At 75.2% G+C, this 57,085-nt stretch carries 44 protein-coding genes and 2 riboswitches (2 of these 46 cut by a window edge); of the genes, 19 read left to right on the forward strand and 25 right to left on the reverse strand.

All coding sequences use genetic code 11. The annotated features are described in order from the left end of the window. Positions 1–23, forward strand: partial view of an SAM-dependent methyltransferase gene (locus ACTEI_RS19960; RefSeq protein WP_122979036.1) — the end only. It extends 787 nt beyond the left edge of the window; the window shows 23 of its 810 coding nt (coding positions 788–810); its start codon lies beyond the left edge, outside the window; the stop codon is at positions 21–23. A 134-nt stretch (positions 24–157) separates the two neighbouring features. Then, positions 158–2,617: a putative bifunctional diguanylate cyclase/phosphodiesterase gene (locus ACTEI_RS19965; protein ID WP_187645951.1), complete on the forward strand. Its 2,460-nt coding sequence runs from the start codon at positions 158–160 to the stop codon at positions 2,615–2,617. Positions 2,618–2,651: 34 nt separating this feature from the next. On the opposite strand, the gene ACTEI_RS19970 is transcribed toward ACTEI_RS19965, so the two are convergent. From ACTEI_RS19970 to ACTEI_RS19980, 3 genes are all read right to left on the reverse strand, one after another. Then, the gene (locus tag ACTEI_RS19970; protein ID WP_122979037.1) at positions 2,652–3,572 is read right to left on the reverse strand and encodes an ATP-binding protein; all 921 of its coding nucleotides are present in this window, start codon (positions 3,570–3,572) and stop codon (positions 2,652–2,654) included. Positions 3,573–3,650: 78 nt separating this feature from the next. Then, positions 3,651–4,106, reverse strand: a complete 456-nt coding sequence (locus ACTEI_RS19975; protein ID WP_122979038.1) for a GyrI-like domain-containing protein — start codon at positions 4,104–4,106, stop codon at positions 3,651–3,653. Further along, on the reverse strand, positions 4,103–4,597 hold the full coding sequence (locus tag ACTEI_RS19980; protein ID WP_122979039.1) for an RrF2 family transcriptional regulator: 495 nt from the start codon (positions 4,595–4,597) through the stop codon (positions 4,103–4,105). Before ACTEI_RS19980 ends, ACTEI_RS19975 begins: the two co-directional genes overlap by 4 nt. 111 nt (positions 4,598–4,708) lie before the next feature. Between ACTEI_RS19980 and ACTEI_RS19985 the strand changes: the two genes are divergently transcribed. The 3 genes from ACTEI_RS19985 to ACTEI_RS19995 all read left to right on the forward strand — a co-directional run bounded on the left by ACTEI_RS19985 (position 4,709) and on the right by ACTEI_RS19995 (position 8,115). Further along, positions 4,709–5,740, forward strand: a complete 1,032-nt coding sequence (locus tag ACTEI_RS19985) for an enoyl-CoA hydratase/isomerase family protein (protein WP_122979040.1) — start codon at positions 4,709–4,711, stop codon at positions 5,738–5,740. Positions 5,741–5,972: 232 nt separating this feature from the next. Further along, the gene (locus ACTEI_RS19990) at positions 5,973–6,887 is read left to right on the forward strand and encodes a universal stress protein (RefSeq protein WP_122979041.1); all 915 of its coding nucleotides are present in this window, start codon (positions 5,973–5,975) and stop codon (positions 6,885–6,887) included. Between the two features lie 244 nt (positions 6,888–7,131). Beyond that, the gene (locus ACTEI_RS19995; RefSeq protein WP_122979042.1) at positions 7,132–8,115 is read left to right on the forward strand and encodes an arabinan endo-1,5-alpha-L-arabinosidase; all 984 of its coding nucleotides are present in this window, start codon (positions 7,132–7,134) and stop codon (positions 8,113–8,115) included. A 44-nt stretch (positions 8,116–8,159) separates the two neighbouring features. Here ACTEI_RS19995 and ACTEI_RS20000 read toward each other — a convergent pair whose 3' ends face one another. Beyond that, entirely contained in the window at positions 8,160–8,522 is a 363-nt protein-coding gene (locus tag ACTEI_RS20000; protein WP_145831010.1) for a hypothetical protein, read from the reverse strand. Positions 8,523–8,978: 456 nt separating this feature from the next. Here ACTEI_RS20000 and ACTEI_RS20005 point away from each other — a divergent pair, with 456 nt between their 5' ends. Continuing rightward, complete coding sequence (locus tag ACTEI_RS20005) at positions 8,979–9,689, forward strand: histidine phosphatase family protein (protein ID WP_122982276.1); 711 nt, start codon at positions 8,979–8,981, stop codon at positions 9,687–9,689. 184 nt (positions 9,690–9,873) lie between these two features. On the opposite strand, the gene ACTEI_RS20010 is transcribed toward ACTEI_RS20005, so the two are convergent. From ACTEI_RS20010 to ACTEI_RS20020, 3 genes are all read right to left on the reverse strand, one after another. Then, positions 9,874–10,734 (reverse strand): aldo/keto reductase, encoded by an 861-nt coding sequence (locus ACTEI_RS20010; RefSeq protein WP_122979044.1) that lies wholly within the window; start codon positions 10,732–10,734, stop codon positions 9,874–9,876. After that, a complete protein-coding gene (locus tag ACTEI_RS20015) occupies positions 10,731–11,513 on the reverse strand; it encodes an alpha/beta fold hydrolase (RefSeq protein ID WP_239082459.1) in 783 nt (260 codons plus the stop codon). Before ACTEI_RS20015 ends, ACTEI_RS20010 begins: the two co-directional genes overlap by 4 nt. Positions 11,514–11,765: 252 nt before the next feature. Then, positions 11,766–12,662: a LysR family transcriptional regulator gene (locus ACTEI_RS20020; protein WP_122979045.1), complete on the reverse strand. Its 897-nt coding sequence runs from the start codon at positions 12,660–12,662 to the stop codon at positions 11,766–11,768. Positions 12,663–12,741: 79 nt separating this feature from the next. Between ACTEI_RS20020 and ACTEI_RS20025 the strand changes: the two genes are divergently transcribed. Beyond that, the gene (locus ACTEI_RS20025) at positions 12,742–13,554 is read left to right on the forward strand and encodes an NAD(P)-dependent oxidoreductase (RefSeq protein WP_164466029.1); all 813 of its coding nucleotides are present in this window, start codon (positions 12,742–12,744) and stop codon (positions 13,552–13,554) included. After that, positions 13,551–13,958 carry a RidA family protein gene (locus ACTEI_RS20030; protein ID WP_122979047.1) on the forward strand — a complete coding sequence of 136 codons (408 nt, stop codon included), beginning with the start codon at positions 13,551–13,553 and terminating at the stop codon, positions 13,956–13,958. Before ACTEI_RS20025 ends, ACTEI_RS20030 begins: the two co-directional genes overlap by 4 nt. Here the strand turns inward: ACTEI_RS20030 and ACTEI_RS20035 are convergent. Then, the gene (locus tag ACTEI_RS20035; RefSeq protein ID WP_122979048.1) at positions 13,945–14,700 is read right to left on the reverse strand and encodes an arginase family protein; all 756 of its coding nucleotides are present in this window, start codon (positions 14,698–14,700) and stop codon (positions 13,945–13,947) included. The two genes, ACTEI_RS20030 and ACTEI_RS20035, sit on opposite strands and share 14 nt — an antisense overlap. Positions 14,701–15,146: 446 nt before the next feature. Further along, positions 15,147–16,004: a helix-turn-helix transcriptional regulator gene (locus ACTEI_RS20040; RefSeq protein ID WP_122979049.1), complete on the reverse strand. Its 858-nt coding sequence runs from the start codon at positions 16,002–16,004 to the stop codon at positions 15,147–15,149. A 102-nt stretch (positions 16,005–16,106) separates the two neighbouring features. Here ACTEI_RS20040 and ACTEI_RS20045 point away from each other — a divergent pair, with 102 nt between their 5' ends. Then, on the forward strand, positions 16,107–17,102 hold the full coding sequence (locus ACTEI_RS20045; protein ID WP_122979050.1) for an aldo/keto reductase: 996 nt from the start codon (positions 16,107–16,109) through the stop codon (positions 17,100–17,102). Between the two features lie 307 nt (positions 17,103–17,409). On the opposite strand, the gene ACTEI_RS20050 is transcribed toward ACTEI_RS20045, so the two are convergent. Then, complete coding sequence (locus ACTEI_RS20050; protein ID WP_122979051.1) at positions 17,410–18,747, reverse strand: AI-2E family transporter; 1,338 nt, start codon at positions 18,745–18,747, stop codon at positions 17,410–17,412. 78 nt (positions 18,748–18,825) lie between these two features. Here ACTEI_RS20050 and ACTEI_RS20055 point away from each other — a divergent pair, with 78 nt between their 5' ends. After that, entirely contained in the window at positions 18,826–19,506 is a 681-nt protein-coding gene (locus ACTEI_RS20055; RefSeq protein ID WP_122979052.1) for a hypothetical protein, read from the forward strand. Positions 19,507–19,778: 272 nt separating this feature from the next. Here the strand turns inward: ACTEI_RS20055 and ACTEI_RS20060 are convergent, their stop codons facing one another. Then, positions 19,779–20,450 (reverse strand): alpha/beta fold hydrolase, encoded by a 672-nt coding sequence (locus ACTEI_RS20060; RefSeq protein WP_122979053.1) that lies wholly within the window; start codon positions 20,448–20,450, stop codon positions 19,779–19,781. A gap of 95 nt (positions 20,451–20,545) precedes the next feature. Here ACTEI_RS20060 and ACTEI_RS20065 point away from each other — a divergent pair, with 95 nt between their 5' ends. From ACTEI_RS20065 to ACTEI_RS20080, 4 genes are all read left to right on the forward strand, one after another. Continuing rightward, entirely contained in the window at positions 20,546–21,475 is a 930-nt protein-coding gene (locus tag ACTEI_RS20065; protein ID WP_122982278.1) for a helix-turn-helix transcriptional regulator, read from the forward strand. Between the two features lie 11 nt (positions 21,476–21,486). After that, positions 21,487–22,209 carry a histidine phosphatase family protein gene (locus tag ACTEI_RS20070; RefSeq protein WP_122979054.1) on the forward strand — a complete coding sequence of 241 codons (723 nt, stop codon included), beginning with the start codon at positions 21,487–21,489 and terminating at the stop codon, positions 22,207–22,209. Next, positions 22,193–23,044 (forward strand): NAD(P)H-hydrate dehydratase, encoded by an 852-nt coding sequence (locus tag ACTEI_RS20075; RefSeq protein WP_122979055.1) that lies wholly within the window; start codon positions 22,193–22,195, stop codon positions 23,042–23,044. Before ACTEI_RS20070 ends, ACTEI_RS20075 begins: the two co-directional genes overlap by 17 nt. Before the next feature lie 156 nt (positions 23,045–23,200). Continuing rightward, on the forward strand, positions 23,201–25,468 hold the full coding sequence (locus tag ACTEI_RS20080) for a putative bifunctional diguanylate cyclase/phosphodiesterase (RefSeq protein WP_122979056.1): 2,268 nt from the start codon (positions 23,201–23,203) through the stop codon (positions 25,466–25,468). Positions 25,469–25,475: 7 nt separating this feature from the next. Here the strand turns inward: ACTEI_RS20080 and ACTEI_RS20085 are convergent, their stop codons facing one another. Next, entirely contained in the window at positions 25,476–26,738 is a 1,263-nt protein-coding gene (locus ACTEI_RS20085) for a cupin domain-containing protein (protein WP_122979057.1), read from the reverse strand. Between the two features lie 648 nt (positions 26,739–27,386). Between ACTEI_RS20085 and ACTEI_RS20095 the strand changes: the two genes are divergently transcribed. Continuing rightward, the gene (locus ACTEI_RS20095) at positions 27,387–28,445 is read left to right on the forward strand and encodes a S1 family peptidase (protein ID WP_122979059.1); all 1,059 of its coding nucleotides are present in this window, start codon (positions 27,387–27,389) and stop codon (positions 28,443–28,445) included. A 183-nt stretch (positions 28,446–28,628) separates the two neighbouring features. Here ACTEI_RS20095 and ACTEI_RS20100 read toward each other — a convergent pair whose 3' ends face one another. The 5 genes from ACTEI_RS20100 to ACTEI_RS20120 form a co-directional block, all read right to left on the reverse strand. Beyond that, positions 28,629–28,964 carry a DUF1330 domain-containing protein gene (locus tag ACTEI_RS20100; RefSeq protein WP_122982279.1) on the reverse strand — a complete coding sequence of 112 codons (336 nt, stop codon included), beginning with the start codon at positions 28,962–28,964 and terminating at the stop codon, positions 28,629–28,631. A 150-nt stretch (positions 28,965–29,114) separates the two neighbouring features. Further along, entirely contained in the window at positions 29,115–29,972 is an 858-nt protein-coding gene (locus ACTEI_RS20105; RefSeq protein WP_122979060.1) for a cyclase family protein, read from the reverse strand. A gap of 208 nt (positions 29,973–30,180) precedes the next feature. Beyond that, a complete protein-coding gene (locus tag ACTEI_RS20110; RefSeq protein WP_122979061.1) occupies positions 30,181–31,494 on the reverse strand; it encodes an L-serine ammonia-lyase in 1,314 nt (437 codons plus the stop codon). Positions 31,495–31,574: 80 nt separating this feature from the next. Continuing rightward, positions 31,575–32,615 carry a glycine cleavage system aminomethyltransferase GcvT gene (gene gcvT, locus ACTEI_RS20115; protein ID WP_239082458.1) on the reverse strand — a complete coding sequence of 347 codons (1,041 nt, stop codon included), beginning with the start codon at positions 32,613–32,615 and terminating at the stop codon, positions 31,575–31,577. Positions 32,616–32,648: 33 nt separating this feature from the next. After that, a riboswitch (glycine riboswitch) is annotated at positions 32,649–32,726 on the reverse strand. A gap of 4 nt (positions 32,727–32,730) precedes the next feature. Further along, positions 32,731–32,825, reverse strand: a riboswitch (glycine riboswitch). Positions 32,826–32,878: 53 nt separating this feature from the next. Then, complete coding sequence (locus ACTEI_RS20120; protein ID WP_239082457.1) at positions 32,879–33,337, reverse strand: MarR family winged helix-turn-helix transcriptional regulator; 459 nt, start codon at positions 33,335–33,337, stop codon at positions 32,879–32,881. Positions 33,338–33,397: 60 nt separating this feature from the next. Here ACTEI_RS20120 and ACTEI_RS20125 point away from each other — a divergent pair, with 60 nt between their 5' ends. Further along, positions 33,398–34,690, forward strand: a complete 1,293-nt coding sequence (locus ACTEI_RS20125; protein ID WP_239082456.1) for an MFS transporter — start codon at positions 33,398–33,400, stop codon at positions 34,688–34,690. A 128-nt stretch (positions 34,691–34,818) separates the two neighbouring features. Here ACTEI_RS20125 and ACTEI_RS20130 read toward each other — a convergent pair whose 3' ends face one another. The 4 genes from ACTEI_RS20130 to ACTEI_RS20145 all read right to left on the reverse strand — a co-directional run bounded on the left by ACTEI_RS20130 (position 34,819) and on the right by ACTEI_RS20145 (position 39,654). Beyond that, complete coding sequence (locus tag ACTEI_RS20130; protein ID WP_145831009.1) at positions 34,819–35,313, reverse strand: hypothetical protein; 495 nt, start codon at positions 35,311–35,313, stop codon at positions 34,819–34,821. A gap of 47 nt (positions 35,314–35,360) precedes the next feature. Then, a complete protein-coding gene (locus ACTEI_RS20135) occupies positions 35,361–36,362 on the reverse strand; it encodes a zinc-binding dehydrogenase (RefSeq protein WP_122979065.1) in 1,002 nt (333 codons plus the stop codon). Between the two features lie 209 nt (positions 36,363–36,571). Beyond that, the gene (locus tag ACTEI_RS20140; RefSeq protein WP_203723701.1) at positions 36,572–37,216 is read right to left on the reverse strand and encodes a response regulator; all 645 of its coding nucleotides are present in this window, start codon (positions 37,214–37,216) and stop codon (positions 36,572–36,574) included. After that, a complete protein-coding gene (locus ACTEI_RS20145; RefSeq protein WP_122979067.1) occupies positions 37,216–39,654 on the reverse strand; it encodes a sensor histidine kinase in 2,439 nt (812 codons plus the stop codon). The genes ACTEI_RS20140 and ACTEI_RS20145 overlap by 1 nt, the downstream gene beginning before the upstream one ends. Positions 39,655–39,756: 102 nt before the next feature. Between ACTEI_RS20145 and ACTEI_RS20150 the strand changes: the two genes are divergently transcribed. Both ACTEI_RS20150 and ACTEI_RS20155 read left to right on the forward strand, forming a co-directional pair. Next, entirely contained in the window at positions 39,757–40,662 is a 906-nt protein-coding gene (locus ACTEI_RS20150) for a CPBP family intramembrane glutamic endopeptidase (protein ID WP_122979068.1), read from the forward strand. A gap of 215 nt (positions 40,663–40,877) precedes the next feature. Then, positions 40,878–41,948 (forward strand): hypothetical protein, encoded by a 1,071-nt coding sequence (locus ACTEI_RS20155; protein WP_122979069.1) that lies wholly within the window; start codon positions 40,878–40,880, stop codon positions 41,946–41,948. A gap of 58 nt (positions 41,949–42,006) precedes the next feature. On the opposite strand, the gene ACTEI_RS20160 is transcribed toward ACTEI_RS20155, so the two are convergent. After that, positions 42,007–54,087: a non-ribosomal peptide synthetase gene (locus ACTEI_RS20160; RefSeq protein ID WP_122979070.1), complete on the reverse strand. Its 12,081-nt coding sequence runs from the start codon at positions 54,085–54,087 to the stop codon at positions 42,007–42,009. A 215-nt stretch (positions 54,088–54,302) separates the two neighbouring features. On the opposite strand from ACTEI_RS20160, the gene ACTEI_RS20165 reads away from it, so the two are divergent. Further along, positions 54,303–54,785: a hypothetical protein gene (locus ACTEI_RS20165; RefSeq protein ID WP_122979071.1), complete on the forward strand. Its 483-nt coding sequence runs from the start codon at positions 54,303–54,305 to the stop codon at positions 54,783–54,785. Positions 54,786–54,857: 72 nt separating this feature from the next. Here the strand turns inward: ACTEI_RS20165 and ACTEI_RS20170 are convergent, their stop codons facing one another. The 3 genes from ACTEI_RS20170 to ACTEI_RS20180 all read right to left on the reverse strand — a co-directional run. After that, positions 54,858–55,148, reverse strand: a complete 291-nt coding sequence (locus tag ACTEI_RS20170) for a sulfurtransferase TusA family protein (protein ID WP_203723698.1) — start codon at positions 55,146–55,148, stop codon at positions 54,858–54,860. 130 nt (positions 55,149–55,278) lie between these two features. After that, the gene (locus tag ACTEI_RS20175; protein ID WP_122979072.1) at positions 55,279–56,328 is read right to left on the reverse strand and encodes a glucose 1-dehydrogenase; all 1,050 of its coding nucleotides are present in this window, start codon (positions 56,326–56,328) and stop codon (positions 55,279–55,281) included. 119 nt (positions 56,329–56,447) lie between these two features. Further along, positions 56,448–57,085, reverse strand: the 3' portion of a protein-coding gene (locus ACTEI_RS20180; RefSeq protein WP_122982282.1) for an SAM-dependent methyltransferase. The gene runs 181 nt beyond the window's last position; only the last 638 of its 819 coding nucleotides appear in the window; its start codon lies beyond the right edge, outside the window; it ends in the stop codon at positions 56,448–56,450.

Raw genomic sequence — 57,085 nt, forward strand, 5'->3', positions numbered from 1 at the left:
CGATCGTCGGCCGGGTGCGGTGACGCCCGCGGCCGGCGACGCGCGAACGGCGCGGTGACCGGCCCGGACCACGGCCGCGGCGTCCAGAACGCTCAGGACCGCCCCCGCGCGGTCGATCACCGGCATGGTGCCCCGTGGAGCCGGTGAGAGGAGGACGATGGTCAACCGGTCGGCGATAGCCCGCCATGCGCGCGGCGCCGGGTTGGTCGCCGGACTCCTGGTGCTGGTGCTCAGCGTGTTCACCAGTGTGCTGGCGGCCCGGGACAAACAGGTCTCGGCACAGGACCACGCCCTCGGCCTCGCCCTGGAACAGCAGGTCGCGGCGGTGAAGAACTACTTCGCCCAGTCCCGCGCCATCGCCGAGGTACTCGCCGACAGCCCGGTCTTCATCGACTTCTTCCAGGCGCCGGGCACCACCGCGGAGAAGATCGCCGCCGGGGGTCCGCTGCTGGAGCGGGTCAATGACGCCCTGGCGTACCTGGAGCAGCTGTATCCGGACCGGATCGGCGAGGTGTGCTTCGTCGACCGCGACGGCGTGCAGATCGCCCGGATCGACGACGGCCTGCCGGTCCCGCCGGCACAGCTGCGCGACACCGAGTACCGCAGCTCCTACTTCGCCCCGACGCTGGCGCTCGGCCCGGAGCGCGTCTACCAGACCCGGGCGTACGAGTCGCCGGACACCCACACCGCGGTCATCGCCAACTCGATCGTCGTGTCGGCGGCCGGGCACACCGGCATCGTGCACTTCGAGACCGCGCTGGACAGCTTCCGGATCGAGGCGACCGGCGGCCGGGCGGCGTCGATCATCGACACCGGCACGGGCCGGGTGCTGGTCGACTCCCGGACGGCGACGAGCACCGACGGCAACGACGACCGCAGCTTCATCCCGCTGACGGTGGGCGGCGCGCTGAGCGGGGTGGCGACGCTCGGCGATCGGCGGGTGGCGTTCCAGCGCCTGCCGGAGGCCACCAACAACGCCAACGACTGGTACGTCGCGGTGTCCGCCCCCGCCTACGGCCTCGGCTGGACCGGGGGGCTGAGCGTCGGCTCGCTGGCGCTGCTGGCCGCCGCCCTGCTGACCATCCTGGTGTCCGGGTTGAGCTGGCGCGGGCACATGCGCTCGGTGCGCCGGGCGGCGACCCACGACGCGCTCACCGGCCTGCCGAACCGGGCACTGTTCACCGAGCGTACCGGGGCCGCCCTGCGCGGCGGCCGGCCCGCCGCCGCGCTGATCGTCAACCTGCAGGGGTTCCGGAACGTCAACGACGTGCTCGGGCACCGCCACGGCGACCTGCTGCTGATCCAGGTCGCGCAGCGGCTGTCGCAGGTCGCGCCGGCCGGCGCCACGGTCGCCCGGATCGGCGCCGACGACTTCGCCGTGCTGCTGCCCGGCGAGAACGAGGACAGCGCCCGCGCCGTGGCCGACCGGCTGCTGGCCGCACTGCACCACACCTTCCTGATCGACGACTTCCAGCTGGACGTGGAGGCCAACGCCGGCCTGGCGGCCGCTCCCGGCCACGGCGCCGACGCCGAGACCCTGCTGCGGCACGCCGACGCCGCCCTGCACCTGGCCCGGGAGCAGGCCAGCACGGTGCAGCAGTACGACCCGGCGCACGACACCAACGCCGCCCACCGGCTGGAGCTGCTCGGCGAGCTGCGGCGCGCGATCGGCGCCGACGATCAGCTGACCCTGCACTACCAGCCGAAGATCGACCTGGCCGGCGGCCGGGTGACCGGGGTCGAGGCGCTGATCCGCTGGCAGCATCCGCGGCTGGGCCGGGTGGCGCCGGACGCGTTCATCCCGATGGCCGAGTCGACCAGCCTGATCCGCCCGCTGACCGCGCACGTGCTGGACCTCGCGGTACGTCAGGCCAAGGCGTGGGCGGACCAGGGCACCCCGATCCCGGTCGCGGTCAACCTGTCCACCCGGTGCCTGCTCGACGCGGGCTTCGCCGACCAGGTGTTCGACCTGCTGCACCGGGTCGGCCTGCCGGTCTCGCTGCTCAAGCTGGAGATCACCGAGAGCATGGTGATGACCGACCCGGACCGGGCCCTGGCCGTGCTGCGCACCCTGCGGTCGGCCGGCGTCAGCCTGTCCATCGACGACTTCGGCACCGGGCACTCGTCGATGACGTACCTGCAGCGTTTCCCGGTCGACGAATTGAAGATCGACAAGTCGTTCGTGCAGGCGATGGCGAACAGCCACGGCGACGCGGTGCTGGTACGTACCGCGATCACGCTCGGGCACAACCTGGGCCTGTCGGTGGTCGCCGAGGGCGTCGAGGACGACGCCGCGGTCGCCGCGCTGCGGGCCCTCGGCTGCGACGTGGCGCAGGGCTACCACTACGCGCGGCCGATGCCGGCCGAGGAGTTCGACCGGTGGCTGATCGACTACTCCAGCCGGTCGTACACGGCCCGGCACGCGGCGGCCACGCCGGTCGGCCGGGCGGCCACGCCGGTCGGCGCGACGGCCACGCCGATCGGTCCAGCGGCCACGGCGGTCGGCGCGACGGCCACGCCGATCGGTCCAGCGGCCACGGCCGTCGGCGCGACGGCCACGCCGGTCGGTCCGGCGGCCACGGCCGTCGGCGCGACAGCCACGCCGGTCGGCGCCTGACACCGGGCGGCGGCGCGCCGGTACCGTCGCGGGGTCAGACGACCTGGCCGGTGACGTCGCCGTACGCGCTGCGCACCCAGTCCTTCCCGGCCAGCTTGAGGTGCAGCTCCCGCAGGCGGGTGGCGCGCCGGGTCGCCTCCACCGGACGTACGTGCCCGGCGATGGCCCGCAGCGCGGTCACGTCGTCGAGGTCCTCCGGCAGCGGGCAGCGCCCGGCCTGCCGCGCCCGGCGCAGACCGGCCTGCGCCGGCACCACGGCCAGCGGCTCGGCGCGCAGCTCCCGGCGCAGGTAGTCGGCGTCGGTCTCGTCGACGACCTTGTTGCCGACCGTGACCAGCAGGTCCGCGACCCCGGCCGCGGTGGCCAGTTCGCGGTAACGGCGGGCCACGGTGACCGACTCCGGGGTGGGCTCGACCACCACGACGATCGCGTCGAACTGGGCGTGCAGCGAGTTGGCGAACGCGTCGGTGCCGGCCACCATGTCGCAGACCACCCAGTCGCCGGGCGCCGGGCGCAGATGTGACAGCAGGTTCTCCAGGATGGCCAGGTGGCCGTGGTAGCAGCCGCCGCCGATGTCCTCCGGCTCGTAGGTGCCGACGTGCATCACGTGGGTACGCTCGTCGAGCGCCACCCCGTGGCCGGCCAGCACCGGGTCGGCGGCGTCCAGGGTGACCAGCCGGGAACCGGGCCCGGGCGGGGTGGTGGCGACGAACCGCTCGACCCCGCCGACCAGCGTGTTCGCGCCCAGCAGGTGGCGGCGCACGGCGGCCGCGTTGTCCGGGTGCGACAGCGCCGCACGCCGGTCGGCGGTCACTCCGAGCAGCGGTGCGAGGTGCACGTTGACGTCGGCGTCGATGGCCAGCACCCGGTGGCCGGTGGTCCGCAGGTATCCGACGAACAGCGCGGCCAGGGTGCTCTTGCCACTGCCGCCCTTGCCGGTGAAAGCGATTTTCATTACCGAGAAGCTAGTGACGCGGGCGGACACCGGCAAGCGGAACACGCCTTTTCGTAACGAAAACCGTTCCCAAGAGGGTCAGTGGACCGCCAGGTAGATGTCGGCGCCACCGGCGTGGTGCACCTCCAGATCGGTGGTGAACGCCCGGGCCGGCTCGGCGCCGGCGTCGGTGTGCCGCCAGATGTCCTGCCAGGCGGTGATCAGAGCCCGCGGCATCGGGCCACGCACGGTCCGCAGCAGGCAGCGCGCGGCCGGCACCCGCACCACGGTCAGCCCGCCGGCGCCGCCCGGGTCGCCGACCGCGACACCGACGACCTGTGTGTACGCGCCGCGGTGATCCGACTCGTAGTCGGTGAGCACCGCGTACATCCGGTCGTCGAGGCGGCCCGTGACCCGGGTGAAGGCGTCCGGGTCGAGGGCCCGCCGCCACAGGCCGGGCAGTCCGGCGGTCGCCGGATCGGCCTCGGCGGCGTTGGTGGTGGTGCGCAGGGCATATCCGGCGACGAGCACCTCGGCCCGGTCGACAGGTGTCACGATCTCTCCTTGACGCGATGGACGTGCGCGGTCAGCCACTGCTCGGCGGCGGCGCGGCCGCCCGGCACGGGCAGGTCGGCGAGGCTGACGGCGTCGAGCACTTCGAGGTACGCCATCTCGGCGCGGCGCATGACCGTCGCGACGGCACAGGGCGTCCGGCACTGCTCGGGGGTGGCGGCGCACGGGCCGCGCCCGCGAATCTCGGTGCAGACGAACAGCGCCTCGGCCAGCCCGGTGGCGCGCACCACCCGGCCGACCGTGAGCTCGCCCGGCGCCGCGGCGAGCCGGTAGCCACCGTGCCGGCCGGACGCCGAGACGACCACCCCGGCGACGGCGAGGTCCTGCATTACCTTGGCCAGATAGGCCGGGGGCAGGTCGAACAGCTCGGCCAGCCGCTGCGCCGGCAGCTGCTCGTCGGGCCGCAGCAGGGCCAGGACCAGACAGGCGTGCACCGCCCACTCCACGCCCTGCGGCAACCGGCCCGATCTCATACCCGGATACTAACCATCCGGGTTTTCGGTCGGCGCATCGCGTGACTTGCCGCCGCCGAGCCGTAATGATCTGCGGGTGACCACCGGATCGCCGAAGGGACCAGCCGTCGCATGAGTGTCGTAGTCACCCGGGTCACCGGGCATCTCGCCCGGATCACCCTGAACCGGCCGCAGGCCATCAACGCGCTCACCGCCGAGATGGTCGCGATCATGCGGCGGGCGCTCGCCGGGTGGGCGTCCGACGACCGGGTGCGCACCGTGCTGATCACCGGGGCGGGCGAGCGCGGCCTGTGCGCCGGCGGCGACATCCGGGCGATCCACGCGGACGCGGTCTCCGGCGGGACCGCGGCACTGGACTTCTTCGCCGACGAGTACCGGTTGAACGCGACTATCGCGGCGTACCCGAAACCGGTCGTCGCTTTCATGGACGGCCTGGTGATGGGCGGCGGGATCGGCGTCTCCGCGCACGCCTCGATCCGCGTGGTGACCGAACGCTCCCGGCTGGCGATGCCCGAGGTCGGCATCGGCATGCACCCGGACGTCGGCGGCTCCTGGCTGCTCGCGCACGCGCCCGGCGAGCTGGGCACGCACCTCGCGCTGACCGGCACGCCGGTCGGCGCCGCCGACGCCATCGCCGCCGGCCTCGCCGACCACCACGTCGCGTCCGCGGACCTGCCGCGGCTGGCCGCCGCGCTGAGTGAGCGGGACGCCGCCGAGGCGGTCGCCGCGTTCGCCGGCGCCGCCACGCCGGGCGAGTTCGCCACCGCCCGCGCCTGGATCGACGACTGCTACCGCGGCGACTCGGTACGCGACATCGTGGCTCGCCTGGCCGGGCACCCGGAGCCGGGCGCGCAGGCGGCCGCCAAGGAGATCGCCACCCGCTCGCCCACCGCGCTGACCGTCACCCTGCGCTCGCTGCGCAGCGCCGCGACCCTGCCGGACCTGGGCGCCGCACTGGACCAGGAGTACCGGCTGTCGGCCGCGATGCTGCGGCTGCCCGACCTCGCCGAGGGCATCCGCGCCCAGATCATCGACAAGGACCGGCGGCCCCGCTGGCGGCCGGCGACGCTCGCCGCGGTGCCCGGCGAGCTCGTCGACGCCTGCTTCGCCCCGCTCGCCGACGCCCCCGACCTGCGCGGGTAGGTTGTCCCGCCACGGGTGACCGACTTCGCTGCCCGGCCGATACCGGCGTGGACGGCGGCCGGTCACCGACGCCCACCGGCGGAGCCGGATCCGCGGCCGGTCCGGTCACCATCCGCGGCGGCGGAGCGTCGCGGTGGCCATGCTGGACCTGACGTGAGGCAGGCGGATCGGCCCGGGCAGTCCGGACCACGGACCGTGCCGGTCCTTCATGATCACTCCATAACGTACGGTCATGGGAGATCACCGCACGGTCGTGGCCGGTGTCGACGGCGCCACGACGAGCTCGGCAACCGTCGGCCTGGCCGTGGCCGAAGCGGTCCGCCGCTCGGCCCGGCTACGGATAGTGCACGTCTGGCCCGGCCGCTACCGGGGCCGGTTCCGGATCGCGGACGCGCACCGCGGCGTCGCGGAGGGCCGGCGCCTGCTGGCGCTCGCCGCCCGGCACGCCGCCGGCCTGGACCCCACCCTGGTCATCGAGACCGAGCTGCGCGCCGGCGTCGCCGCCGAGGCGCTCGCGGACTCGTCCCGGGACGCCGGGCTGCTCGTGATCGGGCACCGGGACGGGCAGTTGAGCCGCTCGGACTGGGGTTCGACGGCACGCGGGCTGGCCCAGGCGTGCGCCTGCCCGCTGCTGGTCCACCGGGGACGTACGGGGATGCGCGGCCCGATCGTCGTGGGCGTCTCCGGCCGCGACACCGAGCCCGCGCTGGGCTACGCGTTCGTGCAGGCCGCGCTGGCCGGGGCGGATCTCGTCGCGGTGCGCGCCTGGCACCGGTCGCCGTCCCGGCGCGACGAGCGGCCGTTCCCGGTCGGTGGCGACGCCGGGGAACGGCGGGCGGTGACCGAGTCGCTGGCGGCCGCGCTGGTCGTGTGGTCCTGCCGGCTGCCACAGGTCACCGTCGAGCCGCTGGTGGTGCCGGAGGTCGAGGTGCCGTACACGCTGGCCCGCGCGTCGCGGCGGGGGCGGCTGCTGGTGGCCGGGACCGGCGGGCGCGGCGAGCTGACCGAGCTGATCCGGGGCCCGGCCGGGCAGCCGGGCAGCCACGACCGGCTCTGCCCGGTGCTGCTGGTGCCGCCGCAGTGGCCGGTCGAGCTGGCCGCCGCCCCGGGCCTGGGAACGCTACCGGCGCGGAGCCCGGCGATGTGAGCGTCACGCGCCGGGTTCACCGGGCGCCTTGACTTCTCCGTTGTGATCGCTAACATGATGGCAATCGCATCGACGTCGGTAACTGCGCTCTCCGGTGCCGTCATCCACGCGGCCCACCCGGTGCCCACCATCTGATCCCCCGCCCGGCGGCAAGCGCCACCCCCGCGCCGGCCGCCGGGCGCCCCCGTCCCCCGGCGGCGCCGAGGTCCCCGACCGGCCCGCCGCCCACCGGAAGGCGATCCCCATGCGACACCGCTTCCGTGCCCTGCTGCTCGTCACCGTCACCGGCCTCGCCACCATCACCGCCGGCACGGTCGGCGTCCCCGGCGCCGGCGCCGCGACGTACCCCGACCCGGGGGTGGTGACCGGCTCGACCGGCGCGCACGACCCGACGATGGTGAAGAAGCCCGGCGGTGGCTACCTGCTGGCCGCCACCGGCGACGGCATCACGCTGAAGACCTCGGCCGACCGGACCCGGTTCACCGACGCCGGCCGGGCGTTCCCGAACGGCACGGCCTGGGCCGACGAGTACACCGGCGGCAGCGCGAACCTGTGGGCGCCGGACATCTCCTACCACGGCGGGAAGTACCTGATGTACTACGCCGCGTCCAGCTTCGGCTCCAGCAAGTCGGCGATCTTCCTGGCCGGCTCCACCAGCGGCGCGGCCGGGACCTGGACCGACTACGGCAAGGTGATCGAGTCGACGGCCACCAGCGGCTGGAACGCGATCGACCCGAACCTGACGGTCACCCCGTCCGGCGAGTGGTGGCTGAGCTTCGGGTCGTTCTGGTCCGGCCTCAAGATGGTCAAGCTGAACCCGTCGACCGGCAAACGCGCCGACCGCACCATCCACAACATCGCCGAGCGCTTCGACAACAGCAAGTCCGTCGAGGCCCCGTTCGTCTTCCGGCACGGCGGGTACTACTACCTGTTCATGGCGTTCGACTTCTGCTGCCGGGGCGCGTCGAGCACCTACCGCGTCATGGTGGCCCGGTCGACGACGATCACCGGGCCGTACCGGGACCGGGCCGGCACGCTCACCACGGCCGGCGGCGGCACCGAGATCCTGGCCTCGCACGGCGCCATCCACGGCCCGGGGCACCCCGCGGTGTTCACCGACAGCGACGCCGACGTGCTGGTCTACCACTACTACACGTCCGCGGGCGACGCCCGGCTCGGCATCAACCTGCTCGGCTGGGACTCCTCCGGCTGGCCGTACGTCTACTGACGCCGGCGGCGGTCCCGGGGCCGCTTTCGGGGCCGCCGTGGCGCTCAGTGGAACGTGTTGGTCTGGATGTTGTGGTCGCCGATCTGCACGCCCCGGCCCCGCGAGAGATCCACCCGGAACGTGCGCCCCTGCGGGCCGGCCAGCTCCAGCAGCTCCCGGGCCACGGCCACGATCCGCTGGTCGTCGGCCGCGCCGGAGTCGGTCAGGTCGTCACCGATCCGTGCCGCCCACGTGCCCGGCTCGGTCTCGTCGGCCTCCAGCGCCTGCCGCGCCTGCGGCCGCCCGCCGAACCGCTGCCTGATCATCGTCTTGAGCAGCTGATAGCTGTCGCTGACGGCCTCGGTGGCGGTGCCGGACACGCCGGCGCTCGCCCCGGCCGCCAACGCGGCCACGATGACTTCCAGCATCTCCCACCTCACGCTGATGACCGCCGATACGCTGATGACCGCCGATCCCGGGCCACCCACGGTATCGGCGCGGCCACCGTCCGGCCACCTCCGGCGGTGTCGTCTTCCGGCACCGGTCGCGCCGGACCACCCATGCACGGCCGTCAACGCCGGACCGGCCACGGCGTGGCAGCATGTTGCCGGTCGGGCGGATCACCGCGCGGTCCTCGCCGGATGCGCTCACCCCCGGGCAGGGGCGCGCGCCGTTCGAGAGTGCCGATACCGTCAGGGGGTCGCGCCCGTTCGAACGCGGCGACCACCGCGCCGTGCGAGGAGTGCCGATACCGTCAGGTGGTCGCGGACCAGGTCCGGGCGGTGGGCGCGGTGATCCCCGGCGCGGGCCCGCGGCCGGCGCTGCCCGCCGTACGAGGAATGGTTCGACGGCGCCCGCGGGCGCCCCGAGAGAATCCGGTGATCATGGCCCGTCTCCTGCTGGTCCGGCACGGTCAGGCGTCCTTCGGCGCCGACGACTACGACGCGCTCTCCGCGCTCGGTCACGAGCAGGCGCGCACGCTCGGGCGCGTGCTCGCCGCCCGGGGCGTCCGGCCCACCCTGGTGCTGCGCGGCACCATGCGGCGGCATCAGGAGACCCTGGCCGGGCTGCTCGACGGCCTCGGCGCCCCGGCTCCGGCCGAGGTGGACGCGGGCTGGGACGAGTTCGACTTCCAGCACGTCGTGGAGATCCACCGGCCGCTCTACCGCGACCGCGCCGCCATGATGGCCGAGCTCCACGTCCGCGAGCGCCCCGAGCAGGCGTTCCAGGAGGTCTTCGACGCGGCCACGGCCCGCTGGTCGTCCGGCGCCCACGACGCGGAGTACGCCGAGTCGTTCGGCTCGTTCCGGGCGCGGGTCGCCATCAGCCTGCGGTCGGCCCGCGACCGGTTGCGCGAGCACCGCGACATCGTCGCGGTCAGCTCCGGCGGCCCGATCGCGATGGCGTCCGCGCTGCTCACCGCCGGGCCGGACGCGCCCGCCGCGACCCTGGCGACGCTGTGGGCGGCGCTGAACCGGGTCTCCGTCAACACCGGCGTCACCAAAATCATCTCCGGCCGCAGCGGGCTGTCGCTGTCGACCTTCAACGAGCACACCCACGTCGAGCGCGAGCCGCGGCTGCTCACCTACCGGTGACCGGACCGGCCGGGCGGAGGTCGCCGGCCGGCCGGCCCGGGCGCCGGCGACGTGCCCCTACGCCGTGCCGTGCCGCAGAGAACCCCCGCGGCGGAAAGGACACGCCGCCCGCCACGGGGCGCCTCGGGTTCGGTGACGCTCGCCGGTGACGGCCCGCGCCGGCAGCCCTGGTCGCCCGGCGCGGTCAGGCCGCGCGGGACAGGGTGTCGAACTCCTCGTCGGTCAGCTCGACGTCGGCCGCCGCGAGGTTCTCCTCCAGGTGCGCGACCGACGACGTGCCGGGGATCGGGACGATGACCGGCGAGCGGCGCAGCAGCCAGGCCAGGGCGAGCTGGCCGGTCGTGACACCGGGGTGCGCGGCCGCCACCCGGTCCAGCGGGCCGCCCGGCCGGGCCAGCGCGCCCGCGTCGACCGGCGCCCACGGGATGAACGCGATACCCTGCTCGGTGCAGTAGTCCAGCAGCTTCTCGGCGCGCCGGTCGCCGAGGTTGTAGCGGTTCTGCACCGACGCGACCGGGATGCCGGCGTCCTGCGCGGCCCGGACGTCCTCGACGCTGACCTCGGAGAGGCCGACCTGCTTCGCCAGGCCCTCGTCGAGGAACGCCCGGATCTCCGCGAACTGCTCGTCGCGCGGGGTACGCGGGTCGATGCGGTGCAGCTGCCACAGGTCGATCTGCTCGACCCCGAGCCGGCGCAGCGACATCAGCAGGCACTGGCGCAGGTACTCCCGGCGACCCAGCGCCACCCAGTTGTCCGGGCCGAGACGGGTGAAACCGCCCTTGGTGGCGATCACCACGTCGCCGTAACCGGTGCCGTCGTGCAGGGCCTCGCGGATCAGCTGCTCCGAGACGTACGGCCCGTACGAGTCGGCGGTGTCGATGAAGGTGACTCCCAGCTCGGCGGCCCGGCGCAGCACCCGGATCGCCTCGTCGTGGTCACTGGGCGGACCCCAGATGCCCGGCCCGGTGATCCGCATCGCACCGAACCCGAGCCGGTGCACCCGCTTCCCACCGAGATCGATACTGCCGCTGCCGGCGACGCTCATGGCTCTTCCCCTCCGAGGAACTCGTCGATCACCGGCACGATCTCGTCGGCGAACTCGTCGAAGAAGCCGTGCCGGCCGCCCTCGTGAAGGTACAGCCTGGCGCCGGGGATCCGCTCGGCGAGCAGCGGCGCGTTCGCCGCCGGGACCATGCGGTCGTCGGCGCCGTGCAGGACCAGGGTGGGCGCCTGGATCAGCGGCAGCTCGGCCCAGGCGTCGTGCCGGTTGCTGGCGCGCAAATGCGCGCGGCTCTCCTCGGCGGTCATCCCGGGATCGCCGAACAGGTGACTGTGGCCGGTCCACGCGTCGGTGTAGAACAGTGCGCGCAGGGTGCGCAGCCGGGCCGCGCCGTCCGGGTCGGCCAGGCCGCGCCGCACCTCGGAGCCGCGTTCCCGGGCGTGCCGGCCGCCCGGTGACGTGCAGGCCAGCACCAGGCGCCCGACCAGCCCGGGATGCCGGGCGGCCAGGAACTGGGCGACGCGGCCGCCCATCGAGGTGCCGTACACTGCGGCCGGCCCGCCGCCCACGGCGGTCAGCACCGCGGCGGCGTCGGCCGCGAATCCGGCGGTGGTCCAGTCGGCCACCGGGCCCCGGCTGTCCCCGGTGCCGCGGTAGTCGAAGGTGACCACGTGGAATCGGTCCTCGAAGCGCTCGCGCAGGCCGGTCCACCAGGTGTGCGAATTGGCCTGCCCGGGCAGCAGGAGCAGCACCGGCCCGTCGGCACGGCCGCTGGCCTGCACGGCGAGCCGGAATCCGTCGTCGGTCATCACCACGCTGGTCACCGGGGGAGCCTACCGTCGTCGGCCGGGCGTTCACGACGGCGCCGGTGGCCGCCCGCGGCCGGGGCGACGGCCGTTCACGACCGCGCCCCACTACCGCGCCGATGGCTGTTCACGACCGCGCCGATGGCCGTTCGTTACCGCGCGCCACGACCGCGCCGTGACCCATCACCGCCGCGCCTCCCTGCCGCGCCGGTGGGCGGCCGCGGCCGTGGCGATGGCCGTTCGTTACCGCGCCGATGCGGACCGGGCCGCTCAGGCGAGGCCGCGGGCGGCCTCGTCCAGGTGGGCCAGGAAGCGGGTGACCGCGGGCGGGGCGGTGCGGCCGGCCAGGGTGGCCGCGTACACACGCCGGACCGGGACGTCGTCCGGGTGCAGCCGCAGCAGCGTGATGTCGGCCGGGGCGCCGCGCGCGGCGAGCGCGGGGACCAGGGTGACGCCGAGACCGGCCGCGACGCAGCCCAGCTTGCCGGTCCACTCGCCGACCGCGATGTCGATGCGGGGCCGGAACCCGGCGGCGGCGCTGTCGCCCAGCAACGTCTGCTCGGCACGCGGCGAGCTGGCGATGAAGGACTCGTCGGCCAGCTCGGCGAGGCGCACCGTGCGGCGGCGGGCCAGCCGGTGGTCCCGGGGCACCGCGACCAGCATCCGCTCGTCGAGCAGGGGGCGCAGGTCGAAGCGGCCCGCGTCGGGTGGGCCGCCCGGAGCCGTGCTGACCACCGCGACGTCGGCGTCCCCGGCGGCCAGTCGCTCCAGCAGCACCGGCGACATGCCCTCCACCAGCGACCAGGTGATCCCGGGGTGCGCCGTGCGGAACGACGCCAGGGCGCGCGGCACCAGCGCGGCCACCGCGGTCGCGAACGCGCCGACGCGCAACCGGCCCGCGTCGACGGAATCCAGCTCGTCGACCGCCTGCCGGGCGGCGGCCAGCCGGTCGAGGACCGCGTCCGTGTACGGAAGCAGGGCACGACCCTGCTCGGTGAGCGCGACGCCGCGCGGCAGCCGGTCCAGCAGCCGGGCACCGATCTCCGCCTCCAGGGCAGCGACCTGCCGCGACACGGCGGACTGGGTGAACCGCAGGTGGCGGGCGGCAGCGGTGATCGAGCCGAGGTGCGCGACCGTGCGGAACACCTCGAGCAGCTGGGTCTCCACCGAGCCATGCTATCCACGCATCGCAGCCATGCTTAACAGTCGCTGGTCGCATGGCTGGCGCTCACCTAGCGTTCCGGTCATGACGGATATCGCGGTGCTCGGCACCGGACGTATGGGTGGCGCGCTGGCCGGTCGGCTGTGCGCGAACGGTCATCGGGTGACGGTCTGGAATCGCCATCGCCAGCGCACCGCCGAGGCGGCCCGCGCGGGCGCCGGGGTGGCCGCGTCCGCCGCGGAGGCGGTGGCCGCCGCGGACCTGGTGATCACCATGCTCACCGACGGCGGCGCCGTCGAAGCGGTGCTGTTCGGCCAGGGCGCCGCCACCGCCCTGCGGCCGGGCGCGGTGCTGGTGCAGATGTCCACGATCGGACCGGCGGAGACCGCCGCATTCCTCGGCCGACTCCCGGCCGGGGTGCACTTCGTGGACGCCCCGGTCGGCGGGAGCGTCGACGCGGTCGCGGCCGGCTCACTGACGGTGCTCGCCGGCGGCACGACCGAGGCGCTGCAGCGGGCCGAGCCGGTGCTGCGCGAGCTCGGCACGGTACGCCGGTGCGGTGACGTGGGCGAGGCCACCCGGGTGAAGCTGGTCCTGAACACGGCCTGGCTCACCGCGCTCGGCGCGCTGCACGACACGCTGGGCACCGCCGCCGCGCTCGGCCTGGACCGGCAGGTCACGCTGGAGCTGCTGGCCGCTGGACCGCTGGCCGGCGCGCTGCGCCGGGCGAACAGCGCCACGGCCGACTTCGCGGTCGCGCTGGCGGTCAAAGACCTGGATCTGACGTACGGCGAAACGCCCGACCGCCCGGTCGTCGCCGCCACCCGGCGGCTGCTGCACGACCTCCCGGACCAGGACGCTGACCTGGCCACCATCGTCGATCTGGGGAACCGATGAAGCTCACGCTGGACAATCCGCCCGGTGTCGCCGCGCCGTACGCGGACCGGTTAGCCAACGTCGCGCGCCTCGACCTGCCCGGCGGCGCGCTGCTCACCCTCGCCGGTCAGGTGGCGGTGGACGACACCGGCACGGTCGTCGCACCGGGCAATGCCGGCGCTCAGGCTGAACGGATCTTCGAGATCATCGGCGGGCTGCTCGCCGCGCACGGGGCCGGTTTCCGCGACGTCCTGCACGTTCGGACGTTCATGATGGACCTGGCCGACCTGCCGGCCTACGCCGCGGTCCGCCGCCGGGTCTTCCCGGCCGACCCGCCGGCCAGCACGACCGTGCAGGTCAGCGGGCTGTTCCTGCCCGGCCTGGCGCTGGAGGTGGAGGTCACCGCAGCGGTCAGGAGCGGCTGACGAGGCGGGACAGCAGACGCGCCCGGGCTGCCTGCCGCGCCCCGTCGGCGGCCGGCCACCAGGGGCACGCCACGTGCATGGCGGCAACCCGGCCGGTGGCCGTCAGCCTCGCGCAGGCGGCCACCACGGCGTCGGTGGACGGCCCACCCGGCACCGGGAAGCGCAGGCCGGGCAGCTCACCGGCGTCGACGACGTCCACATCGACATGCAGCACGAGCGGCCCCGGCGGGACGGTGGCCGCCCCGATCTCGGCAACCGGGAGCCGGCGGGTGGCGCTGGCCGCCAGGTAGGCGGCCTCGGCTGGGTCGAGGTCCCGCGCGTCCGCCAGCACCGCGCGCTCCGGTGAGACCGGGCGCAACCCGAACGCGTCGGCATACTTCCCCGGGTGCGCGCCGGTGACCAGGCGCAACGCCAGGCCGCCGAGGTACCCGGAGGTGCTGGTCTGCAGGGTGTGCACGTCGCCGTGCGCATCGAACCAGACCACGGCCGGGTCCAGACCAGCCCGCTGCACACCGGCGATCACTCCGCCGGCCACCAGGCAGTCGCCGGACAGAACCAGAGGCACCGCACCATCCGCGACCACCGGCGCTACCGCCACGGCGGTCGCGTCACACACCGCGGTGATCCTCGGCCACACGTCGCCGTCGGGAAACCGGGGCTCGACGGTCACGTCGGCGGGCACCGGGATCTCGTCCTCCGCCAGCCGCTCGTCTTGGTGATACGGAACCAGGATCGTGGTCATCCCGGCAGCCTACGGGGGCGCGGCGGCGCGGATGGGGCGTGGCGGCGCGGCGGCGCCGACAGGCACGGCGGCGCCGACAGGCGCGGCGCCCGGCGGCGCGGACGGGGCGCGGCGGCGCGGACGCGGGCGGGGTGCGGGGCGGGGTGCAGGCGAGGTGCGGGGCGGGGCGCAGGCGAGGTGCGGGGCGCGGGCGGGGCGCGGCGGTGACACGGCGGCGCCGACGGGGCGCGGCGGCGCGGACGCGGGCGGGGTGCGGGGCGGGGTGCAGGCGAGGTGCGGCGGTGACACGGCGGCGCCGACGGGGCGCGGCGGGGCGGACGGGGCGCGGCGGCACCCGCGAAGCGCGGCCGCAACGGCGAGACGCAACGACACCAGCGAAGCAGGGCCACAACGACGCGGCAGCCACAACGGCGAAGCGCGGCCATACGGGCGGGGCAGGCACGTGCTCATCGCACGGCCTCGTCGAGCGCCGCCGGAAACTCCTCGACGCCGAGAACCCGCAGCAGCTCCAGGCGCTGCCGGGCCTCATCGTCGGCCGGCGTGAGCACCAGTAGTTGCTGGCCCAGGTCCGGGGTCATCAGAGTCTCGCAGTCCATGGTCAGCCGGCCCACCCGCGGGTGCCGGAAGGTCTTCCGGTCGGCACGCCGGACCTTCACCTGGTGCTCGGCCCAGAGGCGGCGGAAGTCCACGCTGGCCGCCTGCAGCCGCTCGACAAGGCGGGTGACCACCGGGTCCCCGGGACGACGGCCGGCTGCCGCACGCAGGTCGGCCACATACTGCCGGGCGTGATGCTCCCATTCCTGCGGCGGGTTGAAGTCGCGGACGGCCGGCTCGGTGAACCAGCGGTAGATCAGGTAGCGGCGGTCGCCGGTGAAGCTCGTCAGGTCTCCGGCCAGCAGGATCGAGGCGCGGTTCTGCGCGAGCACCTCGCCCAGGTCGGAAATGACCAGCGCGGGAGCGTCGCCAAGCAGATCGAGCATGCGCACCAGGCCGGCGCGTGCGATCCGCGCCGCGCCGTCGGCGGGCGGCGGCTGGTGCCCGGCGAGGCGGAACAGATGATCGCGCTCGTCGTCGGAAAGGCGCAGGGCCCGGGCCAGCGCGGCCAGCAGCTGGGTCGAGGGCTGGCTGCTGCGGCCCTGCTCCAGGCGGACCACATAGTCCACCGACATGCCGGCGAGCAGCGCCACCTCTTCCCGGCGCAGGCCGGTGGTGCGGCGCCGGGAGCCGCTGGCGATACCCACCTCGGCCGGACGGATCGCCGCACGGCGGCGGCGCAGGAAATCGGCGAGCTCGTCACGCTGCATGTCCCCATCGTCCCCGGGTGCGACGGGCTCAGCCAGGGAGCGGCTCTCCCACGATAAGCGCTCCGCTCCCACACGCCGCCGCCCCGGCGCAGGCTGGACGGCATGCAGACACGAACCTTGGGAAACACCGGTCCGACCGTCTCCGCCCTCGGCCTGGGCGCGATGGGCATGTCGAACGGCGCGTACGGCGCCGCCGATCGCGCCGAGAGCATCGCCACGGTGCACGCCGCGCTGGATGCCGGCGTCACCCTGATCGACACCAGTGACCACTACGGCGCCGGCCACAACGAGATGTTGCTGGCCGAGGCGCTGCGCGGCCGGGACCGCGACAGTTATGTGCTGAGTGTCAAGTTCGGCGCGCTGGTGGGGCCGGGCGGCGGGTTCAACGGGCAGGACGGCCGGCCGGTGGCGGTGAAGAACCTGCTGGCCCACTCGCTGACCCGGCTGGGCGTCGACCACATCGACATCTACCGCCCGGCCCGGCTGGATCCGGCGGTGCCGATCGAGGAGACGGTCGGCGCGATCAAAGAGATGATCGACGCCGGGTATGTGCGGCACGTCGGCCTCTCCGAGGTTGGTGCCGACACGATCCGCCGGGCGCACGCTGTGCATCCGATCGCCGACCTACAGATCGAGTATTCGCTGGTGTCGCGCGCGGTGGAGGCGCAGGTGCTGCCGACGTTGCGCGATCTGGGGATCGGGCTGACGGCGTACGGGGTGCTCAGCCGGGGTCTGATCTCCGGGCACTGGAACGCCACGGAGCCGCGCCCCGGCGACCACCGGACCCACCTGCCCCGGTTCTCCGGCGAGAACGTGCGGCACAACCTGGCCCTGGTGGAAGGCCTGCGCCAGGTCGCCGAGGCGAAGGGCTGCACGGTCGCGCAGCTGGCCATCGCCTGGGTGGCCGCGCAGGGCGCGGACATCGTGCCGCTGGCCGGCGCGCGCACCCGCTCACGGCTGGCCGAGGCGCTGCCGGCGCTGGATCTCACGCTCACCCCCGAGGACCTGGCCGAGATCGAGCGGGCGGTGCCGAAGGGCGCGGCACGCGGCGACCGCTACCCCGCCGCCCTGATGTCCGGCGTCGGCGTCGGCAACTGACCCCAGGCCGCCGCGCCGGCCCGGCGCGTCATGGGGAGGCGCGGTCCGCGTCGGCTCACGGCCGATCCTTCCGGTACGACGTCGGAGCCCTTCGGAGCAAATTCCGTCCCCAGGCGAACCCCGGCCAGGCGAGCACCGTGAGTTGAACAGCCCCATCCGCAGACGGTTCCCCCCGACCGGGCGGGCACCGTGAGCTCAACAGCCCCATCCGCAGACGGTTCCCGACCCCCGGCCAGGCGAGCACCGTGAGTCGGACAACTCCGTCCGCAGGCGGGGCCAGGCCCCACCGAGGTCGTCGCGTGCGCCCTCAGCCCCGTGCCGACGCCACCGACGTGCTCACCGGGGGCGGATTGGCGGGGTCGGCCTCGCGACGTGCCTCCTCGGCTCGGTCCTGCGCCTCCTCCAGCTGCTCGTCGGTCGGCTCGGTGCCGGGCGGCTCACGGTCCGGGGTGGGCTCCCCGGACGGATGGTGCACCAGGTAGCGGATCGCGGTGTTCAGCACCGCGAGCAGCGGCACCGCGATCAGACCACCGATGACACCGGCCACCACGACGCCGCACGCGATCGCCAGGATCACCGACAGCGGGTGCAGCGCCACCGCGCGGCCCATGATCAGTGGCTGTAGGACGTGGCCCTCCAGCTGCTGGACCGCGATCACCACGGCGAGCACGCTGATCGCGGTCACCGGGCCGTTCGCCACGAGCGCGACCAGCACCGCTACCGCGCCGCTGAGGGTCGCGCCGACGACCGGGACGAAGGCGCTGAGGAAGACCAGCGCGGCCAGCGGCACCGCCATCGGCACGCGCAGAACGAGAAGGCCGATGCCGATGCCGACCGCGTCGACGAACGCGACCAGCACGGTGGCCCGCACGTACGACACCAGGGTGTGCCACGAGTAGTGCCCGGCGCGCGCGGTAGGCACCCGGGCCTCGCGCGGCAGCAGCCGGCACAGGAACGACCAGATCTGCCCGCCGTCACGCAGGAAGAAGAACAGTGTGAACAGCACGAGGAAGAAGCCGGTCACCACCTCACCCACGGTCGCCGCCGTGTTCAGCGCCCCGGTGGTGATCGATCCCTGGCTGGCGGTGACCGACTCGCGGATCCGGTCGACGTACTGGCTCAGCTGTGCGTCGGTGACGTGCAGCGGGCCGCGTTCCAACCACCGCTGGACCTCGGCGATGCCGTCGCTGACCTGCGAGGAGAGGTTGTCGAACTGGTTGAGGAAGGTGCGCACGATCAGCCCGAGACCGCCGAAGACCAGCACCAGCGCGGCGATCAGCACCAGCCCGGCGGCCAGCGACCGGGACATGCCGCGCCGCACCAGCGCGGCGCTGGCCGGCTGGAAGAGCGCGGCCAGCAGCAGCGCGACCGCGACCGGGATGAGCACCACGTGCAGCAGCGCGATCACCCGCAGGAACAGGTACGTGGCGACGACGAACAGGATGAAACGCCAAGCCCAGGCGCCAGCCGTGCGGACTCCGCTGGGCAGCACGTCAGCGCTGGACGATCGGTTGTTGACCACCACCACGGGCGGCGCGGTGTCCTGCAGGTCCGGCCCCACCGTGAACGGCGGTGGCGCGTTACGGTTCGCCGCCGCGGCGAGTGTGGCCCGGGTACGCTCCCGGACCGTCTGTGTCCAGCTCATCGACTTCCCCTTCGGTTGCAGCCTCGATGCCCGGGGACGTGCGATTTCATGCTTGATCAGTCGGACTAAGGTCACCGCATGTGGCGGATCGTGCGGTTGGTGCTGGTAGCGGCTTGGCTGACCGCGGCGGTGGCGGCCTGGTGGGGCGCGCCCCGCGAAGCCGCGGCCGAGCGGGCCGTGGCCGACGTCGAGGCCGGGCGGGTGGTCGCGTACCAGTGGGGTGACCACTGGTCGGACGACGCCCCGGACCGGTGGTTCTCGGTGCCGTCGCTGAGCTCGTCCACCAGCCAGCGCTCCTGGTACGCGTGGCGCACGCCGGACGGCCGGACGCACTGGACCGATACCGGAGGCGCACCCGAGGTCGCCGATCGGCTGCGCGCCTCCGGGCCGGAGTCGCGCTCCGGTGACGTCACCCCGCTGAGCACCCTGATCAACGGGATCGGCCTGCTTTTCACCGTGGTCTTCCTCGGCGTGATCCTCGCCGGGCCGGCTCCGCTGACCGGCACCCGGTGGTACTGGTTCTGGCTGTTCGCGCTGGTGCCGTTCGGGCTCGGCCTGCTCTACTGGACGTTCCGCGACGTGCCGTGGACCAGGCCGCGGCAGGTGCCGCCGCCCACGCCGGACGGCGCCGAGCACCGGCTGCGCGGCTTCCGCGGCCTGATCGCCGCCGCCCTGGTCTCGGCGGGGGTGTCCCTGCTCCTGGTGCTGCTCACCATGCTGTTGGGCGAGCGCTGGGTGCCCGAGCTGCTGTCCCCATGAGGATGAGCGACGCCCCAAGTCCGGCCGACGCCGGACGAACACCACTCACCCATGACGCTCCCCGACCCGCGCGTCACAAGCCCGGCCGGTACCGGACCGAACACCGCTCACCCAAAGCCGCTCCCCCGACCCGCGTGCCACAAGCCCGGCCGGTACCGGACCGAACACCGCATACCCAAGCCATTCCCCCGACCCCGCGACCCGGCCGCCACAAGCCCGCTCATACCAGACCAAACCACATATCCCCGCATCCGCGCGGCATGCGCCCGGGATCAGAGCGCCGCCAGGATCCGGGCCAGTTCGGCCGGGCGGGTCAGCATCGGCCAGTGCCCGGACTCGATGTCGACCAGGTCGACGTGCTTGGCGCGGGAAAGCTCGGGCAGCCTGCCCGCGGTGATCCACTCGCGGGCCTGCTCCGGGGAGTACTCCGGGCAGATCATCACCACGGGCACGTCGTACCGCCGCTGGTCGGTGTACCGGATGCGGCCCCGGGCGACGCCCTCCGGGACCGGGACGGCCCCGGACTCGAACTCCTGGCGTGCCCGCTCGTCCAGGTCCGCGGAGTCCGGTCCGTCGAACGCCGCCCAGCCGGGGAACGGCATCCACCCCTCGCTGATCTCGAAGAAGTCGCCGTAGCTCTGGCCGTCCTCGCGCGGGTATCCGCCGATCATGGCCACCCGCGACACCCGCTCCGGGCGCGCGTCGGCCGCCAGCCAGGCCAGCCCGCACGCGGCCGAGTGTCCGGCCACGACGGCCGGGCCGGGCGCCGCGTCGACCGCGGCGAGGACCGCCGCGACCTGGTCCTCGAGGGTCGCCGACCGGTGCACGGGAAGGGTCACCGCGACCGCGTCGCGGCCCCGCGCGGCCAGCTCGGCGACGACATCGTGCCACCTCGCCGGGTCCAGCCACAGGCCACCGACGAGGACGATCCGTTCTGCAGTCATGCAAGCAACCTAGAGCCCATTCCGGACGATCGGCTTCCGGTACTGTGCGCGATGTGGCGAATGTTCCCGGCCCGACCGCGCGCGCCCTGCGCACCATGGAGATCCTGCAGGCCCGGCCGGGGACGACCGCGCAGCAGCTGGCCGCGGCGCTGGAGGTGACCGAGCGCGCCGCCCGGCGCTACGTCGGCATCCTGCGCGAGGCCGGCATCCCGGTCGAGTCGGTCCGTGGCCCGTACGGCGGTTACCGGCTCGGCCGCGGCGCCCGGCTGCCCCCGGTCGTCTTCACCGAGGAGCAGGCGCTCGCTCTGGTGATGGCGGTGCTGGACGGGCGGCCGGCGGCCGGCGACGGCGACGATCCGGTCGGCGCGGCGCTCGGCAAGGTGATCCGGGCGCTGCCGGAGGGCATCGGACGGCAGGCGGCGGCGCTGCGGGCGTACGCCGCGGTCGCGCCCGGCCCGAGCGCGGCCCGCACCGATCCGGCCACCGCGAGCGCCCTGGTCGCCGCCGTCGCCGACCGGCGGCGGGTGGTGCTCGCCTACCGCGGGCCGGACGGCGGCGCGTTCGACGACGAGGTGGACCCGTGGGCGGTCGTCGTGCGCCACGGCCGGTGGTATCTGCTGTGCCATTCGCACCGCGCCGCAGCGGTCCGGACCTACCGGGTGGACCGGGTCCGCGAGGTGCGCCGGACCGCGCGGCGGTGCGCCCCGCCGGACGGGCTGGACCCGGTCGCCGCGCTGGAGGAGCACCTCGGCTCCGGATGGAGATACCCGACCCGGGTACGGTTCGACGCGCCCGCGGACCGGGTGGCGCCGTGGATCCGGCCGCCGATGGGCCGTCTGGAGCCGGACGGTGACCGGTGCGTGCTGACCGGCAGCACCCGCAACCCGGCGATGTACGCGCAGGAGTGGCTGGCCGCCGTCCCCTTCGGCTTCACCGTCGAGGAGGGCCCGGAGTTGCGGGCGGCGGTGGCCGCGGTCGCCGCCCGGTTCGGCGCGGCCACGGTTCCGGCGGCGGCGAGTGGGTAAATCCAGGCGCCATGAGGGAGTTCGCGTGGCTGGGCATCGTGCGTCATGGGCAGAGCATCGGCAACGTCGCCGCTGAACGGGCGGAGCGGACGAACGCCGAGGTGATCGACCTGGCCGAGCGGGACGCCGACGTGCCGCTGTCGGCCACCGGCCGCGACCAGGCCCTGGCGCTCGGCAAGTTCCTCGCCAAGGAGGACGACCTGCCGGAGATCGCCGTCGTCTCGCCGTACCTGCGCGCCCGGCAGACCGCCGAGCTCGCGCTGAGCGGCCTGCCGGTCTCGGTGGTCGTGGACGAGCGGCTGCGCGACCGCGAGCTCGGCGTGCTCGACCTGCTCACCAACGCGGGCGTGCACGCCCGCCTGCCCGGCGAGGCCCACCGCCGCGCCCGGCTCGGCAAGTTCTACTACCGGCCGCCCGGCGGGGAGAGTTGGGCCGACGTGCTGCTGCGCCTGCGGTCGCTGCTGCGGGACCTGCGCGAGGACTACCCGGGTGGCCGCGTGCTGCTCGTCGCGCACGAGGCGACGGTCTGGCTGATCCGCTCGCTCGCCGAGGGCCTGACCGAGCCGGAGCTGATGCCGCTGGCCCGCGCCGAGGCGATCGCCAACTGCTCGATCAGCTCGTGGCGCGGCGACGGCGCCGGGCTGACACCGGAACGCTTCAACGCGGTGGGGCACCTGGAGGACCACGGCGCTCCGCCGACCGAACAGGAGGACGTCCGTGCCGAACCAGCATGAGCGGGGCGAGGTGATCACGCCGCGGCTGCTGCGTGACTGGCCCCTGCCCGATCCGCAGGGTGACAAGCAGGCCCGCGGTACGGTCCTGGTGGTGGGCGGTTCCCGGTTCAACCCGGGCGCGGTCCTGCTGGCCGGCGAGGCCGCCCTGCGCTCCGGCGCCGGCCGCCTGCAGCTGGCGGTCACCGGCGAGACCGCGATCCCGCTGAGCATCGCCGTTCCGGAGGCCAAGGTGGTCGGCTTCCCGGCCGGCGACGGGACCCTGCCCGAGCAGGTCACCGAGCTCGCCGCCGGCGCCGACGTGATCGCCATCGGCCCGGGGCTCGACGACATCGGGCAGACCGAGGCGCTGATGCGGCAGATCCTCGGCGCGGCCGGGCCGGGGACCGGGGTCGTCCTGGACGCGTACGCCCTGGGCGCGCTGAGCAAGGACGCGAGTCTGCTGCGGCAGCGCCGCGCCGTCCTCACCCCGAACGTCACCGAGGCGGAGCATCTGCTGGGCCGGGAACCGGGCGACGATCTGGCGGCCGCGAGCCGCGCCCTGGCCGAGCGGTACCAGGCGGTCGTCTCGCTGTTCGGGCACATCGCCGAGCCCGGCGGCCGACTCTGGCGGGAGGAGAGCGGCGACGCCGGCCTGGGCACCTCGGGCAGCGGCGACGTGCGCGCCGGGATCGTCGCGGGCCTGCTCGGCCGGGGCGCGGACCCGGCGCAGGCGGCGTGCTGGGCGGCCTTCGCGCACGCGGTCACCGGCCAGCGGCTGGCGCCGCGACACGGCCGCACCGGCTTCCTGGCCCGCGAGCTGGTCGACGAGGTCGCCTACACGATCGCCACCGTCTGACCGCGGCAAGCGCACCGCGGAACCGAATCGCACCACCGAGACCCTCAAGTCCGCCCCGCCACGGAGCCGAATCGCACCACCGAGGGCCTCAAGTCCGCCGCGCCGCCGCCGATGTCCGCAATACGGCGGAGGGTCCGCGGTGAGGGAGGCGGCGGCATGGCTCGGACAGGCCCGCATCGTGCGGGGGCCCGGCTCACCGCGATCGCGATGCTGGCGGTCGTCGCCGAGGTGCTGCTGATCCCGCTCGGCACGTACGTCGCGTTCTCGAAGCTGCTGGTCTGGGTCCCGGCCACGGCCGCGCTGGCGGTCGCGGTCGCCGCCGCGCGCACGGCCGCGGCCGGGACCGACGGCCCGCTGCGTACGTTCTGGCGCCGCACGTCGACCGGCATCGCCGCCGTGCTGCTGGCGGCGTTGAGCCAGATCGCCGACATCACCACGCACCCGTACACCGGCATCCCGCCGGTCAGCGCCCGCACCCTGCTCTGCTACGTCGCCGGCACGTCCCTGGTGATCGCCGGACTGCTGCGCCTGCCGGGCGGCGGCAGCTCGTGGCGGCAGCTCACCACCGCCGTGCTGGACGTGGCGGTCGTCGCGGTCACCGCCGGGATCGCCGCGTCGCAGTACATGGGCTGGTTCAACGACCGGTTCGGGGTCAGCGCCTCGGCGTGGTGGATGAACATCGCCGTGCTGGCGATCGCCGTGGCCGGCGTGGTCGTGGTCATCAAGATCATGGCGGCGCGCCGCAGCCCGGTGCCGCGCGCCGCGCTGTGGTGGCTGGCCCCGCTCGGGCTCGTCGGGCCGCTGTCCACGGTGCTGATGACCCTGCTCAAGCCGTGGCCGCACCTCAACGGCAGCGCCGCGGTGCTGCCGCTCGTCGGCCTGTTCGCCACGCTCGCCGCACGGGCCCAGTGGCGGCAGGCCCCCGGGCGCGGCACGCGCGCCCGGCAGCCGGTGGACCTGCCCGGACACCAGCGCGGCAGCGCGATCCCACTGGTCGCCGCCGGCCTGACCAGCGTGCTGGTCGCCATCGTCTTCGTGCGCACCGGCCACCTGGGCGCCGCCCAGGTGGCCGGGACCACCCTGTTGCTGCTGCTGGTCGTGGCCCGGCAGGCGGTCGCGCTGGCCGAGAACAGCACCCTGCTGGACAGCGTCGCCCACCAGGCCATGCACGACGAGCTCACCGGCCTGTACAGCCGCCGGTACTTCACCGCGGCGGTCGCCGCCGCCACCGGCACGCACACCGTGGTGCTGATCGACCTCAAGGAGTTCCGGTCGATCAACGACGGGCTGGGGCCGGCGGCCGGCGACGCGCTGCTGGTCGCGTTCGCCGGGCGGCTCACCGCGCTGGCCGGCCACCACGCGGTGGTGGCCCGGCTCGGCGGCGACGAGTTCGGCGTGCTGGTGGCCGGGGCCACCGATCTGACCTCCCGCCTGGTCGCGGCGAACGCCGAGCCGCTGGACGCGGCCGGCCACGACGTGCTGGTCGAGGTGTCGGTCGGCGTCGCCGAGGGGGCTCTCGACCTGTACCGGCAGGCCGAGATCGCGTTGCGGGAGGCGGCCGCCGGCACCGGCGGCGGGCTGGTCCGCTACGACGCCTCGCTGGAGCAGCGGCTGACCCGGCGCGCGACGATCGCCGCCGACCTGCGCCGGGCGCTGCACACCGGCGAGTTGTACCTGCTGTACCAGCCGATCGTCGAACTGCCGCACGGCCGGCCGATCGCGGTGGAGTCGCTGATCCGCTGGCGGCAGCCGGACGGCCGGATCGTGTCGCCGGCCGACTTCATCCCGGTCGCCGAGGACACCGGGCTGATCGTCGAGCTGGGCGCCTGGATCATCGACACGGCCTGCGCCCAGGCCGCCGCCTGGCGGCAGCGGCACGGCGCGGACGCGCTGCGGTCGGTGGCGGTCAACGTGTCGGCCCGGCAACTGCTCGATCCGGCCCTGCCGGACGTGGTCGCGGCCGCGCTGGCCCGGCACGGCGTCCCGGCCGCGCAGCTCACCATCGAGATCACCGAGACCGCGGTGTTCGCCGGCGGACGCGCGCTGGCCACCGTCCACGCGCTGTCCCGGCTGGGGGTCAGTATCGCCCTGGACGACTTCGGCACCGGGCACTCCTCGCTGGGCCTGCTGCGCACCTGCCCGGTGGACGCCATCAAGGTGGACAAGTCGTTCGTCGACGGGCTGGGCGGCACCCCGCAACAGGAGGCCATCGCGATCGCCCTGACCGGGATCGCCGAGACGATGGGCCTGCGCACCGTGGCCGAGGGTGTGGAGACCGCCGAGCAGGCGCGCCGGCTGTTCGAGCTGGGGTACCGCCAGGCGCAGGGCTTCCACTTCGCCCGCCCGCTGCCGGCGGCCGACATCGACGCGATGCTGCCGGACGGCGGCGCCGCGGCGTCGCGGCGGCGCGACCGCGCGGCCTGAGGCCCGCTCAGCCAGGACCTTCCCCGGTACGCCCGGTCCGCCCCGCCGCGGGCACCAGCACCCCCTCGGTGAGCAGCCGGCGGACCAGCACCAGCCGGTCGGCGTCGGTGGCCAGCGGCAGGTCGCCGACCCGGTGCCGGGCGCCGTCGAGCACCGTTCGCAGCGCCGGCTCGCACTCCGCCGGCAGGTCCAGGAACCGGCCGGTGAGCCGCAGCGTCACCCGGTCACCGGCGGGGTCCAGCGCCCAGCGCAGGCCACCCCGGACCACCACCTCGGCGGCCGGGGTGAGCGCGTCGGCGAAGTCGAGCTGGGCGAGCGGGGCGAGCGGCGCGGGCCGGGCCGAGGGCCACGCCCGGTCGCGCAGCCGGGCGGTGATCGGCGCCGGGCCGGCGGTCAGCAGCCAGGAGCGCAGCGCGTCGACGGTCGCGGTGAGCTCGGCGGCGACGGCGTCCGGGTCGGCCACGTCGAATCCGTACGGCAGGGTGGCCCGCAACCGGGCCTCGCCCATCGCCTCGGCCATCAGCTCCTCGACGAGGTCGTACCGGGTCAGGCCGCGGATACCGACGGTCAGGTGCAGGGACCGGCCACCCTCGGTACGGGCCGAGTGCAGCCAGCCGCGGGGCAGGTAGAGCGCGTCGCCGGGGCGCAGCACCACGTCCAGCGCGGGCTCGCCCTCGGCGGTGGCCGCCACCTCGTCGGCGTGCCCGCCCCACGGCTGCCGCTCGACCGGGTCGGGCAGCACGGGCGGGTGCACGCACCAGCGTTTCGCGCCGTCGACCTGGAGCACGAAGACGTCGTGCGTGTCGTAGTGGGTCGCGAAGCCCTGACTGGACGGGGGCGTCAGGTAGGCGTTGACCTGCAGTGGCCGGCGCAGCTCGGCGCCGAGCCGGCCGGTGAACTCGATCAGCGGCGGCCAGAGCCGGTGCAGGCCCTGCAGCACCACGGTGGCGCCGTCGGCGTACAGGCGCATCACCCGCTCGTCGAGCACCTGGTCGGCGACCTCGGCGCCGGCGCCCCCGCCGCCGGTGTACCGCGCGGCGGGCAGCATCCGGCCCTGCCGCGCCACCCGCAGGAACGGGGTGCGCAGGCCGCGCCGGCTGAGCAGCTCGTCGACCGCGGCCGGGGAGAGCAGGTCGGTGAAGCCGCCCGGGCCACCGAGGTCGGCGGCCCGGGACAGCAGTGGCCGCCGGCCCCAGTAGGCGGCGGCGAACTCATCCGGCTCCGCCGCGACCGTACGGGCCAGCGCGCTGCCGCTCGCGGCCGCGGCCATCCGGCCGGGCCTCAGGAGGCGGTGCCGTCGGCGCCACCGTCACGACCGGCCGGGTTCGCCCCACCGTCCGCCGGACCCTCACCGGCACCCCCGTCAGCCCCACCGTCACGACCGGCCGGATTCGCCCCACCATCGGCCGGACCCTCACCGGCACCCCCGTCAGCCCCACCGTCACGACCGAGCGGGTTGGCGCCGCCGTCGGCCGGGCCTTCGCCGTCCTTGTCGGACGGGTCGGAGCTGATGATGTCGTCGTTGCTGAGTCCCATGGTGCTCCCCCGAATAATGGCCTTATATCCCCTAAATCGTACATAATCGGATCAATTGGGTCCAGCACCGCCGCCATGCGGGCCGCCGCTCCGCGAGACCGCGCCCCGGGCCCAGAACCGTGCCGCGGGCGGCTGTCACCGCACGGGAGCACCGCGGCTTTCCAGCCGAGGTGGTCTCACCGGCTCACCCGCCGCTCATCATCGCCCGGACGAAACCCGCGGTCACCCGGCGGCCACCGCACCGCACGACCCGTGGCACCGACCCGCCGAGCCGGCCTGGCGCCCGGACGCCGCCACCGCGTCGACGATCGCCCGCCGGCGCGAACCTCACTCGGGTGGCACGCGTTCCGCCCGGGTGGACGGCATCCGACAGTATTCCCGTATGGAGGGTCAACGGGGATGGCGGGCCGTCGGCGCCTGCCTCGCGGCGCTCGCCGTCGTGCTGCTCGGCGCCACGCCGGCCAACGCCATCGCCGACGGCCTCGCCGTGCCCGACGGGAGGTACGGCTTCGCGGTGAAACTGACCGGCGTCGACATCCCGGTCGCCGGTGGCGGCACCCGGGACAGCTCCTGCTCCGGCGGCCTGGTCTCGCCGCACTGGGTGCTCACCGCCGGCCACTGCTTCCGGGACACCCGCGGCAACCGGGTCGCCCGCCCGGTCGCCCGCAGGACGGTCGCCACCGTCGGCCGGGCCGCGCTCGGCGGCTCCGGCGGCCACGACGTACGCGTGGTGGCGGTCCGCCAGCACGGCTCCGTGGACGTGGCGCTGGCCCGGCTCGACCGGGCGGTCACCGACGTACGGCCGATGCGGGTGAGCCGCGTCGCCCCGAAGCTCGGCGCCCGGGTGCGGCTGGTCGGCTACGGACTGATCCGGGCGACCGCGCGCCGGACCCCGGACCGGCTGCGCACCGGGCTGTTCCGGGTCACGTCGGTCACCCGCACCGAGATCGGCATGTCCGGCGTCGAACCCGCGCGGACCACCAGCGCCTGCGAGCACGACTCCGGTGGGCCCTACTTCACCGCCGGCCCGAACGGCACGGCGACGGTCGTCGGTGTGGTGAGCCACGGCCCGGACTGCCCGCACACCGGCGCCGACCAGGCCGGCCGGATCGACACGGTGGCCGCGTGGATCACCTCGGTGATCGGCTCGGATGCCGCTCCCGCCGGCGCCCGCCCGGCCCCGCCCGCCGCGGCCACGCACGCGCCGGGATTCCGGATGCCGTGGGCGGCGTACCTCGGGGTGGGTTTCGCCGCGGTCATGTTCTGCGTCGGCCTGGCCGAGTCCCGCCGAGGCCGCAGAGCGAGGTCCGCCCGCAGCCGCACGGGCAGCCCGAGCCGCACGGGCAGCCGGGGCCGCACGCGCGGCAGCGGAGGCCCGGGCGGGGGCCGCGGCCACGGGGGCGGTCACCGGCGCAAAGCACCCACCCGGCGCCGCCGCTGACCGCGAGCACGAGCCCGGCGAGCGATTCGCGCGACCCCGGCCGGCGCCCGGCCACCCGCACCCCGCCTCCCGCCGCAGGGCCGCACCGCGCCGGATGTGCCGGTGGCAGGTCGCCGCGGGCGCCCGCGTCGCCGGGCATTCCGCAGGCCCGCGGATCCGCGGGCCTGCCGCGCCCGGCCGGCTCTAGCCCGCGCGCATCGCGGCGGCGGTCGCCCGGGCGTCGTAGCCGGGTGGGACGCCCTCGGCGAAGACCACGTCACCGGCGATGTGGCGGGTGCGCAGCGGGAGGATCTCCCGGTACGCCGGGGAGGCGTACCACGCGCGGGCCGAGTCCATGTCCGGGAAGGCGAGCATGACCAGGGCGCCCGGCCACTCCCCCTCGACGACCTCGACCTGCGTGCCGTGCACCAGGAAGCGCCCGCCGTAGGGCGCCATGGTGTCCTGCACCCGCTCGATGTAGGTCAGCACGTCCTCGTGGGCGCTGGTGGTGCGCAGATGGGCGACGGCGTAGGCGGTCATCATGCTCCTTCCGGTACGGCGATGTCTCGATCTTGCCGGTCGCGCGCCGCCGTGGCGATTACCCGCCAGGTCGTCGCCGGGCGCGCCGGTCACCGGGTGGCGAGGACCCGGACCCGACCACTCACCAGGCGGCGACCCACGCCCGACCACTCACCAGGCGGCGACGACCCGGACCCGACCACTCACCAGGCGGCGACCCACGCCCGACCACTCACCAGGTGCGAGGACCCGCGCCTGACCACCCGAGCCGCCCTCGTACGGGATCAGGCCGACGAAGACGGTCGCGCCATGCCGCGGGACGCGGTCCAGCCCGGCGAGGTTCTCCAGGCCGTAGCGGTCGGCGCCGGTGAGCGCGCGGTGGGTGTCGAAGGTCGCCGAGTCGCCGGGGTCGATGCTGAGCGTGTCGACGCCGAGACAGCCGATCGCGCGGTGGCGCAGAAGCCACTCGCAGGCGTCCGTGCCGAAGCCGGGGAAGTGCAGCGTGCCGGCCGCGTCGGCGCCGCGGTACGCGTCCGGGTCGCCGGCCTTCGCGCCCCAGCCGGAGTACATCAGCACGGCCGCGCCGTCCGGGATGCGGCCGTGGCGGCGCTCGAACGCCTGGATGTCGCGCACCGTCACGACGGTGTCGGCGTCGCGGGCGGCCCGCTCCGCGATGTCGATCACCACGGCCGGGCGGATCAGCTCGGACGGCCGCAGCTCGGTGGAGGTACGGCCGCCGGGGGTGAAGTGCGCGGGCGCGTCCACGTGCGTGCCGACGTGCTCGATCAGCCGCCACTGCTGCATGTAGTACCCGTCGTCGGGGATCGTCGTGACGGTGCCGCGCGCCGCCTCCTCCCCCGGGCTGAACGCCGGGAAGGCCGGCCCGAGCGGATGGGTCAGGTCACGCAGGCCACGGTGCCTGCCCGCGGCCTGCGCCGGCTCGGCCAGCGCCACGGCGGCGGCCGCCCCCGCCCCGCCGGACAGCAGCGCGCGGCGGGTCACTCCGGTCCGGCCCGGCCCGGTGCACATCGCGGATCAACCTCCTCGGCTCGGCCGCGGCTCGCCGCCCGTGATCGTCGCGCGACGCCCGCTCACTGCCCCCATCCTGCCCGCACGGATCGCGGTTGTCCGCCCCGGAAACGGCGGACGGCACGAGGCGCGGCCCGCGATGACCCCAGAACCCGACCTGTCCCGCGAACGGCGCGAGAGGTGGCCCGCCGACGCCGGCGGGGCAGCCTCAGCACTCGATGACGTTGACGGCGAGGCCGCCGCGCGAGGTCTCCTTGTACTTGATCTTCATGTCGGCGCCGGTCTCCTTCATGGTCTTGATGACCTTGTCCAGGGAGACGTGGTGCCGCCCGTCGCCGCGCAGCGCCATCCGGGCCGCGGTCACCGCCTTGACCGCCGCCATCCCGTTCCGCTCGATGCACGGGATCTGCACCAGGCCGCCGACCGGGTCGCAGGTCAGCCCCAGGTTGTGCTCCATGCCGATCTCGGCGGCGTTCTCCACCTGCTCCGGGGTCCCACCGAGCACCTCGGCCAGGCCGGCGGCGGCCATCGCGCACGCCGAGCCGACCTCGCCCTGGCAGCCCACCTCGGCGCCGGAGATCGACGCGTTCTCCTTGAACAGCAGCCCGATCGCGCCCGCGGTCAGCAGGAAGCGGACCACCCCGTCCGGAGAGGCGCCCGGCACGAACGACATGTAGTAGCTCAGGACCGCCGGAATGATGCCCGCGGCGCCGTTGGTGGGCGCGGTCACCACGCGACCTCCGGCCGCGTTCTGCTCGTTGACCGCCATCGCGTACGCGGTGAGCCACTCCATCGCGTGCACGGCCGGATCCCCGGCGGCGCGCAGCTGGCGGGCGGTCACGGCGGCCCGCCGGCGCACCTTGAGGCCCCCGGGCAGCACCCCCTCGGCGTCCAGCCCGGCGTCCACGCACTCGCGCATCACCCGCCAGATCGCGAGCAGTCCGGCGCGCACCTGGCTCTGCGGGCGCCACGCCGTCTCGTTGGCCAGCATCAGCCGCGAGATGGACAGCCCGGTGGCGCGGGTCAGCGCCAGCAGCTCGGCGCCCGAGGAGAACGGGTGCGGCAGCGGCGTGTCGCCGGTACGTACCCGGGAGGCGCCCGCGCCCACGACGAACCCGCCGCCGACCGAGAAGTAGGTCTTGCGCAGCAGCTCGGCGCCGTCGGAGCCGAGGGCCGTGAAGGTCATCCCGTTGGGGTGCTCGGGCAGCGACCGCCGCCGGTGCAGCACCAGGTCGACCTCGACCACGCGGCCGCAGGGCAGCGCGATCCGGCCGTCCGCCGGGGGTTCCAGGCCGGTGTCGACCGTCTCCGGATCGTGCCCGGCCAGACCGAGCAGGACCGCGCGGGGCGTGCCGTGGCCGTGGCCGGTGGCGCCGAGCGAGCCGAACAACTCGGCACGGATGCCGGTCACCCGGTCGTCGAGGTGGGCGGTGAACATCCGGGCGGCGCGCATCGGGCCGACCGTATGCGAGCTGGACGGCCCGATGCCGATCGAGAACAGGTCGAAGACGGAGACGGCCATGTCCTCAGACCTCCGGGTGCGGGCGGGCGGCGCGGGGACGGGTGGGCCATCCGTGGTCCCTGGTGTGACGCATCGGGCCTCTATCGTCGGTAGAAGGGGAGCGGAACGATGTCGGCTTCCTCATGGGTGCCCCGCACATCGACCACGAGACGCTTCTTCTCCAGGTTTTTCGCCACGTACGCCATCGCGATCGGGTGGCCCAGGGTCGGCGACGGCGCGCCGCTGGTGACCTCGCCGACCTTCGCGCCGGTGTCCGGGTCGAGCACGGCGTACCCGGCGCGTGGCGCGCGCCGGCCCCGGGTGACCAGCCCGACCAGCACCGTCTCCGGCCGCACGGCGCGCAGCGCGGGGCCGCCGACGAAGTCACGCTTGTCCAGCGCGACGACCCGGCCGAGACCGGCGTGGAACGGGGTGGTGCGCACGGTCAGCTCGTGGCCGTACAGCGGCATCCCGGCCTCCAGGCGCAGCGTGTCGCGGCAGGCGAGTCCGGCCGGGGCGGCCCCGGCCGCGGCGGCCCGTTCCCAGACCGCCTCGGCGTCGGCGTTGTCGCAGTAGATCTCGAACCCGTCCTCGCCGGTGTAGCCGGTGCGGGCCAGCAGCACGTCGCGGCCGGCGAACCGGTCCGGCTTGATGCCGTAGTAGCGCAGGTCGGGGTGCTCGCCGACGACCCGGACGGCGTGCGGGCCCTGCACCGCGATCAGCGCGCGATCCCGTTCGGTGACGGTGACCGTGTAGCCGCCGGAGTACTCGCCGAGCATGGCCAGCACGATCGCGGCGTTCGCGGCGTTCGCCACGACCAGGAAGCGCCGCTCGGCGAGCCGGTAGACGACCAGGTCGTCGAGGACGCCGCCGTTGGTGTGGCAGAGCATGGTGTACTTCGCCCGGCCGACCGGCACCGCGGACAGCCGCCCGACCAGGGCGTAGTCCAGGAAGGCGGCGGCGTCGGCGCCGGTGACCTCCAGCTGGCCCATGTGCCCGAGGTCGAAGAGGCCGGCCGATCTGCGTACGCAGTGGTGCTCGGCCACGTCGCTGCCGTACCGCAGCGGCATCTGCCAGCCGGCGAAGCCGGTGAAGGTGGCGCCGAGGCGCTGGTGCACGTCGTGAAGCGCGGTGCGTCGCAAGAGGGAGGCTCCTTGGCGGTCGGGCCTCCCTCGCTCTGTCATCGGGCCTGAGAGGTTCACCGCGCGAACGGTTTGCACCTTGGGCGCCGGAGTGTTCCGGACTTTCCAGAGTCGCCTGACCGGTGCGGTACGTGGGCCTGAGAGATTCTGAGGGAGAAGTTGCTCCTTCGGCGACCCCCGGGGTGGCGGGTGCTCTCCCGCAGCGGTTGCAGCGGCGAAGTCTTCATTTGTGGTTCGGAAGCTATCAGGCCGGCCCAGGGTCTTCAAGATCCATTGTCCGGGCCCTCCTTCTCCCCCGCCTCGGCCAGCCGGGTCAGGGCCGGAAGCGCCCGCAGGATGGCGTCGCTGTCGTCCGGTTGCAGCCGCTCGAAGAGCCGGTCCAGGGTCTCGGCGTAGTGGGCGTAGGTGCGCGCGAGCATCTGGCGGCCGGCCCCGGTCACCCCGACCAGCACGCCGCGGCCGTCGGTGGGGTCGGGCACCCGCTGCACCAGGCCGGACCTCTCCATCCGGCCGATCAGCTGGGTCATGCCCGGCTGCGAGGCCCGGGTCAGGCGGGCGAGGTCGCTGACCCGGCCGGGCCCCTCGTCGGCGAGCCGGCGCAGCACCGCGAGCGCGACCGAGCTGGGGTGCTCGGGCCCCTCCAGCTGGCGCAGGAAACGGACCAGTTGCGCCAGCACCGGCAGCAACTGTGACCCACGACTCCGGCCGTCCGCCATGTGCATAACCTCATTATGTACCTAGGGTTGAAACATCCAGATCTTGTCCTACGCGGAGGTGATCCGGTGAGTGGCGCTCCCGGTCCATCATTGTTCAACCAACCACGAGCCGTCTTCGCGGTCGCGTTCGCCTGCGTCGTCAGCTTCATGGGCATCGGGCTGGTCGACCCGATCCTGCCGGCCATCTCCGACAAACTGCACGCCACCCCCAGTCAGGTGAGCCTGCTGTTCACCAGCTACCTACTGGTCACCGCGGTGGCGATGCTGTTCACCGGCTGGATCGCCAGCCGGATCGGCGCCAAGGCCACGCTGATCACCGGGCTCGGCCTGATCGTCGTGTGCGCAGCGCTCGCCGGCCTCTCCGACACGATCGACGGCATCGTCGGGTTCCGGGCCGGCTGGGGACTGGGCAACGCGATGTTCATCGCCACCTCGCTGGCCGTGATCGTCGCGTCCGCCACCGGCGGCTTCGCCGGCGCGATCGTGCTCTACGAGGCGGCGCTCGGCCTGGGCATCGCGGCCGGCCCGCTGATCGGCGGCCTGCTCGGCGACATCAGCTGGCGGGGCCCGTTCTTCGGCGTCGCGGTGCTGATGGCGATCGCCCTGCTCGCCACGGCCGTCCTGCTGGAGCCGACCCCGAAGCCGGCGCGCCGCACCTCGGTCACCGAGCCGATCCGGGCGCTGCGCCACCGCGGCCTGCTCATCATGGGCGTCACCGCGTTGCTGTACAACTGGGGCTTCTTCACCATGCTCGGCTACGCGCCGTACCCGATGGAGCTCGGCGCCACGCAGCTCGGCTTCGTGTTCTTCGCCTGGGGCCTGCTGCTGGCCTTCTTCTCGATCACCGGCGCGCCGTGGCTGCACCGCCGGTTCGGCACCGCCCCCGCGCTGTACGGGGCGTTGAGCGCCTTCGCCGTCCTGCTGGCGCTGATCGGCCTGGGCACCGACACCCGCTGGGTGGTCGTGGTCTGCGTGATCGCCTCCGGCGTGGTGGCCGGCATCAACAACACGCTGACCACCCAGGCGGTCATGCTCGTCGCACCGGTGGAGCGGCCGGTCGCCTCCGCGGCGTACGGTTTCGTGCGCTTCGTCGGCGGCGGCCTGGCGCCGTACGCCGCCGGCGAGATGGTCGACCACGGGAACATCCACGTGCCGTTCCTGGCCGGCGCGGTCGCCGTGCTGCTCGGCGTCGCGGTGCTGACCACCGGCCACCGCGCGCTCGCCGCCGCCGACGCCGCGATGGCCGCCGACCCGCACGGCTCCCCGGACGAGGTGGCCGGCGAGGTCGCCGACGAGTTCGGCGGCGCGCCCGACGCGATCGACGTCGAGCGGGAGACCACGGGCACCCCGCGGCGCTGACACCACGTCGCCGCAGCGCTCACGGGTCGCCCCCGGCGGGCGGGGCGCCCGGCCCCCGCGCCGCCGGCCGGGCACCGCAGACAGCCTCGACCTGCCGGCCGAACTCCAGGCCGCCGACGGCGGCACCCTCACCGCGGGCTGATCGTGGTGCGTCCGCCCGGCGCCCCGTACAACCACAGGGTGCCGGGCGGCGGGGCGGGCAGCTTGCCCCGCAGCAGCAGGGCCAGCGCCTGGCCGAGCTCGGCGACCGGCCCCACCTCGTAGGCATGATCGCCGCGGAAGACGAAGTACCAGTCGCCGGTCTGGCCGGGCGTGCGCGGCGCCCGCTCCAGCATCCGCCCGGCGGTGTCGTCGAGCAGCTCGGCCAGCTCCTCCCGGGCGTCGGCGTCCAGCCCCAGCGCGACGTCGAAGAACAGGTCGCTGAACATGGCCTGGGCGCGGACCTCGGACACCCGCGACTCCCACCACCGTGGACGGTGATCCGGTGGGATGCCGTCGACGTCGCGCAGCAACTGGCCGAGAAGGACCGCGAGGGCGCCGTCGTACGCCCAGATTTCCCGTACCGGATCTGGCGCGTCCGGCGGCGGTCCCCCATAGCAGCCGATCGATCTGGTTCTGCTCACCCGTCCATGGTTGCGTACCGCACGGCGCGGCGAGGACCGCCGAATGGTCACGGGATGAGGATCAGCCGGATCGGGCTGTCCTCTTTGGCGTCCAGCCGCCGCACCGCCTCGGCCGCCTCGGCCAGCGGCCACGTCCCGCTCACCGACCGGGAGAACTCCACCCGCCCGAGGGCCACCAGCGAGAGCAACTCCAGCACGTGCTCCGGGCCGGACCCGTAGTGCCCGCGGATCTCCTGCTCCAGATAGCTGAAGCGGGTGCCGTCCGGGATGGTCAGCGGCTGGTCGGTGAGCCCGACCAGGGTGAGCCGGCCGCCCTTGGCCAGCGCCCGCGTGGCCTGCACGCGCACCGGCGCCACCCCGGCGAAGTCGAACGCGTACGCCAGACCGGCGCCCCCGGTGGCCTCCGCGACCAGCGCCGCGAACGCCGGGTCGCCCGGGTCCAGGGCCAGGTCGGCGCCGAACCGCACGGCCCGCTCCCGGGCCAGCGGCAGCGGATCGATCGCGATGATCGGGGCGGCGCCGATCATCCGCAGCAGCTGCACCGCGTGCGCGCCGAGACCGCCGACCCCCCACACGCCGACCGCCCGGGCCGGCCGCACGCCGGCGGTCGTGGTGATCGCCGCCCACGGGGTGGACACCGCGTCCGGGACGAAACAGGCCTGCTCGAACGAGAGGGTGTCCGGGATCGGCACGACCGTGCCCGCCGTGGCGACCGCGAACTGCGCCCACCCGCCGTCGTAGTCGACGCCGCGGGTCAGCACCACGCCGTCGCGGATCTCCCCGGCCTGCAGCAGCACCCGCTCGCCGACGGTGAGCCCGGTGACACCCGCGCCGACCTCGTCGATCACGCCGGCGGTCTCGTGCCCCAGGGTGACGCTGTCGCCGCTCAGATGCAGCGGCTTGAGCATCCCCTGGATCAGGTGCACGTCGGACAGGCAGACCCCGGCGGCGCGCACCGCGATCCGGACCTGGCCCGGCCCGGCGTGCGGCTCGTCCACCTCCTCGACGGCGAACGACCCGGTCGACACGTGCAGACGCCCAGCGAGCATTTCCGGTTCCTCCAGTTTTCGCGTGTCCTGTGCCCATGCGTACCACGAAACGGCGGCCGCCGGGCGGGGAGCGCGGTGCGGCCGGGGCGGCGCGGCGCCGGAACAACGCGGTGCCGGGACGATGCGGCGCCGGGACAGCGCCCGGCCGGCGTTGCGTGGGGCGGACCGGCCAGGGCCGGGTCGCCGCTGTCGGCCGGGCGTGGCGCGGGTCAGCGCGGGCGGGCCAGGCCGACGTCGTAGGCGATGATCGTGGCCTGCACCCGGTCACGCGCGCCCAGCTTGGACAACAGCGCGTTGACGTGCGCCTTCACCGTCCCGACCCCGATGCCCAGCACCGCGCCGATCTCCGCGTTCGACCGGCCCTGCGCGATGTGGACCAGCACGTCCCGCTCGCGCGGTGTCAGTGCGTCCAGCCGCGGATCGGCCTCCGGCGCGGGCGTGACGGCCCCGGTCACGAACGCGTCGATCAGCCGCCTGGTGACCGCCGGGCTGAGCATCGCCTCGCCCGCGGCGACGGTGCGGATCGCCGCGACCAGCTCGGCCGGCTCGGCGTCCTTGAGCAGGAAACCGGACGCGCCCGCCCGGAGCGCCCGGAACACGTACGCGTCCTGATGGAAAGTGGTCAGGACCAGCACCTTCGGTGGTTGCGGCCCGGCGGTCAGGCGCGCGGTCGCGGTCAGGCCGTCGAGCCCGGGCATCCGTACGTCCATCAGCACGACGTCCGGCGCCACGCGCGCCGCCAGCGCCAGGCCGGCAGCACCGTCCCCGGCCTCGCCGACCACCTCCAGGTCCGGCTGCGAGCCGACGATCGCGGCCAGCCCCGCCCGCACCATGACCTGATCATCGACGATCATCACCCGCACGCCGATGGCGGCACCTCCCGGTCCCGGTCGGTCCCTCCGGCCGACACCTCAGCATTGTGCACCGTCGCGGCGGGGGCACCGGCCGTCCCGGGACCGGGACGCGGCGGCTCGTCGGAGGCCGCGGACTCGGCGGTCGCGGGCGCGGGGATGGACGCCCGGGTGCCGGCGGGCGCGGGAGTTCCGCCGGGCGCGAGAGTTCCGGCGGGCGCGAGAGTTCCGGCGGGCGCGAGAGTTCCGGCGGGCGCGAGAGTTCCGGCGGGCGCGGGGGTCGCGGGCGGCGCGGGGCGTGGGTTCTGGAGACCGTCCAGGAGGGAGCGCATCGCGGTCAGGGCGTTGCGGGCGGAGTCGAGGACGCCGCCGAGGTCGCCGCGGTCGGCGGCGTGCGGGAGGGCCGCGGCGTGGCGCAGCACGGCGGCGCGCAGGCCGTCCGCGATGCGGGCCCGTTCGGCGCGGGCGCGCAGCTCGGCCCGGGCCCGGGCCGCGGTGACGCCGCCCTCCTCGCGGGCGAGGCGGCGGTCCCGGCGTGCCCGGGCCGAGCGCCCCGCGGCCCAGCTCCCGAACATCGGCCCGGCCAGCACCAGCCCGACGAGCACGGCGAACATGGCCGCCAGCAGCACGAGGAGGACCGGCCGCAGCGGGCTCCCGGGCAGCAGCCCGCCGTCCGGATCGTCGCCGGACACCGTGACGTCGGCCATCAGCACGCCCAGCGCCAGCGCGGACGACGCGGTCGCGGCGAGGGCGGCGAGCCAGGTCCGTCCGGGACGCGCGCCCCGGGCCGCGACCGCGTACACCGCGATCAGCTCGGCGCCGGGGCTGAACAGGAACACCCAGGAGTCGTCCGGGCCGACCACCCGGAGGACGACCAGCAGCGGCCCCAGCCACGCGGTCACGACCACCGCGAGCAGCACCCACCACGGCACGTGCCGCCGCCACAGCACCGGTACGACGTGCAGCACCAGCGCGGTCGCCACGAGCACGGTGGCGCCGCGCCCGAATCCCGGCCCCTCCCCCGGGGCGAACAACCCGGCGAACGGCATCAGCAGAGCGAGCCCAACCAGGCCCGCGTCGATCACGGCCTGGCTGCGCACCCACCGGACGAGCCGGTGGCCGTGCTCCCTGCCCGGTACGGCCGGCGCGTACGGGATCGACGCCCGCACCCGCCACCCACCGCCCGCACGCGGCCCGGCGGTGAGCGTCCCGCCGAGCGCGTGCGCCCGGTCCCGCATCCCGTTGACGCCACGGCCGCCGCCCAGCCCGGCCGCACCGGGCACATCGGCCGTTCCCCCGTCGTCCTCGACGACGAATTCGGCGGCGTCGCGCGCGTACCGGAAACGGAGGGTGACCGCCGAGCCGGGCGCGTACCGGAGGGTGTTGGTCAGCGCCTCCCGGGCGATGCCGTGCAGCGCGCCGGCCAGCGCGGGCGGCGGCCCGCCGTCCGGGAAGTCGACGGTGACCCGCTGCCCGAGCCGGTTGAAGCCGTCCACAAGTTCCGCGAAGCTCGCCGGTACGGGGTCGCCCGCGGCGGCCCGCGACGCGGCAGGCGGCGGCCCGGCAGGAGGCGGTCCGGCAGGCTGCGGCCCGGCAGGGTGCGGCCCGGCAGGAGCCGGTGCGTCAGGCGACGACCCCGCCGGCTGCGGCCCGGCAGGCTGCGGCCCGGCAGGCGGCGGCCCGGCAGGCGGCGGCCCGGCAGGCGGCGGCTCGGCCGGGAGGATCTCGACCAGGCGCCGGAGCGCGTCCAGGGTCTCCCGCCCGGTGCGCGCGGCGAAGCCCAGCGCCTCGGCCCGCAGCTCCGGCCGTTGCCCGGCGAGCAGGTCGGCGGCCTGCGCGTTGACCACGATCGAGGTCAGGTGATGGGCGGTCACGTCGTGCAGTTCGCGGGCCAGCCGGCGGCGTTCCGCGTCGGCGGCCTCGCGGTGCGCCTGCTCGGCGGCGGCCAGACGCCGGGCCGCCGCCTCCCGGTCCCGCCGCCACCGGCCGCGGATCCGGCCGCCCGCCGCGACCGTTGTGTCGAGGATCGCCGACAGCACCACCTCGGCGGCGAGGTCGGCGCCGATCCCGCTCTGCGCGGCGCTGACCGCCGCCTGCCCGGCGACGAGCGCGCCGAGGCTGATCAGCGTGGTGCGGGCCGGGCGACGCGCGGCGACGCTGAACAGCGCGATCAGGTCGGTGACGCCGAGCAGCAGCAGCCCGGGGACCTGCACGTCCGGCGGCACCACGGTGGTGGCGGCGGCGAGGCCGGCGAAGACGACCAGCAGGCTCGCCACCGGACGCCGCCGGCGCAGCCCGAGCGCGGCGGTGACCAGAGCGCAGGTGAGCGTCACGGTGACCGCCTGCACCGGCGCGACCGCGGCGCCGCGCAGCAGCGGCAGGCCGGGCCAGAGGGCGAGCTGCCCGAGGCCGAGCAGTACGGGCAGCAACCAGGTGGCCATGATGGCTCAGACTAGGCGGGCGCGTCTCTACCCTCGGATAGAGGCCGGCTTCCCGCTTCCGCCGGATGTGCCGCCCCCGCCCCGGCGATGAGACTGTGACGCATGCTGACTGCCACGCCGTACCACCATCTCGCCCGCACCGGCGGCAACCGCTGGTGGCGCACCGTCGCCGGCACGCTGGTCCTGATCGTCACCGGGGCCGTGCTGGGCCTGGCGGTGTTCCTGGTCGCGGCGGTGGCCGCCTGGCTCGCCGGCCGGCCGGACAACGTGGACGACGTGCCGAGTTTCGGCCCGCTCGCCGACCTGGCCGTCCTGTTCCTGACCATTGCCGTCTTCCTGCCGGCCACGCTGCTGGCGGCACGCTGGGTGCAGCGACGCCCGGCCGGGACGCTGATGTCGGTGACCGGGCGGCTGCGCTGGGGCTGGCTGCTGCGGTGCCTGGCCGTGGCGGCGGCGTCGATCGTGCTGTTCCTGCTGGTGGCGCTGGCCCTGGATCCGGGCGGCGAGCAGCTGGGGACCGACGGCGATCCGGTCGGCTGGCGGCCGTTCCTGGTCTCCGTGCTGGTGCTGGCGCTGGTGGTGCCGTTGCAGTCGGCGGCCGAGGAGGTCGTGACGCGGGGCTGGCTGCTGCAGGCGGTCGGCTCCTGGGTGCGCGGGCCGTGGCTGCCGATCGCGGTGCAGGCGGTGGTGTTCGCGGCGCTGCACGGGTGGGGCACGCCGTGGGGGTTCGCGGATCTGGTGGTGTTCGGGGCGGTGGCCGGGTGGCTGACGGTACGCACCGGCGGGCTGGAGGCCGCGATCGCGCTGCACGTCGGCAACAACCTGATCAGCAGCGTGCTCGCCGCCGCGTTCGGGGAGCTGACCGTGGACGAGACCGCGGCCGACCTGCCGTGGCGGTTCGCGGTGGTGGACGTGGTGCTGCTGGTGGCGTACGCCGCGGCGGTGTGGTGGCTGGCGCAGCGGCGGCACCTGGCGTTCGCCGAGCCGGCCCTGGTCCCGGCCCGCTGAGCGGACGGCGAGGCGCCGAGATGCCGCCTCGCGTGCCGCGCCCGGGGAATGCGCGCCGAATGTTGCGAAATGTTGAACGCCGGATCGACGTGCCGGCATCCGGCCGGTTAACGGCAAGAATCATTCCGCAAAAATGGATCATGGACGGTGTCCCGGCATTTCCGCCCGGCCCGGCGTGTGCCACCCTGGGTGCCGGATCACGGCCAGGGAGAAACATGACCAGACGCGTTTTCCTGCACGTCGGAGCGCCGAAAGCGGGCAGCACCTTCGTACAGAATGTGTTGTGGGACAACCATGCGGCGCTCCGACGTGCCGGGATCCTCCTACCGGCCACCCGCACCGCCCAGGACCAGGCGATGACCGATCTGCGCGAGGTGTCGTGGCGGGACCCGAACGCCACCTGGACCTGGGACCAGCTGATCGCCAAGGCGGCCCGCTGGCCCGGCGACGTGATCATCACGAACGAGGGGCTGGGCGGCGCGACCGCCGCGCAGGCCGCCCGCGCGGTCGCCAGCCTGTACCCGGCCGAGGTGCACATCGTCGTGATCGGCCGGGACCTGTGGCGGACCCTGCCGTCGATGTGGCAGGAAAACGTCAAGTCGCGCAGCATCGGCAGTTTCGAATCGTTTCTCAGCGCGATCGAGCGCGGCAAGAACGACGCTTTCTGGAACCACACCGCGAACCGGATGCTGCGTCGCTGGGGCGACCTGGTCCCGGCCGAACGCCGGCACCTGATCACGGTCCCGCCGCCCGGGTCGCCGCACAAGCTGCTCTGGGAGCGGTTCGCCGGTGTCGTCGGGATCCCGGACGGCCTGTGCGCGGTCACCGAGCAGTCCGCGAACGCGTCGCTCGGCGCGGCCGAGATCGAGCTGCTGCGCCGGCTCAACCGCAAACTCGGCGACCGGTACCCGCACCGCTCGCCCTACCGGCGCGGCGTGCTGCGGCACCTGGTCAACCCGGTGCTCAAGAAAAGCCGCAACGACCTGCGGTTCGGCATCGGCATGGACCGTGCCGGGTGGGTGCTCGCGCTGACCGAGGAACGCATCGAGGAGCTGCGGGCGTACCCGTGCGACGTCGTCGGCGACCTCGACGAGCTGCGCCCGGCCGATCTGCGGCCGGCGGTCTCCCCGGACGAGGTGACCGAGTCGCAGCTGCTGGACGTCGCGATCGAGGCGCTGATCGGCATGATCGGCTACGCCGACGGGCTGAGCGAGCGTGCCGAGCGGGACATCATGACCCGGATCAGGGGGCGGGTGTCCCGGCAGTTCGCCATCAAGCGCGGCTGATCCCGCCCGCGCCCGCCGCGGGACACGGCCGGCCGCGCCGCCCGCCTCGACGAGGAGGTCAGACCCGGCCGACGACCTCCCCGAGCAGGTGCAGCGGCGCGGCGCCGACACCCGCGGCGTCCAGGGCCTCCCAGTACGACGCGGCCTGCGCCGCCGACACCGGACCGCACACCAGCGGCAGCCCCGGGGTCACCGCGTGCAGCAGCGACTCCAGCTGGCACGACGCGACCGTCCCGGGCAGGCGGCCGGGATGCGCGGCGACCGGCAGGCCGGCGGCCGCGGTGCGGGTCGCCGGGCCGCAGTCGAGCAGTCCGCCCCCGACGATCAGCACGTCGGCGTGCGCCCGCATCCGGGCCAGCGCCCGCGTGGTGTCGAAACAGTGCGGGAACGAGTCGTCGACCAGGATCGTGCCCGGGCGCAGCCGGCCGACGTCCAGGGTGCCCGGACCGCCGCTGGTGGCCGCGACGATCACCTCGGCCCGGTAGACCGCGCCCGGGCCGTCCGTGACGATCTCGATCGGGCCCGGGTAGCCGCGCTCGCGCAGATCGGCGGCCAGCGCGGACAGCCGCTCGGTGGCCGACGGCAGGTCGCACAGCAGCAGCCCGGCCGGCGCGGTCTCGGCCCGGGCCAGCAGCAGCGCCAGCGACGAGGAGCCGATCGAGCCGACCCCCAGGACGGCCAGCACCCGGCCGGCCAGACAGCGCCCGGCCGCGGCGAACGTGGTCCGCGCCACCGAGGCGGCGGTCACCGCGTGTCCCGTGGTGACCCGGACCGGCGAGCGGACCAGCTCGGCCACGGCGGCGCCGTAACCGGTGTGCGCCGGGATCATCCCGGCCAGCGACACGGTGCGGGCGCCGGATCCGGCGGCCAGGTCGGCGGCGGCCGCGGCGTCGGCGGCCAGGCCCGGCGCGGTCAGCTCGTCGGCGAAGCGGGGCAGGCAGAGGAAGCCGGAGCGGCCCAGCCGGGTGTCGACCGTCTCCAGCAGGCGGGGTGCGCCGTCCGGGAAGACGGCGGTCCGGATCGCTTCGCGCGACAGGGTGGGGAGCATCCGCCGTACGGACTCCGGCAGGTCCCCGGCGAGGGCCGCGAGGTGCGCGGGCGCCGGAAGGTAACCGATCAGCGCGGCGTCCAGCGGCGCGTCGGCCGATCGCCGTTTCGCAGCCCCGGCGCTTCCCCGCCGCGCACCCGGCGCCGCCGCGTTCCCGGGCGCCGCGTCCGATGGTGCGGCGCGGCCCGCGGCGAACGCCTCCAGGTCGGCGCGGGCCTGGGCGGCCAGGGCGGTCAACACCGGCTCGGAAAGCCGGCCGCGGAAGGTCAGGCGCAGTCCGCTGCCGGCCGGCCGGGCCGCGAGCAGCACGTCGGTGCCCGGCGGGACGGCCATCTCGGCGTCCGTCCCGTCCCAGGCCAGGCGCAGGGTCCGGCCCTCCTGCGGGCCGAGCGCGGCGAAGTCCAGATAGGTGAAGAAGAACTGCCAGCCGTGCGGCGCCACGAAACTGCGGCCGCGCGCCGCGATCACCGCGTCCGCCATCCGCTCCAGGTCCGCGCCGAAACCGTCGTCCGGCCCGGGGCGCACGGCAGGCGCCGCCGGTCCCGGCTCGACGGGACCGGCGACGGTCCGGCCGGGGGGCACGGCATGAACGGCCGGTCCCGGCTCGGCGGGGGTTCGGCCGGCGCTCGGGCCGGGGCGCACGGCCACCGCGGTGGCGCACGGCCCGAAGAGCCGGGCCAGGTCCGGAAGGGAATGATCCCGGCCGGTCACCGCGACGCCGATCGTTGGGTCGGCACGGTGCAGCACCCGGCCCAGCGCCCGGTGGAAGGCGGTCAGCACCGGTGTCATCGGGGTCGTGCCGGCCGCCGCGGCCAGCGACCGCAGCGCCGCGACCACGGCGGGCCCGAGCGTCACACCGGCCGTCGCGGTCCGGGCGCCGCGCCCGAGCGGCGCCCCGTCATAGGGCGCGATCTCCGGCTCGGCACGCTCCAGCAGCGCGACGTAGTCCCGGAAGGACGATCGCAGCGGCGGCAGCGTCTCGTGGTCATAGACGGCCAGCAGCTCGCGGGCGAGGAGCGCCACGCTGTACCCGTCGCCGACCAGGTGGTGCGCGTGCAGCAGCAGCACGTGCTCCCGCGGCCCGACCCGTAGCAGCCGCAACCGGACCAGCGGCCACCGCGCGGGGTCGAAGCGGTGCGCCCGCTCGGCGGCCAGCTCGGCCGCGATCGGTCCGGGCTCGGTGACGTACTCGACGGTCAGCGCGGCGCCCGGCGCCAGCTCCCGCTGCACCGGCGGCCGGGCGTGCCTGCGGAACACCGTGCGCAGCATCGGATGCCGCTCCACCAGCACGTTCACCGCCTGCTGGAAGCGCTGCGCATCGAGCGGCCCGTGCACCCGCGGCGCGGCCAGCCAGGCCGACCCGGCGCCGACCGCGTCGGCCAGCAGGAACCCGCGCTGGCTCGGGGTGAGCGGGAACTCGGCCGCGTCGGCGCGCACGACCGGCCGCGTCGGCGCGGGCGCGGCGTCGATCTCGGCGGCGAGGGCCGCGAGCGTACGCCGCCGGTAGATCACCGTGGGCCGCGGCAGCACCGGGCGATCCGCCTCCAGCGCGGCGAACATCTCCAGCACGCCGATCGAGTCCCCGCCCAGCGCGAAGAAGTCGTCGTCGCGTCCCACCGCGGGCACGCCGAGCTGCCGCTCCCAGACCCCGGCCAGCAACCGCTCGGTCGGGGTGCGCGGGGGATCGACCGGCGCGCGGCGGGGGGACGACGTCAGCCGGGCCCGGTCGATCTTGCCGGTCGCGGTCAGCGCCAGCTCGGCGACCATCTCGATCCGGGCCGGTACGAGATAGAACGGCAGAATCCCGTCCAGGTACGCCCGCAGCCCGGCGGCGTCCACCGCCGCGCCCGCCTCCGGCTGCACCCAGGCGACCAGGCGGCTCCCGTCCACCCGCACGGCGACCCGGGCCACCTGCGGATGCCCGCGCAGCACCGCCTCCACCTCGCCCGGCTCCACCCGGTACCCGTGCAGTTTGACCTGGTCGTCGAGGCGCCCGCGGAACCACAGCACGCCGTCGGCGTCGCACACCGCCCGGTCGCCGCTGCGATACCAGCGCCGGCCGTCGCGCTCCACGAACGCCGCCGCGGTCAGTTCCGGATCGTCGAGATATCCGGCCGCCACCCCGGTGCCGCCGATCCACAGCTCGCCGTCCTCACCGGGCCCGCACCGCCGCCCGTCCGGGCCGATCACCTCGGTGATCGCGCCGCCGACCGGCCGTCCGATCGGCAGGTGCCGCACGTCGTCGGCGGGCCGCTCGCTGATCACGTGGAACGTCGCGTTGATCGTGGTCTCGGTCGGCCCGTACAGGTTGGCGATCCGCTGCCCCGGCCCGAGCAGGTCGAACCATCGCCGCACGTGCGCCGGTGACAGCTCCTCACCCCCGACGTGCACCCAGCGCAGCGCGGACAGATCGGGCCGGTCCCGTTCCGCCGCGGCCAGCAGCCGCTCCCACAGTGTCGGCACCGAGCTCCAGACGGTGACGCGGTCGGCGGCCAGGCGCTGCGCCAGCCGCTGCGGGTCCCGGACGGTGTCCCGGTCCCACGTCACCACGGTCGCGCCGACCAGCAACGGCGCGAGCAGCTGCCGGACCGAGGCGTCGAAGCAGATCGACGCGGTCTGCGCGAGCCGGTCCCCGGCGTGGTAGCCGAAGGTCGCCAGCGCCCAGTCCAGGTAGGTGGTCATCGAGCGGTGACTGACCGGTACGCCCTTGGGCCGCCCGGTGGACCCGGACGTGAAGATCACGTACGCGTCGTCGCCGGGCCGGGTGGTCACCGCGGGCGGCTCCCCGCCGGTCCCGTCCCACACGTCGACCAGGGTGAACCCGTCGAGCAGCGCCTCGGTGGCCGGCTCGCCGACGACCACGTCCACTTGAGCGCGGCTGAGCTGACCGGCGAGCCGGGCCGGCGGGTGCGCCGCGTCCAGCGGAACCCACGCCGCGTTCGCCTTGAGGATGCCCACCACGCCGACGACGGTGGCCGTGCCCGGCGCGGTGAGCAGCCCGATGCGCCGCGCCCGGTGCCCGGCCAGGCGGGCCGCCAGCCGGTCCGACGCCTCGTCGAGCTGCCGGTAGGTGAACGGTTCGCCGTCGGCGAGCACGGCGATGCGGTCCGGCGTACGGCGGCACTGTCGCCGGATCCGCTCGGCCACCGGCGGCACCCGCCCGGCCGGCGCCGCGGTCCGGTCCGCGGCGGCCACGGCGGTGATCTCGGCGAGATGGTCGGCGGCGAAGCGCCGCACCGTCCCGGCCTCGAACAGCGCGGCCGGATAGTTCCACGAGAAGTGCAGGGCGTCGTGGAAGTCGAAGCACACCAGTCCCAGCCGGGTGGCCGCCGAGGCGGTACCCGCCGTGGTGGCCAGCACGTGCGCCGCGGTCCCGCGGTGGCGGGGAAACCGCGCGAAGCTGAAGCTCGCCGGGCTGGCGGTGCGCGGCCCGGCGAGATCGACGGCCAGCATCCGGGCGAGGTCGGCGGTGCTGACGGAGCCGTGCCGTTCGCTCTCCAGCCACGCCTCGCGCAGCCGCTCGGCCAGGGCCACGATCGACTCGCCGGGCACGGCCCGGGCGAGCACCGGCAGCGTGTCCGCGAACGGCCCGACCATCCGGTCGATCCCGGCCAGCCGCGCGGTCCGCCCGGCGCGGGCCACCTGCACCGGTACGTCGTCCTGCCCGCTCCACCGGGCCAGGCACCGCACGTACCCGGCCAGCAGCAGGTGGAACAGCGACACCCCGGCGTCCCGGGCGTGCTCGGCCAGCCGCCGGCTCAGCCGCGCGTCGAGCGCCACCTGGTGCACCGCGTACGGCGGCTCCGGGTCCTGCCGCGGGTCCCCGTCGAACGGCAGCGCCAGCCCGGGGTAGCCCGCCAGCGTGGCCCGCCACCAGGCCAGGTCCTCCGCGTGCGGCCCCCCGCGCAGCGCCTGGTGATCGGCGAGGGTGCGCTCCGGTGCCGGTGGCAGGCCGGCCCCGGCGTAGCGGGCCCACAGCTCGTCGCCGAGGATCGCCAGGCTGTACCCGTCCACCGCGGCATGGTGCGCGACCAGGATCAGGTGCGCCGGGCCGGCGTCCTCGACCGCGAGCACCGCCCGGATCGGGGCCTCCCGTTCCAGGTCGAACGTGCGGTTCCGCAGTTCGGCGTCCACCTCGGCGACCGGCCGCGTCAACCGGGTCACGGTGAGCCAGGCCGGCCGGTCGCCGCCCGGCCGCTGGATCCGTTGGCCACCCCCGCCGAACCGGGCCCGCAGCATCGGATGCCGCCGCTCCACCTCGGCGAACGCCGCCGCCAGCCGGTCGGTGTCGATCGACCCGGCCAGGGTCTGCCGCACGTAGGCGTAGGACGGCACGCGCGGGTGGAGCCGCCCGTTGGTGTGGAACGCCCGCTGCACCGGGCTGAGCGGGAACTCCCCGGCCGGGTCCGCCGGCTGCGGTGGCTGCGGCGGCGGCTGCGGGCCACCGGCCGGGTCCGCGCCACGCGCGGCGCGCCCGGCCGGCTCGATGTCACGCGCGGCGCGCCCGGCCGGCTCGATGTCGCGCGCGGCCTGCTCGGCCCGGCCGCCGGTCGGCGCGATGTCGTGTGCCGCGGGTCCGGCCGGGTCGGCCGCACCGCTGAGGTGCGCGGCCAGTTCGCCGATGGTCCGGTGCTCGAAGAACAGTGTCGTCGACAGGGTCCGCCCGAGCCGCGTCTCCAGCTCCTTCACCAGATCGATCGCGGTCAGCGAGTCCAGACCCAGGGTCAGGAACGGCTCGTCCGGGCGGATCGTCGCCGGTTCCCGTTCGAGGGCCCTGGCCAGCAGTTCCCGGACCACCGCGATCAACTCGGCGACATCCCGCGGCGCGGCGGGTCCCGGCTCGACCGGCGGCCCGGCACCCTCCGGCGACGCGGCACCCTCCGGCGACGCGGCACCCTCCGGCGACGCGGCACCCTCCGGCGACGCGGCACCCTCCGGCGACGGCTCGGCCGCCGGCCGGGCAACGCCGGCACGCCCGCCGCCCACCGGGGCGCCGCGGCCCGGCCCGGGCGGGGTGACCAGCACCTGCGCGGCGCCCAGCCCGGCCGCTGCCCACAGCACCTGCGGCAGCCGCTCCAGGGGCAGCGCGTCGCCGCCGATCCGGTGGCCGGCGGCGAGGCCGCCACCGGCCAGGACCGGCAGGTTCACCGCGACGAACGCACGGCCGGCGGCACACTCGGCGGCGGCGAAGGCATCGACGTACGCGTTCCCGGCCACGTAGTCCCCGACCGCCCCGGCCAGCCCCGGCAGCACCGCCGACACCGACGAGAGCGCGATGAACAGCGGCCGGCTGTCGCCACCCGCGCCGGCCGGCGTCCCGCGGTCGGCGGCCGGTGAGTCCGGGCCGGGCGGCTGGCCGGTTCCGGGCCGGGGACCGAGCAGCGCGCGGGCCAGCAGTTCGGTGCCGCGCACCTTCGCCGCCAGCCCGGCCGCGAGCTCGTCGGCGGTCTTCGCCCGTAGGCTGCCCGGCCGCACCACACCGGCCGCGTGCACCACGACGTCGAAGGCGCGCCCGGCCACCAGCGCGGTCACGTCCCGCTCGACCGCGACGTCGGCCCTGCGGTACTCCACCCGCGCCCCCAGCCGGCGCAGTTGCGCCAGCAGCTCCCCCGGTTCCGCGGAACGCCCGGTCAGCAGAAGGGCGGGCCGCCCCCGCCGGGCGAGATGCCGGGCGATCTCCGCACCGGCCGCACCGGCGCCGCCGGTGATCAGATACCGCCCGTCCGGTGGCAGGACCAGCGGTTCCGGCGTGGCGGCCGGAACGAAGGCACGCGTCAGCCGCCGCACCCCCCGCCACGCCACGATCTCCGCGGAGCCCGGTGCCGGTGGCGCCTGCGACTCCCGCTCGACGACGGCCCGCCGCTGCTCCTCGGCGCTGTCCGAGGTGACATCGACGATACGTACGCCGAGGTCGGGGTTCTCGTCGGCCAGCGCCATCAGCAGCCCGGACCAGACCGCACACGCCGGGTCCGGGGTCTCCTGCCCGACCCCGGTGGCATACAGATCCGTGGTGACGACCAGCAGACGCCCGGATCGCGCCAGCGTGGGCACCACCGTGAGGGCATCCGCCGGCATCCGATCCGCCCGCACGACATGCACCACGTCGCCGGACGGCGTTCCGGCCGACACGCCGGCGGCCCCATCGACCGGCGCTTCCGCCCGGGCCGAGGCTTCCCCGATCGGCGTCTCCACCCACCGGGCGGTGGACAGCACCGGCGGCAGCGGATCGGTGACCCAGTACCGGCGGCGCTGGAACGGATAGGTCGGCAGCTCGACCCGCCGGGTCCCGGCACCCATCCACGTCCGGTCCAGCGCACCCCCGCGCCGCCACACCTCCGCGGCGGTGGCCAGCAGTTCCCGATCGTCGCCGCCCGCCGGAAGCACCGCGGTCCGCGGGCCGGACCCGATGTCCTGGGCCACGGCGGACCGCCCGGCCGGACCGCCGTTCGCCGCCTCGGGGCGCCCGGGCGCGATGTCTGCCCCGGGCGCAGCATCTGCCCTCGGTGCGGTGTGTGCGTGGTCCGTGCCGTGCCGCGATTCCGCGGCGTTCTCCGCGCCGACGACGACCACCGTGTCGTAACCGGCCGCGGCCAGCCGGTCGATCGTCGCGTCCAGCGCGGCGCCCCACGACCCGGTGCCGTCGCCGGACGGCTCCCGCATCGGGACGCGGGGGCCCGCGACGGCCACGGCTTCCCGTTCCCTCCCGGGAGAGCGCAACCGGTCCGCCTCGACGGCCGTGATGCGGTCGCCGGTCGACGGGTCGAGCAACGCGATCCGCGCCGTCCACGGCTCCCCCGGGAAGTCCCCGGGCGAGTCCGCCGGACGGACGACATCCTCGGGACGGCTCCTGAACGCGGCTGCCGGACCGACGACATCCTCGGGACGGCTCCCGAGCGCGGCTGCCGGACCGACGACATCCTCGGGCGAGGCCGCCAGGCGGACCGCGTCCGCTTCGCTGAGCAGGCCGGCGAACGCGGCGGCGGCCAGGGCGGCGGCGCCGACGCCGGTGACGGCATCCGGGCGTACGCCGAAAGCGCGCAACCGGGCCGCCACCGCGATGCCCGAGGCGACCGCAACCGCGTCGCGGAGCCCCGGGTCCGCCGCCGCGGCGGCCGGGTCCGCGAAGCAGGACGCGAGCGTCCGGCCGGCCAGCGGACCGGCCGCGGCCGACAGGCGGTGGACGGCCTCGCGGAAGCCGGGCGCCGTCGCGTACCGGTGGGCGCTGTGGCCGGGCTCCGGCGGGGCGAACAGCAGCGCGGTCCGGGCCGGTCGCGTCACCGGCGGCCCGGCGACCGCCGACGCGAGGCGGTCGGCGAGGTCTCCCTCGGCGACCAGCGCGATCCGGTACGGACCGTCGTCGCGTGCGGTGGCGGCGGTCGCGCAGACGTCGGCCTCCCGCAACTCCGGGTGGGTGTGCAGATGCGCCATGAGGTCGCCGAGCGCCGCCCGCAGCGCCACCGCCGACCGCGCCGAGAGGGTGAGCAGGTGCGGACCCGCGTCGTCCCCGGCCACAGAAGTCGCACCGGTGACGGACCCGGACCACGCCGCCGGCGGGCGCCCGGCGTCCGGGCCCGGGGCCGGTGCGGGCATCGGGGCGCGAGCGGGCACCCGGGCCGGAGCGGACGTCGCCGCGGGCACGGGGCTCGGGTCGGGCACGGATGCCGGGTCGGGGGCGGCCAGGATCGCGTGGGCGTTGGTGCCGCCGAAGCCGAAGCTGTTGATGCCGGCCACCCGGGGACCCGGCCACGGGCGGCGTTCGGTGAGCACCTCGAACCCGGCCCCGGCCAGGTCGAACCGCGGGGACGGGCGGGTGTGGTGCAGGGACGGCGGGAGCTCCCCGTGCTGCACGGCGAGCACCACCTTCACCAGCGCGGGCAGCCCGGCGACGTTGAGCAGGTGGCCGATGTTCGTCTTGACCGAGCCGAGCAGGCGGGGGCGGCCGTCCGGCAGCGGCGCGAAAACCCGGGCGAGCGAACGCGCCTCGACCGGGTCGCCGACGGCGGTGCCGGTGCCGTGCGCCTCCAGGTAGGTGACCTCGGCCGGGTCCACCCCGGACTCCCGGTACGCCGCGCTGATCACCTGATGCTGCCGCAGCGGGTTCGGGGACATCAGGCTCAGCGACCGGCCGTCGTTGTTGACCGCGGTGCCGCGGACCACGGCCAGGACCCGGTCACCGGCGGTGTCCGCGAGCCGGGTCAGGACCAGGGCCGCGCCGCCCTCGCCGGGGACGAAACCGTCGGCGTCCGCGTCGAACGCCCGGCAGCGGCCGGTGGGTGAGAGCGCCTGGGCGCCGGCGAGCAGGCGGTGACCGGTACCGGTCAGGTTCAGGTTGACGCCGCCGACCACGGCGACATCGCAGTCCCCGGCGGCCAGGCTGCGGCGGGCCAGGTGCAGGGCGACCAGCGCGGAGGAGCACGCGGTGTCCACGGCCACGGCCGGGCCCCGCAGGTCGAGCAGGTGGGCCACCCGGGCGGCGGTGAGGTTGCGCAGCGTGCCGGTCAGAGCGTGGGCCCGGTCCAGGTCGGTGTCGTCGAACAACTCGGGGTAAGCGCTCTCACCGACCGCGGCGAACACCCCGACGCGGCGGTCGTGGCGGCGCGGACCGGCGTACCCGGCGCGTTCCAGGGCTTCGTGGGCCAGTTCGAGCAGGATTCGGGCGTGCGGGTCGAGGTAGCGGGCCTCGGTCTCGCCGATCCCGAAACAGTCGGCGTCGAACTGTGCCGGGTCGGCCAGGAACGCCCCGTAGCCGTCCCACCCGGCGGCGCGCGTGACGCTGTCGCGCCCGGCGAGGAGGTTGGCCCAGAACTGCTCCGGCGTGTCCGCGTCCGGGAAGCGGCAGGCCATCCCGATGATCGCCAGCTCCCCGCCCCCCGGGGCCGGAGCCGGGGCCGCCTGGACCGGGGCCGGGACCGGGGCCGTCGGGCCCGAGGTTGTCGCGGCTGGGCCTTCGGCTTCCAGGAGGAGGAGCCGGGCGGCGAGGGCCGGCACGGTGGGGCAGTCGCGCAGGTCGGCGGGATCGAGCGTACGGCCGAAGGCGTCCTCCAGGTCGGCGAGCACCTCCATGGCCGCGAGCGAGGACCCGCCGATCGCGAGGAACCGGTCGTCGGGGCCGATCCGCTCCTCGGGCAGGCGCAGCACCCGGGCCCAGACGGCGCGGACCAGGTGCTCGGTCTCGGCCCGGGTGCGCGGTGGGCGTACCGGGGCAGTCCGGTGCCGCTCGTCCCCGTCGGCCGCGACCACCGGCGGCCTCCCGCCCCGCCGCACGTGCGTGTCCGCCGTCGGGCGGGCCAGGTCCGCACCGGGCCGCGGCGCGGAAAGGGCGGGCTGCGCCGCGGAAAGGGCGGGCCGCCTCGCGGAAGGAGCGGACTGCGCCGCGGAAGGAGCGGACTGTGCCCCGGGAGGAGCGGACTGTGCCCCGGGAGGAGCGGACTGTGCCCCGGGAGGGGTGGGGCGCGGCTGCGGCGGCTGGTCGAGGATGCGGTCGCGCAGCAGGTGCCGGCGCAGCTTCCCGCTGGTGGTCCGGGCGAACGCGCCGCGTGGGACGACGCGTACCTCGACGCCGTCGTAGCCGAGCGCCTCGGCGACCCGGGCCCGGGCCCGCTCGGCGGCCTCCGGCCGGTCGCGCACGGCCGGGGCGGCGAGGAAGAGGGCTACGCGTTCGCGGCCGGTGGCCGGATCGGTGGCGCCGACCACGGCGACCGGCCCCGCGCCCAGCCCCGGGGTCGCGGCGGCGGTCTCCTCGAGATCGGCGGCGTGGAAGTTGCGGCCGTGCACGAACAGGACGTCCTTGGCCCGGCCGGAGACGCACAGCCGCCCGGCGCGCAGGAAGCCGATGTCGCCGGTCCGGAGCCAGCCGTCCACCAGCGCTTCCGCGGTCGCGGCGGGGTCGCGGTGGTATCCGCGCATGACGTTCGGGCCGCGCACCTGGATGTGTCCGACCAGGCCCTCCTCGACCGGCTGCCCGGCGTCGTCGACGATCCGGATCTCGCAGCCCGGGACCGGGAAACCGACGTCCATCAGCTCGGCCACCCCGGGTGCGGGCACCGGCCGGTCCGGGTCGGCCGCGGGCGGCGACGCCGGATCCGGCACGTCCGCCACGTCGAGGGCGACGCCCCGCGACAGCGCGGCCCGGCTCACGCGTACCGGCCGCGCCGGCACCCCCAGCGGCGGAAACGCGACCGCGACGGTCGCCTCGGCGAGCCCGTACACCGGCTGCGGCGCCGCGGCGTCGAGACCGGCCCGCCGCAGCTTGGCGGCGAAGGCGCGCCACACCACCGGTGAGATCGGTTCCGCGCCCACCATGATCAGGCGGAGCCGGCTCAGGTCCAGCTGTTCCAGCACCTCGTCCCGGACCCGCCGCAGGACCAGGGCGAGTGCGAAGTTCGCCGCGGTCGTCACGGTGGCCCGGTGCTCGTCCGCGGCCCGCAGCCACACCTCCGGCCGTTTCGCGAAGGCGAGCGGGCTGATCCGCACCTGCCGGCACCGCACGAACAGCGGGCCCAGGTGGGTGCCGATCAGCCCCATGTCGTGGAAGTACGGCATCCAGGTGAGGATCACGTCGTCCGGACCGGTGCCGGCGGCCCGGGCCGCCTGGTCCAGGTTGGCGACCAGGTTGCCGTGGGTCAGTTCGACGCCCTTGGGCGCTCCGGTGCTGCCCGAGGAGAACTGCAGGAACGCGAGGTCGTCCGGGCCGGCCGGGACCGGCTCGGCCAGCGCGGGACCGGCGCGCAGCTGATCGAGGGTGAGCCGCCGCCCACCGTCCACGGCGAGGTCGCCGGCCAGGGCCGGCCCGCCCAGGTGCCGCCGGACCGCGGCGACGCGGCCGGCCTCCGGCGGCAGTGGCACCGGTACGACCCCGGCCACCACCGCACCCCAGAACAGCGGCAGGAATTCCGCGCTGTCCTCGGCCACCAGCAGCAGGCAGTCACCTCGCGTCAGGCCGGCCGCGCGCAGGCCACCGCCGACCCGGAGGGCGTCCGCGTACAACGTGGCGTAATCGGTCCGCCGCTGCCGTCCGTCGCCGTCGACGTGCACCACCACCTGCTCGGGCGCGCGGGTGGCGGCCCGGACGAGCACGTCGATCAACGTCATGATCGAGAGCCTATCGGCGGGGTTCAACCCGTCCGTGCCGCTACGTAGTCGCAGTTCAGTGACTGTGTGCGACAGAATCGGGGGCATAATGATGCGCTGGACTGCAAAAACGCGCTCAAGTTTCCCGCGCACAGGGGCAGAACGGACGTACCGCGCATCACACTGCGCTAACCCTCGCCGCGCGCCGGGACGGCGGGCGGGTAACGTGCCGCACCATGCGTGGATCCACCATCGCAGCTGTCGCCACGTGCACCCTACTGGCGATCACCGGCTGCGCTAACAGTGAAGAGTCCGCCGCCACCAGCGCCGCCACCGCGGCCGCGGCGGCGAACGTGGCCGGTCTCGACAAGGGCACCGCCGGCGCGTGCACGGTGGCCGACCAGGCCACCCGCGGTGAGGACGGGCGCGACCTGGACCTGGCCACCGCCAAGGAGATCGTGAGCCTCGGCAAGACCTCGCGAAGCACGATCATCACCGCCGCCACCGAGGTGCTCGACCGGGCGCTGCAGAAGGCGCAGGCCGCCGCCGGCGAGCCGAACGAGGCGGTGCTGACCGCGGAGGTGAGCTCGGCGATCCTCAAGGTCCAGACGGCCTGCCAGGACACCGATGCGGTGAAGGCGAGCATCACCTCGCCCAGCCAGACCAGCGGCTCCGAGGGCGCGGACGACTCCTCGGTCACCAACAGCAAGGTCAACTGAACCCAGCCACCACCGCGGGCCGGGACGCTGATCACCAGCGGTCCCGGCCTGTTTCGTACCCTTCGCCAGGGGTCAGCCGACCGGCTCGGGACGCCACGGCCGGCGCGCGTCGGTCGGTCTGGCGTCCGCGGCGACCTCCACCGCGTACGTCGGCCGCTCCCGCCCCGGCACCGGCCCGAGGTAGCCGTGGCCGGTCAGATGGCACCAGGCCGGCAGGTCCAGCGGCGCCGCCGGATCGGTCGCGATCAGGTGGACCAGCGCTCCGGGCGGCAGCGTGGCGATCAACCGCCGCAACTCGATCAGCAGCAGCACGCAGCGCCGATCCCCGCCGTCGAGCACGACCGGGCGCACCTGAGCGTTCACCTCGCGGCTCCCTCCGCCTGCGGACCGCCTCAGATCATCCCCGATCGGCTGATCATGGCGCGCCACCGCCCCCGGACCACCGGCGCCGGGCGCCCGCGAACCCGCCACGGGCCACCGGAGGCCGCGCCGCTCAGGTCAGTTCCAGCACGACCTTGATGTCGTCGGGGCGTGCCTGCAGCGCGTCGGCGAACCCTTCCAGCGGCACGCGGCGGGTGATCAGCCGGGACAGCCAGCCGAGCTCGGCGTCCGCCAGCGCGGTGGCCGCGGCGGCGTAGTGGCCCAGGTTGGCGTTGACCGAGCCGACCACCACGTCGTTCTCCAGCACCATCTCCCGGTTGGCGCCACCGATGTCGACCGAGATGTGGTGGCCCACCGGCGAGACGCCGGTGAGGCAGACCACGCCGTACGGCGCGTTGCCGGTCATCGCCTCGAAGACGACGCCCGGCACGCCGGTGGCCTCGATGACGATGTCCGGCCGGAGCGCGGCGACGGCCTCGCGCATCCCCACCGAGTGGTACCGGGCGCCGAGCGCCTCGACGACCGCGGGTTTCGGCCCGTCCGTGGCCACGTCCAGCACGTGCACCTCGAGGCCGCGCTGCATGCCGAGCAGCGCGGCGAGCAGGCCGATCGGTCCGGCGCCGGCGATCAGCACCCGCTCCGGCTCGAACCACGACCGGCCGCCCACCTTCGCCACCTGGTCCCAGGCCTTGGCGACGACCGAGGTGGGTTCCATCAGCACACCGACGTCGGCCAGCCGGGCGTCCAGACCGACCGCGTAGTCGGCCGGCACGGTCCACCGCTGACTGCCGTACCCGTCGATCTCCTTGATCCCGCACTCGGTGTACCGGCCGTTGCGGCACATGTCGAACTCGCCGTGCGCGCAGGCCCCGCAGGGCTCCGGGTCGGGCCGGCGCACCACACCCACCACCAGGTCGCCGGCGGCGAAGCCGCGGTCCGGCGGGGCGCTCAGCACCCGGCCCAACGACTCGTGCCCCAGCACCAGCCGGTCCCGGCCGGGCGGCGGCCAACCGTACTCCCCGGCGGCGATCTCCCGATCGGTCCCGCAGACGCCCAGCGCCAGGCCCTCGACCAGCAGTTCCCCGGCCGCCGGCTCGGGATCGGCCACCTCGCGGACCTCAGCGCTGCCCGCCTTGAGCGGCTCGACCGTCAACGCGCGCATCAGCTCTCCTCGGGCTGCCGGCGGAGTCACACCTGACCGGAACAGTTAACCGCGTAGCCGGGGGTGTTCGCCGGAAGTCCGCGCACCCACGGCCGGGGAGTACGGGCGCGCCCGCGCGCTCACCGGACCCGGGCGACGGCGCCGTAGCAGGAGACGTCCGCGTCGGACGGCCGGGTTTCCGGCGGGGCGTCCGGGCGCCAGCGCGCCACCGACACGATGCCGGGCTCCAGCAGTGCGAAGCCGTCCAGCAGTGCGGCGAACTCGCTGCGGCTGCGGGGGCGGAAGCGCTGGTCGGCGTTGTTGGGCTGCAGCCCGGCGATGACGTCGGCGCTCAGGTGGTCCCAGGTGGCGTGGGAGGCGACGAGGCAGCTGCCGGGCGCGAGCGCGTCGACGAGTTCCTCGATGATCCGCCGCGGGTCTTCGTCGTCGCGGATGAAGTGCAGGATCGCCACGAGCATCAGGGCGACCGGCTCGTCCAGGTCGAGGGTGTCGCGCAACACCGGGTCGGTCAGGATCCTGGCCGGCTGGCGCAGGTCGGCGTCCAGATAGGCGGTGGCGCCCTGGGGGCTGCTGGTCAGCAGCGCGCGGGCGTGCGCGAGCACCAGGGGGTCGTTGTCGGCGTAGACCACCCGGGCCGCCGGCTCGATGGCCTGGGCGACCTCGTGGGTGTTGTCCGCCGTCGGCAGGCCGGTGCCGATGTCGAGGAACTGGTGGATGCCGGCCCGGGTCAGGTGCCGCACGGCGCGTTGCAGGAAGC

This window comes from Actinoplanes teichomyceticus ATCC 31121 (genome assembly GCF_003711105.1).
GTDB lineage: Bacteria > Actinomycetota > Actinomycetes > Mycobacteriales > Micromonosporaceae > Actinoplanes > Actinoplanes teichomyceticus.

Excerpts from the sequence above, each read along its gene's own strand:
- ACTEI_RS20000 (WP_145831010.1), bottom strand. The coding sequence starts at position 8,522 with ATGCTGGAAGTCATCGTGGCCGCGTTGGCGGCCGGGGCGAGCGCCGGC.
- ACTEI_RS20135 (WP_122979065.1), bottom strand. The coding sequence starts at position 36,362 with ATGCTCGCTGGGCGTCTGCACGTGTCGACCGGGTCGTTCGCCGTCGAG.
- ACTEI_RS20060 (WP_122979053.1), bottom strand. The coding sequence starts at position 20,450 with ATGACTGCAGAACGGATCGTCCTCGTCGGTGGCCTGTGGCTGGACCCG.
- ACTEI_RS20120 (WP_239082457.1), bottom strand. The coding sequence starts at position 33,337 with ATGCACATGGCGGACGGCCGGAGTCGTGGGTCACAGTTGCTGCCGGTG.
- ACTEI_RS19985 (WP_122979040.1), top strand. The coding sequence starts at position 4,709 with ATGAGTGTCGTAGTCACCCGGGTCACCGGGCATCTCGCCCGGATCACC.
- ACTEI_RS20175 (WP_122979072.1), bottom strand. The coding sequence starts at position 56,328 with ATGCGCGCGTTGACGGTCGAGCCGCTCAAGGCGGGCAGCGCTGAGGTC.
- ACTEI_RS20085 (WP_122979057.1), bottom strand. The coding sequence starts at position 26,738 with ATGGCCGCGGCCGCGAGCGGCAGCGCGCTGGCCCGTACGGTCGCGGCG.
- ACTEI_RS20050 (WP_122979051.1), bottom strand. The coding sequence starts at position 18,747 with ATGAGCTGGACACAGACGGTCCGGGAGCGTACCCGGGCCACACTCGCC.
- ACTEI_RS20065 (WP_122982278.1), top strand. The coding sequence starts at position 20,546 with ATGGAGATCCTGCAGGCCCGGCCGGGGACGACCGCGCAGCAGCTGGCC.
- ACTEI_RS20025 (WP_164466029.1), top strand. The coding sequence starts at position 12,742 with ATGACGGATATCGCGGTGCTCGGCACCGGACGTATGGGTGGCGCGCTG.
- ACTEI_RS20055 (WP_122979052.1), top strand. The coding sequence starts at position 18,826 with ATGTGGCGGATCGTGCGGTTGGTGCTGGTAGCGGCTTGGCTGACCGCG.
- ACTEI_RS20165 (WP_122979071.1), top strand. The coding sequence starts at position 54,303 with ATGCGTGGATCCACCATCGCAGCTGTCGCCACGTGCACCCTACTGGCG.
- ACTEI_RS19965 (WP_187645951.1), top strand. The coding sequence starts at position 158 with ATGGTCAACCGGTCGGCGATAGCCCGCCATGCGCGCGGCGCCGGGTTG.
- ACTEI_RS20040 (WP_122979049.1), bottom strand. The coding sequence starts at position 16,004 with ATGCAGCGTGACGAGCTCGCCGATTTCCTGCGCCGCCGCCGTGCGGCG.
- ACTEI_RS20145 (WP_122979067.1), bottom strand. The coding sequence starts at position 39,654 with ATGGCCACCTGGTTGCTGCCCGTACTGCTCGGCCTCGGGCAGCTCGCC.
- ACTEI_RS20110 (WP_122979061.1), bottom strand. The coding sequence starts at position 31,494 with ATGGCCGTCTCCGTCTTCGACCTGTTCTCGATCGGCATCGGGCCGTCC.
- ACTEI_RS20105 (WP_122979060.1), bottom strand. The coding sequence starts at position 29,972 with ATGTGCACCGGGCCGGGCCGGACCGGAGTGACCCGCCGCGCGCTGCTG.
- ACTEI_RS19995 (WP_122979042.1), top strand. The coding sequence starts at position 7,132 with ATGCGACACCGCTTCCGTGCCCTGCTGCTCGTCACCGTCACCGGCCTC.
- ACTEI_RS20140 (WP_203723701.1), bottom strand. The coding sequence starts at position 37,216 with ATGATCGTCGATGATCAGGTCATGGTGCGGGCGGGGCTGGCCGCGATC.
- ACTEI_RS20080 (WP_122979056.1), top strand. The coding sequence starts at position 23,201 with ATGGCTCGGACAGGCCCGCATCGTGCGGGGGCCCGGCTCACCGCGATC.
- ACTEI_RS20005 (WP_122982276.1), top strand. The coding sequence starts at position 8,979 with ATGGCCCGTCTCCTGCTGGTCCGGCACGGTCAGGCGTCCTTCGGCGCC.
- ACTEI_RS20030 (WP_122979047.1), top strand. The coding sequence starts at position 13,551 with ATGAAGCTCACGCTGGACAATCCGCCCGGTGTCGCCGCGCCGTACGCG.
- ACTEI_RS20045 (WP_122979050.1), top strand. The coding sequence starts at position 16,107 with ATGCAGACACGAACCTTGGGAAACACCGGTCCGACCGTCTCCGCCCTC.
- ACTEI_RS20095 (WP_122979059.1), top strand. The coding sequence starts at position 27,387 with ATGGAGGGTCAACGGGGATGGCGGGCCGTCGGCGCCTGCCTCGCGGCG.
- ACTEI_RS20035 (WP_122979048.1), bottom strand. The coding sequence starts at position 14,700 with ATGACCACGATCCTGGTTCCGTATCACCAAGACGAGCGGCTGGCGGAG.
- ACTEI_RS19990 (WP_122979041.1), top strand. The coding sequence starts at position 5,973 with ATGGGAGATCACCGCACGGTCGTGGCCGGTGTCGACGGCGCCACGACG.
- ACTEI_RS20100 (WP_122982279.1), bottom strand. The coding sequence starts at position 28,964 with ATGACCGCCTACGCCGTCGCCCATCTGCGCACCACCAGCGCCCACGAG.
- ACTEI_RS20010 (WP_122979044.1), bottom strand. The coding sequence starts at position 10,734 with ATGAGCGTCGCCGGCAGCGGCAGTATCGATCTCGGTGGGAAGCGGGTG.
- ACTEI_RS20160 (WP_122979070.1), bottom strand. The coding sequence starts at position 54,087 with ATGACGTTGATCGACGTGCTCGTCCGGGCCGCCACCCGCGCGCCCGAG.
- ACTEI_RS20155 (WP_122979069.1), top strand. The coding sequence starts at position 40,878 with ATGACCAGACGCGTTTTCCTGCACGTCGGAGCGCCGAAAGCGGGCAGC.
- ACTEI_RS20070 (WP_122979054.1), top strand. The coding sequence starts at position 21,487 with ATGAGGGAGTTCGCGTGGCTGGGCATCGTGCGTCATGGGCAGAGCATC.
- ACTEI_RS19970 (WP_122979037.1), bottom strand. The coding sequence starts at position 3,572 with ATGAAAATCGCTTTCACCGGCAAGGGCGGCAGTGGCAAGAGCACCCTG.
- ACTEI_RS19980 (WP_122979039.1), bottom strand. The coding sequence starts at position 4,597 with ATGAGATCGGGCCGGTTGCCGCAGGGCGTGGAGTGGGCGGTGCACGCC.
- ACTEI_RS20150 (WP_122979068.1), top strand. The coding sequence starts at position 39,757 with ATGCTGACTGCCACGCCGTACCACCATCTCGCCCGCACCGGCGGCAAC.